Here is a 57,671-nt window from a genome sequence, read left to right as displayed (position 1 = left end):
GGGCACTGCGCCACGCCTCGATCAATTCCACAAACCGCCCCTGCACGTCCCGGATCAACGTTTCGTCATCGATCTCCCCGGCCATCCAGGCCCGGCTCGGCTCCTGGAAAATCGTCCGGCCCACGGCAAAGCCCCGGCAGGTGGTGCTCTGGCTGGCCTGGCGGAAGCCCTCGGCCAATGCGGCGGCCGGGGCGTTGAGGCCCAGCAGCACCACGCCACGGCAGTACGGGTCGCGCTGCTGGATCAACTCGTCGAGTTGCTTCCACTCTTGGGCAGTCTGCGCTTCGATCTTCCACCACGCCGGGAAAATACCCAGGTTGTAGAGGCGCTTGAGGGCGCGATAGAGCACGTCCGGATGGGCTGATGGATGATCCTTCGGCGGGATGACTTCCAGCAGCAACGCATGACCGCTGACCTGGGACGCCTTGTACAAGCCCATCAACTGGGCCTCTTGTTCCAGGCGCAGCAGCGGTTCGTCGTCGGGGTGAAATTGAACCAGGCATTTGATGATCTGTTCCTGCGGCCAGGCAATCAGGTTGCTGCCGATGGAGCGCCCGTGCTCGAACGCCAGCGGCCGCGAGCCCTGCACTTCCACCGGCCGCGCCACCCACCAGCCACGCCCGGTGGCCGCGTTGAGGGAGTCCTGGCCAAAGCGCTGATCGGCCAGCAAACCGACATCGGCGGCGATACCCTGGCGTTGCAGGTCGACCTCGACCCGCTGCACAGCCTGGATGAACAGTTGCTTGAGCTCGCTGATACTGTCGAGGCCACGCCCGCCGCGCTGAGCCAGTTCCACCAGTTGCCAGCGATGGTCGAAGGCGAAGATGAACAACTGCTTCCAGGCCCTGCGCGGCACGCTCACCTGATGCAGCCGTTGCAGCGCGGCATCCTGGTCCGGTCGGGTGATGGGCACCGGGCTGTTGAACAAATAGTCGAGTTCGGCCCGGGTCGGCATCGCCGGAGCGCAGGCATGGCGCGAAACCACCAGGCCACCGCAGGCATTGGCCAACTGGCAGCAGCGCTCATCGTCGGCGTCCTCCAGCCAACCGGCGAGGAACCCGGACATGAACGCATCACCGGCACCCAGCACATTCAAGACTTCGACCCTAACGCCCGGGTAAATGGCGCCGTCTTCCAATCGGTTCGGGATGTCACCGTGGATCACCGTACATCCTTGTGGGCCGAGCTTGACCACCAGGGTTGCCGCCGTCAGCGCGCGCACCGTACGCAGCGCGGCCAGCAGGTCCTCGCTGCCGCCAGCGATGAGGAATTCTTCCTCGGTGCCGACGATCAGGTCGAAACGCGCCAGGATGCCTTGCACGTGCTGGCTGACCTTGCGGTCGGCAACGAAACGGGTTTCACCGTCGGCCTTGCTCGCCAGGCCCCAGAGGACCGGGCGGTAATCGATGTCGAGAACGCATTTGACGTTGTGTTTTCGGGCATGGTCCAGCGCCTGGATGCTCGCGTTGTAGACGCCTTCGGTAGAGAAATGAGTGCCGGTGATCAGCAGCGCCTTGCTGGAAGCGATAAAGGTTTCGTCGATGTCTTCGGCCCGCAGCGCCATGTCCGCGCAGTTTTCCCGGTAGAACACCAGGGGAAAGGTCTCGCGATCCTTGATACCCAGCAAGACCATGGCGGTCAGGCGCTCGGCATCGACCTTGATGCCGCTGACGTCACAGCCTTCCCGGGCGAGGGACTGCACCAGGAAACGCCCCATGTGATCGTCGCCTACACGGCTCAACATCGCCGATTTCAGCCCCAGGCGGGCCGTACCGAAGGCGATGTTGGCCGACGATCCACCCAGGTACTTGGCAAAACTGCTGACATCTTCCAGCCGCGCGCCGACCTGCTGCGCATAGAGATCGACGCCCAGGCGTCCCAGGCAGATGACATCCAATTTACGCCCACTGGCAAAACGAGTCTGGCCCATGCTGGCTCCTGTTATTTTTATCAGCCTGCGCTTGACGTCGGAACCGACGCCAACGCTTTGGTGGATGCAGACTAAAACGAGCAAGCGCCAAGAATCAATATTTTTTCCATATATTTTTATCGTGGAATATTTTTTCCAATATGCTATTGCTCAACCGGGCCAGACGCGGTGCATCGTTTCAGCAGGCGCTACAACTTCGTTCACCCATGATTTTCCTCCCGCCTACGCTGTAGACTGCGACCAGCCAACCTATTGTCGAGGATCGGCCCGTTTTTCAAGGGGCGTCCTATAAGAACAAGCCAGAAGGATTTCCTATGACCCGCCCCGATCTGCAGGCGCCGTCCGAGAGCGCGTCCGAAGCCGCCCTCCCCAGCCCACCGATCAACGCCGAGCGGCTGTTGCAACTGATCACCGAGGAATACGAAGGCCTGCCGCGCCAGCTCAAGCGCATCGCCAGCTATATGAGCCAGCAAAGCGACCGGATCATGGTTGATCGCATCAGCGACATCGCCCGGGAATGTGAAGTGCATCCCTCGGCCATCGTGCGCTTCTCCCAGCGCTTCGGCTTCAGCGGGTTCAGCGAAATGCAGGCTTTGTTCCGCGAGGCGTACACCCACAAAACCACGCCGGTACAGAACTACCAGCAACGCATTCGCAGCATGATCGCCAACAAATCCCAGAAGGCCAGTGCCGGCGACCTGGCCCGGGAATGCGTCAACGCGACCCTGTCGGGTATCGAACGCCTGGGGCTGGAGCTCGAAGACGAGGCGTTCGAAAAAGCCGTGGACCTGGTGGTGAATGCCGACAACATCTATGTGGTCGGTGTGCGGCGTTCATTCGCGGTGGCCGATTACCTGGTCTACAACCTGCAGCACACCAACAAGCGCATTCACCTGGTCTCCGGCCTGGGCGGCAGTTATCGCGAGCAGATGCGCAGCGTGCGGGCCAACGACCTGGTGATTGCCATCAGCTTTACGCCTTACGGCAAGGAAACCCAGCACTGCCTACGCATTGCCCAGCATCACCAGGCGAAGACACTGATCATCACCGACAGCAACTTATCGCCGCTGGCCAAGCGGGCCAACGCGGTGTTGCTGGTCAACGAAGGCAGCTCGTTCGCGTTCCGCTCGTTGAGCGCCACGTTGTGCCTGTGCCAAGCGCTGTTCATCGCCGTGGCCTACCGACTCGAACTCAAAGTCGATGAAATCCATGAACAGGTCGGCTTCGAGGATTGATACCCGACCTGCCAAACCGCTGAAGGAGAAGCCATGAAACTGATCGGCATGTTGGACTCGCCCTACGTGCGACGCGTCGCCATTTCCGCCAAATGCCTAGGGATTGCCCTGGAACACGAATCGGTGTCGGTGTTCCGGCAATTCGAGCATTTCCAGAGCATCAACCCGGTGGTCAAGGCCCCCACGCTGGTGATGGATGATGCCTCGGTGTTGATGGATTCCACCTTGATCATCGATTACCTGGAGGCACTGGCCGGCCCGGCGAACAGCCTGATGCCGTCCGATCCAGCCCAACGATTGCGCTCCTTGCAATTGGTCGGGCTGGCGCTGGCGGCGTGCGAAAAGTCGGTGCAGATCTATTACGAACGCACCCTGCGACCGGCGGATATCCAACATGCTCCGTGGCTGTCACGAATTTCGGGCCAGTTGCTGGCCGCCTACGGTGAGCTGGAGCAAGCCCTGGCAAAACAACCGCTGCCCACCGATGGTTCCATCGATCAGGCCGGCATCACCGTCGCCGTGGCGTGGACCTTCACCAACCTGTTGGTGGCGGATCAAGTACAAGGCAAGTCCTTCCCGCAGATCAGCGCATTCACCGCCTATGCCGAAGGGTTGGAAGCGTTTGTCAGCACGCCGGTGGAATGACGGCTGGATACATGCCTTTGTGGGAGCGAGCAAGCTCGCTCCCACAGGGTTCAGGCCGGTTCCATTTTTCTAGGCTCTGGAGTCGGCGCTACCTCGAAGCGGTCGGCCAGAAATGGCGTGATGTCCAGTGGCAGCGGCTCCTGGTTCACCAGTTTGTCCAGCAGCACGCCGGTGATGGCCGAGGTCAGGATACCGGTGCGAAAGTGCCCGCAGGCGTTGAGGTAGCCCTCGACACCGCGCATCGGCCCCAGGATCGGTAGCTCATCGGGTGAGCCTGGACGCAGGCCGGCCCAGGTGCGCTTCAGGTTGATGTCGGCCAGTTGCGGGATACAGCGCACGGCACCCTGTACCAGCCCTTCGATCTCCGGGTAGGTGGTGGTCACGTCGAACCCTTTGTCCTCCGTGGTGCTGCCGATGAGGATTTCGCCGTTGTCTTTCTGCGCCACGTAGCAGTCGCTGGTGGTCAGGCAGCCATTGAGGATTTTGGGCATGCGCTCGGTCAAGAGGATCTGGCCCTTGACTGGCTTGACCGGGATCCGCACGCCCGTTGCCTGCTCGCTCAGGTCCGCCGCCCAGGCGCCGGCGGCGTTGATCAAGGTCTGGCAAGTGAATGTCCCGGCCTCGGCGGTCTTCACGCCGGTGACCCGCGTCCCGCTTCGCAACACGTCAGTCACGTTGGTGTTGAAGAACAGGTCGACACCGTTCTGCCGCGCGCCCTCGGTGTAGGCGTCTGCCAGGCGGAATGGGCTGACCTGATGGTCGCACAGGAACTCCAGGGCACCCCGGGCCTCGTGGCTGACGTTCGGCTCGGCCTCGCGCAATGCCGCCTGGTCGAGCCAGCGCACCTGATCGGCCAGATGAGGAATGCAGGCGACGATATGCTCGGCATACAACCGATCTTCATCGTCGTAGATCACGAACTTGAGCCCGGTCCGTTCGAACTTGAAATCCATGCCATGACGATCGAACAGTTCCCGGTGCAATTGTGGGTACATCGCGTTGGACTGCAAGGCGAATTCGAAAAACGAGTCGGGCAGGATGTGCGGCGTGCTGGCATCCACCGCCACGGCGGCGCCCTGGGCCTGGCGCTTGCGATTGGCTGACATCATCCTGAAGAAAATCACCCCGCAACCCAGGCCCACCGATTCGCCAATGGCCCAGAGGCCACCCGCCGAGGCGCGGGTGGCGTTGCCTGGACGCTTGGCGTCGATCAGGGCGATCTTCAGATGGTTGCGCTTGGACAGCTGGTAAGCGCAGGAGGCGCCGATCACGCCGCCACCGGCAATCACAACATCGTAATGCCTAATCATGGGAAACGGCCTCCGTGCCGAGGTACTGGAACGCTGAAAAAGGAACAGGATCTATGGGGAAACGTGGCCGTAGCCACCCTACATCAGCGCGCCCGGTGGCCTCGCGCAACCGGTCGCTGCAATAACCGACGCACATGCGCCCCTGGCAGTCGCCCATGCTCACGCGGGTGCGCATCTTCAGGCTGGCCATGTCTTGCACGCCCTGCGCCAGGGCCCGGTCGATGTCGGCGCGGGTGGCATGTTCGCAGCGGCAGATCACCGTGTCGGCGGCAGGCAGCGCCGTTTGGCCCGCCCCACGCTGGGTGTAGCGATCGACCGCGGCGCGAAAACGAATGATGCGGTCCAGTTGTGCCTGGTACCGCTCGCGACGCCCGAGGGCTGCCGCCTCATCCAGGACGTTGCGTTGCACCAGCACCGACAGCGCCGCGATGCGCCCGCTCAGCATGGCTGCCTCTCCCCCGCGAATCCCGCCCATGTCGCCCGCCAGATGGACATGCGCCTCGCTGCCCCGTTGCCAGGCATCGGACTCGGCACGCAGATAGCCGTCGTCGCTGAAACCATGTTCCAGGCCCATCTGCTGGCTCAGCTGGGTGCGCGGAATAAACCCGTAGCCGACGGCCAACGTCTGGGCCGGCACCTGTTCGGCGCGCGCAAGGTCCGGTTCCCAATTTACGGAGTACGGCGCTACGGTCACGGCGCTCAACTCGCCCTCGCCTTCGGCACGCACCACGCCCCAGCCATAGCGCACGGGAATGCGATGGCGCTTGAGGTACGCGAGCATGCCCAGGCCGTCGAGGAACAGTTGCGGCTTGTTCAGCAGCGCTAGGCTTTCCTTGGCGATCCTGCCGAACGCACACGCCTCATAGACGCCCGCCACGGTGACGCCCGAGGCGTGAAGCTGACAGGCCACCAATGGCAATAACGGGCCCGTCCCGGCGATCACCACCGGGCTCGGCGGCTTGACCACGCCGCTCTTGATCTGCAGCTGCAAGCCGCCAAGCATCATCACGCCCGGGAGGGTCCAGCCAGGGAACGGTACGCTGCGTTCATGGCACCCCGCTGCCAGGATCAACTGCGAATAGGCAACCGACCGCAAGCGCTCGTGCGCATCGAGCAGCGTCAGCGCCCGGAATCCCTCCGCCCCGATGACACGGCTGCCCAATTGCACGTCGATCAGGTCGGCGTGGCGCTGGAAGTCCCCATGGAGCTTCTCCAACGCTTCGCTGTAGCGGGCCCCCAGGTAATCCAGGCATACGCCATCGCGCAAGGGGCCGCGATACACCACGCCACCGAGGCGCGGCGCCTCTTCGAGCAAGGTGCAGCGCACCCCGTGGGAGGCCAGCTCGGTAGCCGCCGCCATGCCCGCCGGCCCGCCGCCGACGATGACTGGATCGAGGTTCATGGCGCCTCCGTTTCAGCAATGCGGTTGGCCCGGGTCTCGATCTGCATGCCGGGGCGCACGAGTGTCTGGCAGGCGCGGCGCTTATGGCGACCATCGATCTTGACCAGGCAGCAGTGGCAAACCCCCATGCCGCAATAGGCGCCACTGATCTGGTCGTGGTCGTTGCGGGCCACCTGCCGGCGACCCAGGGCCTGGATCACGGTAAGCACGGTTTCGCCCTGGGCGGCATTGACAGCCTGTCCGTCCAGGAGCACGGTCATGTCAGCCTCGAGCGGCTGGATATCGTATTGTCGGTGTATGAGGTCTTGAGGTTGCATCATGCAGCTCTTCCTTGAAGGTTCAGTCGGTCTTGGCTCCTTGCGGCACGCCACCACCCGCCTTGCGGCGATGCCCATCGGCGACTGCGCGCCAAAACAGGGCAACAGGCGCAGCATGCTGGTGCGCGGCGCAATGATGTTAGGGATTATTTGTGACGAAGTGTTGATCCAGGCCAATCAATGCGCACGTCCGCGCCCATGAACTTTTTTTCAGAAAGCCGACAGGTATTCTTTGGCAGAATGCTGCGCAGTCGCTCCAATTACTCACCCGGTACTGACCATGAACCGCATCCTGACCATCGAAGACGACGCCGTGACCGCTCGGGAAATTGTCGCCGAACTGACCCGCAACGGCCTGGACGTCGACTGGGTCGACAATGGCCGCGAAGGCTTGGAGCGCGCGGTCAGCGGTGACTACGACCTGATCACCCTCGACCGCATGCTCCCCGAACTGGACGGCCTGGTGATTGTCACCACGCTACGGACCATGGGCGTGGCCACGCCGATTCTGATGATCAGCGCCCTGTCCGATGTCGACGAACGCGTCCGCGGCCTGCGCGCCGGTGGCGACGATTACCTGACCAAGCCGTTCGCCACCGATGAAATGGCCGCCCGGGTCGAGGTGTTGCTGCGCCGCAACAACGGTGCCCGTGAACCCGAGACCGCGCTGCGGGTGGCGGACCTGGAGCTGAACCTGATCAGCCGCGAAGCCAGCCGCAACGGGCAACTGCTCAGCCTCTTGCCCACCGAATACAAACTGCTGGAATTCCTGATGCGCAACAGCGGCCAGATCCTGTCGCGCATGATGATTTTCGAAGAGGTCTGGGGGTATCACTTCGACCCCGGCACCAACCTGATCGACGTCCACATCGGTCGCCTGCGCAAAAAAATCGACCCGCCGGGCCTGGAGCCGCTGATTCGCACAGTACGAGGGTCCGGCTATGTCATTGCTGAACCCCGCTAAGGGCTGGCGATCCTCCAGCAGCCGCCTGCTGGCGCTCTACAGCGCGCTGTTCGTGATCTGGAGCGCCATCCTGATGGGGGTGATGTATTACGAAGTGTTTGGCTACCTCGACAGCCTCGCCAAACATTCCCTGATGCAACGCCAGCACCTGTTCGCGCGCATCCACGGCGACCAGCTGGAGGACGCGCTGATGGCCAGCCTGACGTTGGACGAACGCGGCGTCGACGCCTACGGCCTGTTCGATCCGCAGTTGCGCCATCTGAGCGGACCAATCCAACGCATCCCCGCCGATCTGCCGCTCGATGGCAAGATCCATATGCTCGGCGGTTGCGTCGATTCCGACGACCCGGGCGTGCCGTCCGACAGTTGCGACGCGATAGCGACCCGGACCCAGGATGGTCGCTGGCTGGTGCTGGCGCGGGACAATGGCTCGTTGTTCGCCGTGACACGCATCATTTCACACGCGCTGTTCTGGGGCGTATCGCTGACGATCCTGCCGGGCATCTTCGGCTGGCACCTGCTGCGGCGCCGGCCGTTGCGGCGGATTCGCAAGCTGCAAGCCAGCGCCGAAGCCATCGTCGCCGGTGACCTGACCCATCGCCTGCCGCTGTCGAGCCGCCGCGATGAACTGGACATGCTGGCGGCCATCGTCAATGCCATGCTCGACCGCATCGAACGGCTGATGAACGAGGTCAAGGGCGTCTGCGACAACATCGCCCATGACTTGCGCACGCCACTGACCCGCCTGCGGGCCCAGCTCTATCGCATCCAGCAGGAAGCGGCGGACGGCTCGCCCGAAGCCTTGCAGATGGATCAGGTGATCGCCGAGACGGATACGCTGATGGCGCGGTTTCGCGGGCTGTTGCGGATATCGGAGTTGGAGGACCAGCAGCGTCGCTCCGGCTTCATGCGCCTCGATCCCTTGCAGTTATTGCAAGAACTGCACGATTTCTACCTGCCCCTCGCCGAAGAGCGCGAGCTGGTTTTCAAGCTGGAGGTGCCCGCCAGCCTGCCCCTGCTCAACGGCGACCGGGCGTTGCTGTTCGAGGCCGTGTCGAACCTGCTGAGCAATTCCATCAAATTCACCCCACCGGGCGGTGAGGTGATCCTGCGCGGCGTCGACCAGGGCGACAGCACCCGCATCGAAGTGCTCGACTCCGGCCCTGGCATCCCGGAGGCAGAGCGCAAGGCGGTGTTTCGCCGTTTCTACCGCTCCGAGGGCAGCAGCCAGCACGGCGGATTCGGCCTTGGCCTGTCCATTGTCGCGGCGATTGTCAATTTGCACGGATTTACCCTGGAAGTGGATCGCAGCGAGTCGGGCGGCGCCCGGCTGGTGCTCGATTGCCGGGCGACATTGCTCTGATTCGTTGGCCCGTGGCGAGGGAGCGCGTCTTAGCGGACCAGGAAATCAGGCAGGATCACTGCGGTGCAACGGCGTGTTCTGCAGTTCGTAGCGCAGCTCGTCAATCAGCTTCTCCAGGCCCTCTTCAGAGCGGATGCTCTCGACGCTCATGCCGCTCACCACCAGGTCGACCTCGCCGCTTTCCTGGTGATACAGACGAATAGTCAGCGTGCCATCGCCATTGAGGTTGCATGCGCAGGACAGCGGAGCAAAACTTTTTTCGAGGCGGGCGCGAAGCGGAGCAAGATGGGTCATCGTTCGCACCTCAGCTTCGAAGTCGCAAATGACCGTTGGACACACCCGGCCTCCTGGCTCCCGCAGACTTCCTGTCGATCTCGCACTTGAAGGGCTTGTTGCGCATTGTGGCGTATTCCTTGACTGTTTCGTGGGGGACGCGACATCAACAGCTATGCCGCACCCTCTCAGCCTAAGGAAGGAGGCGCCCGCGAAGAACCCGAATTTGCACTAGCACGGCAGGTGCATATGCACTGGCTACTATGGTGCCTTCATCCGCCATTCATTTGCGTACAACCCCCGCTCCCGCGCCCAGACAATCGCTTCGCTGCGGCTATGCACGTCCAGTTTGGAATATAGCGTAGCCACGTGATTGCGCACGGTGTTTGGCGCGAGCTTGAGCCGCGCGGCGATTTCCTTGTCAGCCAGGCCCTCGCAGATCAGGCCAAGCACGTCGCGTTCCCGGGCCGTCAGCTCGGTGAACGATGTCGTGGGGCTTTGCGCGTTGATGCTTTTCACATTGGCGAGTTTTTCGATCAAGGTCCGACTGAACCACGAGGCGTCCTTCATCACTTCCTCGATGGCCGCCACCAGTTCAAGCTCCGAGCGCTTGCGTTCGGTGATGTTCATGAGCACCAGCAAATAGCAGGGTTTGTCCTGGATGACCACAGTGTCGGCCGCCACTTCGCAGTCGATCTGTTCGCCTCCTTTTCTGTGAACCTTGATGTCGACGCCGGACACAGTGGCGGTCTTTTCCAACCGCGCAAAAAGCGTCGCGCCTGCGTCCTTTTCGAGAAAACCGATTTCCTCGACGGTCTTGCCCAACAACTCTTCGCTGGCGTAACCGGTCGCCTGGAGGAAGGCCTCGTTGATTTCCAGCAATTGCTGCTCAGCGCTACAGATCAGCGTTGGCACCGGCGACAGGCGGAATGACTTGGCAAAGCGCTCCTCGCTTTGGCGCAGCGCCGTCTCGGCCTTGCGCCGGGGCTCCATGTCCATGAAGGAGAACAGCATGCAGTCTTCATCGTGCAGGTCCAGGGGCTGGCCGGCGACGATCACTTGCTTGCTGCTACCGTCCGGCAAACGCATTTCGGCCTGCATCTGCGGAATGGTCGCACCCTGGCCCAGGCGCTCGATGGCCAGGTCACGCTTCTCGGCCGCTTCGAGCACATCCAACTCATACACCGAACGGCCGATCACCTGCTCGCGGCTGTAGCCGGTCATCTCCAGGAAGCCCGCGTTGACCTTGATATAGCGCAGGTCGCTGAGGCGGCAGATCACCGCAGGCGCCGGATTAGCGCCAAAGGTTCTCTCGAACCGTTGCTCAGCGCTGGCCCATTCAGTGGCATCGCTGAGAATCAGCACCAGATATTCCGGCTCGCCGGCACGGTCACTCAGGACCATGCTGCGGATGCGGTGAACCCAGGTCCGATCCGGGTCGGCGTCTGGCGTGACTTCCACCAGCACATCGCTGAATTCATCGCCACGAGCGACGCGGGCGATGGGGTAATTGTCTTCGGGCAACGAATGGTTATTGCGATAGCGCAGGTGGAAACGCTTGGCGTATTGCTTGGCATTGGCGCCCAACTCGCCGAGCTCCGTGACGCCGTGCATGGTCAGGGCGGCTTCATTGGCCCAGGCAATGGTCTGGTCGACCTCGACCAGTATCACGCCGTCAGACAATCCGGCGATGATTTGCAGCAATTGGCGGCGATTGGTATCGGTGTTCGGGACGTCCTGATTCATTGGGTCTCCATGGGTCGTGACGTTCAGGCATGGATGCGTTGAAGGTTACGACCACATGGGCTTGCGATAGTGCGCCAGGCCCTCAAAGCCCCGCGGCGATAGCCTTGCCGACGTCCTGGGTCGAGGCTTGTCCGCCCAGGTCCGGGGTTATCGGCCCGTGTGCGATCACCTGCTCGATGGCCCGCAGGATCCCGTCATGGGCCGCGCGATAACGCTCATCGCCGTTGCCAAGGAAATCCAGCATCAACGCTGCCGACCAGATCATCGCGATCGGGTTGGCAATGTTTTGCCCATAGATATCCGGCGCCGAGCCGTGCACCGGTTCGAACAGCGAGGGAAAGCGCCGCTGCGGATCCAGGTTCGCCGACGGCGCGATGCCGATAGTGCCGGCGCAGGCGGGGCCGAGGTCGGAAAGGATGTCGCCGAACAGGTTCGAGGCGACCACGACATCGAAGCGGTCTGGTTGCAGGACGAAACGGGCGCACAGGATGTCGATGTGCTGTTTGTCCCATGTCACCTCGGGGTATTGCTCGGCCATCAAGGCCGTGCGTTCGTCCCAGTACGGCATGCTGATGGAAATCCCGTTGGACTTGGTCGCGGCCGTCAGGCGCTTGCGCGGTCGGGATTGGGCCAGGTCGAAGGCGAACTTGAGAATCCGGTCGACGCCTCGGCGAGTGAACACCGATTCCTGCAGGACGAATTCATGCTCGGTGCCTTCGAACATCTTGCCGCCGACCGAGGAATATTCACCCTCGGTGTTTTCGCGGATTACCACGAAATCGATATCCCCCGCCTCCCGTCCGGCCAGCGGACAGGGCACGCCCGGAAACAGCCGCACCGGGCGGATGTTCACATACTGGTCGAAATCGCGGCGGAACTTGAGCAACGAGCCCCACAGGGAGATGTGGTCCGGGACCTTGTCCGGCCATCCCACGGCGCCGAAGTAGATCGCGTCGAAGCCCTTGAGTTGCTCGAACCAGTCGACGGGCATCATCTGCCCGTGCTCCAGGTAATAATCGCAGTGAGCCCAATCGAACACTTGGATGTCCAGGTCCAACTGCCATTGCCTGGCGGCCTGCTCCAATACTCGCAGGCCTTCGGGCAATACTTCCTTGCCAATGCCATCGCCGGCAATCGCGGCGATTCTAAAGGGTTTACTCATCAGTCCTGACTCCCGGTTGTCTGTTCAAACGAAGGCCGCATCACAGCCCACCGATATGGAAAGCTTTCACTTCAAGGTACTCATCCAGGCCGTACTTGCTGCCTTCGCGCCCCAGGCCGGACTGCTTGATGCCACCGAAAGGCGCCACCTCCATGGAGATGATCCCGGTGTTGAGCCCGATCATCCCGAACTCCAACGCCTCGCCGAAATGCCACGAGCGCCGCAGGTCCTGGGTAAAGAAATAGGCACCCAGGCCATAAGGCGTGGCATTGGCCAAGGCCAGTGCCTCGTCCTCCGTCGAAAAGCGCATCAGCGGTGCAACCGGGCCGAAGGTTTCTTCATTGGCAAGCAACATCCCGGCGTGGGCGTCGCCCAGCACCGTCGGCTCGACGAACTGGCTGTCGCCTTGAGGAATGCCGCCACACAGGAGGCGCGCGCCCTGGCTCAGCGCATCGTCGATATGCCGGGCGACCTTGCTCACCGCAGCAGGATTGATCAATGGACCGATCATCACGTCGGCTTCGAGCCCATCGCCGATCTTCAGCTTGCGCACTTCCTGCACCAGCCGCTCGGCAAAACGTTCGTAGATGCCTTCCTGCACCAGGATGCGGTTGGCGCAGACGCAGGTCTGGCCGGCGTTGCGAAACTTGCTTTGCATGATGCCGGCCACGGCCTGTTCCAGATCAGCATCGTCGAACACGATGAACGGCGCATTGCCACCGAGCTCCAGGCTCAGGCGCTTGATGTGCTCGGCGCTCTGGCGCATCAACAGGCGGCCGACCGCCGTCGAGCCGGTGAAGGAAATCTTGCGCACCGTCGGGTTGCCGGTCAGCTCTTCGCCGATGCCAGCGGGCATGCCCGTGACCACATTGAAGACCCCGGCCGGAATCCCGACCCGCTCGGCCAGCACGGCGAGCGCCAGGGCGGACAACGGTGTCAGGTCCGACGGCTTGACGATCACCGGGCACCCCGCCGCCAGCGCCGGAGCGCACTTGCGGGTGATCATCGCGTTGGGGAAGTTCCACGGTGTGATGGCGGCGCAGACGCCGACCGGTTGCTTCAGGGTGAGCAGGCGACGGTCGCCGCTGGGGGCCGGAATGGTCTCGCCATAGACCCGACGGGCCTCTTCGGCGAACCATTTGACGAAGCCGGCGCCGTAGCGAATCTCGCCCCTGGCTTCATTCAGTGGCTTGCCCTGTTCATGGGTCATGATCAGCGCGAGGTCTTCGAGGTTGTCCATCATGGCTTGATACCAGCGCTCCAACATCGCCGCCCGCTCCGCCGCCGGACGCGCGCGCCATGCCGCCCAGGCCCCGTCCGCTGCCTCGATGGCGCGTCGGGTTTCGCTGCCTTGCATCGCGGGGACGCGGGCGAGCGTTTGGCCGGTGGCCGGGTTGATGACGTCGAGGGTGGCGCCATCGTCGGCCCCCACCCACTGCCCGTCGATATAAGCCAGTTCCGCCAGCAGGCTGGGGTCTTTCAGAAGTTGAGTGAGCATGGTCGCGTCCTGTTCCGAGGTAGTTCCAGTCTAAGGAGGTGCCGCGGCGCAGGATGCTGAAAGCGGAGGTTGGGCGGTGTTGGATGCTGAAGTTTTGGGGTGAAGCGGCAGGCTATACCGATAGGACTGCGACTGCTTTGTTCTTGCTTGGTGCGTGGGAACGGGCTTGCTCGCGAAGGCGGCGTATGAGCCCATGAGTGAGTCGGATGTCCTGGGCCCATCGCGAGCAAGCTCGCTCCCACAGGTTTCTTTGGCGCGGCTAAATCTGGGGGCCTTGCGGTGGACGCGGTTTAAACCTTCAAAGCCCCAAGCAACCCAGCCAGGAACCGCTCCCCCGCCTCCATCTGAGCCACTTCGATAAACTCATCCGGCTTATGCGCCTGTTCGATGGAGCCCGGCCCACACACCACCACCGGCACGTCCAGCCGCTGCTTGAACAACCCACCCTCGGTGCCGAAAGAGACCTTCGCAGTCCCGGTACCCGGCTCAGCGAAATGCTTGAGAAACCGCACCGCTTCGACGCTCGGATGCGTATCAAGCCCCGGATAGACATTCAGCGTCTCGATCTGGATGTCCGCTACGTTCGAGAGCTTTTTCGCCTCGCGGACGATCACTTCGGCGTGCTCGTGCAGTTGCTCCAGAAACCGATCCAGATCGTCGGCCGGCAGGTTGCGCACTTCGAAGTCCAGCGTACACAGGTTCGGCACGATATTGAGTGCCTTGCCGCCGACGATCTGCCCGACATGCACCGTGCTGTAGGGCACGTCATAGTCGCTGTCCTGGGCGCCCTGCTCCTGCAACTGCCGTTGACTCTGGCGCAACGCCGCGATGAAGTCGCACGCCACGTGGATGGCGTTGACCGAGCGCGGGGCCAGGGATGAGTGCGCTTCCAGGCCTCGGCAGTAGGTGCGGTAGGAGCCCTTGCCCTTGTGGCCCAACACGAATTGCATGTTGGTCGGCTCACCGATCACGCACAGGAACGGTCGCACCGGGGCCAGGTGCAGCACGTCGAGCAGGCGGCGAACGCCCACGCAGCCGATTTCTTCATCATGGGAAAGCGCCAGTTGCAGCGGCCGGCTCAACGGCTGGTCGGCCGCGTCAAGCATGGCGTCGATCGCCAGGGCGATGAAGCCTTTCATGTCACAGCTACCGCGCCCGTAGACCCGGCCATCGCGCACCGTCGCCTGGAATGCCGGAACGGTCCAGGCCTGCCCCGCCGCCGGCACGACGTCGGTATGGCCGGATAGCAGGACCCCTGGCACCTCACGGGGGCCGGTGCTGGCGAACAGGTTGGCTTTCTTGCCGCTCTCGTCCTTGACGATCAGCGATTCGATGCCTTTGCCCGCCAACACATCGCGGACGTACTCTATCAGCGCCATGTTCGATTCCGAGGAAACCGTTTCGAACGCCAACAGGCGCTCGAAAATAGCCAGGACGCGAGGTTTCATGAGGCTTTGCTCCGTTGTTCGGACGGGGTGAACCGGCGGATGGAGAACGGTTCGATCGACGTGCTGGTGGTGCCGGTGCTGATCAGTTCGGCCATGACGTCGCCGACGCCCGGACCGAGTTGGAAACCATGGCCGCTGAAGCCGAAGGCGTAGTACAGGCCGTCGACGTTGCCGCTGGCGCCCATCACCGGCAGGTTATCGGGCAGGTAGCCTTCGATACCGCTCCACACGCGGATGATGTTGAGGTTGCCAATGCCCGGCACCAGGCGCCGCATCTGGTCCAGTTGGTTAAGCAGGCTGCGCGGTTCGACATGAGCCCGGCGGTTGAGCATGTCCGGCTCGCAACGGTAGCCACCGCCGATGATGATGTTGCCCCGTGGAATCTGCCGGAAGTAGATCACTTCTTCGGGAATCTTCGTGTACACCCCGATCACCGTCGGCAAGGCATAGGGCACCGGCTCGGTGACGGCCATTTGCGGACCGTTGGGTGCCAGCGGCACCGGCTCACCGAACTGCCCGGAAAGTTTTTGCCCCCAGGCACCGGCTGTGATCAGCAACTGGGAGGCGCGGAACTGGCGGCCATCGGTCGTGGTGACGCTGAATTCGCCATTGGCCTTGTACACCTCGGCAACTTCCGTGCGTTCTTCGATGCGGGCACCGAGGCGCCGCGCCGCCCGGGCAAATGCCGGTGCTGCGAGACGCGGGTTGGCGTGACCGTCATGGGGGGCGTACGAGCCGCCCTTGACGTCCTTGCCCAGGAACGGAAAGCGCCCGTGCAGTTCACTGCCCCGATAAATCTGCAGTTCCAGTTGCCGGGCTTCGGGGGCATCGGCGTAGGCTTGCAGCTCCTCGATTTCCTCTTCCCGGTAACACACGCGCATGTGTCCGCTGGGAATGAATTCCAGGTCCTCGCCGATCAGTTCCGGCAGGCGTTTCCACAGGGCCCAGGAACGGTTCGCCAATTCCAGCTGCCCGAGAAAACGGCCCTGGCGTCGGACGTTGCCAAAATTGACGCCGCTGGCATATTGGCCGATCTGGTCGCGCTCCAGCAGGATCACCGACCGGCCCCGCTGGCGCAGGAAAAACGCCGACGCCGCGCCCATGAAACCACCACCGACGATCAGTACATCGGCCTTTTCAACGGTCATGGCGTGACCTCCTGAGTCAGCATGGAAAGCGGTTTGACCGGTGCCTGTCCGCGCTGGCGTCCGACTTCTTGCACCGGCACGCTGGCCGCCGCGGCAATCACCTCGGCCCCGGCCTGGGAGCAATAGCGACCCTGGCAGCGACCCATGCCGACCCGGCTGAAAGCCTTGGCCCGATTGACTTCACAGGCCCCCTTCTCGCTGACGGTACGCCGCAGCTCACCGGCGCTGATCATTTCGCAGCGGCAGACGATGGCTTCGTCCGGCAAGGCCTTGGCTTGCGCGGCCGGCCAGGGAAACGCCTGGGCGAGGCCGAGGCGGAACTCGTCCATCACCTTCAACGCCCCGCGCTGTTCGGCCAATCGGGCCGCATCCACCGGTTGCTGCAAGTCACCCAGTAGCGCCATGGCCACCAGCCGCCCGGCATGCTCGGCGCCGTCGGCACCCCGGATTCGCGAGCCGTCCCCCGCCGCATAGATGCCACTGACCGACGTCCGGCCTTCTTCGTCGGTGTCCAGCAGCCATTGCCCGGAAGCCTCGTCGAAGCGCAGGCGGCAGCCCGCCAGGTCGGCCAGCTGGGTTTCGGGACGCAGGTGATACCCCAACGCCACCGCGTCGCAATCCACCGTCAGTTCCTGGCCGTCTGCGCGACGTACCCGAACGCCGCTCACTCCGGCGGTCGCTTCGCCGAGCACTTGCAGCGGCGAAATACCCAGGTGTACCGCAACCTTCGCCCGGTACAGCTGCGCCAGCAGTTTCATGCCCGTGAACAGCAGGCCAGGACGCGCCATGAGCTTGGGCAAAGCCAGGATGCGCTTGACCAATGGCGAGGTGTCCAGCACCGCCGCGACCTGGGCGCCAGCCTTCACGTATTGGCTGGCCACCAGGTACAGCAACGGCCCGCTGCCCATGAACACCACCCGGTGCCCAATGGACACCGCCTGAGCCTTCAAGGCAATCTGCGCCCCACCGAGGCTATACGTGCCGCCCAACTGCCAGCCCTCGACCGGCATCAAGCGGTCGGTGGCACCGGTACAGAGGATCAGTGCGTCAAAATCCACGGTCGTATGGCGACCCTGGCTGACGCAGCTCAATTGACCCGGCGTCAGGTTCCACGCCAGCGTATCCGGACGATAGTCGAGGTTGGGGCGCAGGCGATCGAAGCTTTCGTGCAAATCACGGGCCTTGGCCGCTTCGGTGCCGTACAGCGTCCCGTAGTCCCGGATGAACCCTTCGGGCTGGCGCCGGTAGATCTGCCCGCCGTCGCGACGGTTCTCGTCGATCAGGATCGGCCTGAACCCTGCCGCGACCAACGTCTGGGCACAGCGTACGCCGGCTGGTCCGGCGCCGACGATGACTATCCGCGCAGTGGCCATATCGCCTCCGGTTGCGTGGTGATGATATCCAGCCCTTCGCGGACTTCGTTGGAGCAGGCGCGCAAGCGTTCGCCGCTGCGGGTCCAGACCCAGCAATCCTGGCAGGCGCCCATCAGGCAAAAGCCGGCGCGGCTGCCGGGATCGAATTCCGACTGGCGCAACGCCGGGCCGTGGGTCAGCAAGGCGACCATCAACGTATCGCCCTGCAACGCCGTGATGGGCACGCCATCGACCTTCAGGTTGACGACGGGGCGGCCCTGTTCGGCCAACCTCACGAAACGCGCGTTCATGCGTAGGCTCCCACGATCATGCTGTTTGAATCCCGCTGGCTTTTCAGCAGTTCGCCGCTGTCGTGGTGACAGAGCACCTCGCTGCCGCCATCGACGATGCGCCGGGGTGGCGCGATATGGTTGCACACCCCATCGACCCGTACCGGGCAGCGACCGAGGAATGTGCACAGATCCGGTTCATTGGCCGTTGGCCCCAACGCCGGCAACGTACCGCAAGTCGTCGCGCCGCAGGTTTCCAGCCAGCCCTGGCGCAGCTCTGGCACCGAATGGATCAGCAGGTCCGTGTAGGGATGAAACGGTGCCTGGGCGAACGATTGCCGAGACCCCGACTGGACCTTGTGGCCGCTGTACATCACCACGATGTCGTCGCACAGCGCTCGCACGGTGGAGATGTCGTGGCTGATGAACAGGTACGACACGCCCAGTTGTTGCCGCAGGTCGCGCAGCAGTTCAAGGATCGCCGCGCCGACCACGGTATCGAGGGCCGACGTCACTTCATCGCAGAGGATCAGGTCCGGCTTGGCCGCCAGCGCCCGGGCCAGGTTGACCCGCTGTTTCTGACCGCCGGACAGCTCGCTCGGACGTCGCTCGGCCAAGTCCCGGGGCAAACGGACGAGGTCGAGCAACTCGCCGATGCGCTCGCGCAGGGCCGCGCCCTTGAGGCCGAAATACATCTTCAACGGCCGGCTCAGGATGGCGCTGATGCTGTGCATGGGGTTAAGGGCGGTGTCGGCGTTCTGGAAAACCATCTGGATGCGGCGGAACTGGTCAGCAGTGCGTTCCTGCAAGCTACCGCCCAATGGCTGGCCGTCGAAGGTCAACCCGCCAAGGGCCGGAGGCAGCAACCCCGCCACCACCCGGGCCAAGGTCGATTTACCTGAACCGGACTCACCGATCACCCCGATGGCCTGGCCCCGGCGCACGGTGAGGTCGATGTCCTCTAGCACGCGAATCGCCGGCATGCCTTGCGGGTTCTTGTTGCCGTAGCCGGCGGTCAGCCCCCGGATGGTCAACAGCGGAGCGTCCTCCGCGAGGCCGCAGGGCGGACGGATCGTTGTGTCCGGACGCGCCGCCGCCAGCAGGCTTCGGGTATAGGCATGGGCGGGCCCCTTGAGCAACGGCGCGGTCGCGCTCTGCTCGAATATCTCGCCGCCGTTGAGTACTACGATCTGGTCGGCCATCTGCGCGACGACAGCCAAGTCATGGGACACGTACACCGCCGTCGCGCCCCGCTCGCGCACCACGCGTTTGAAAGCGCGCAGCACATCGATCTGGGTCGTCACATCCAGGGCGGTGGTGGGCTCATCGAGCACCACCAGCAGCGGATCGCTGATCAGCGCCATTGCCGCCATGACCCGTTGCAATTGCCCGCCGGAGACTTGATGGGGATACCGCTGGCCGATGCGCTCGGGGTTCGGCAACGCCAGGTCACGGAAAAGTTCGATGGCCTTGGCTTCGAGCACCGCCCGGCTGCCCAGGCCATGGATCAGCGCGCCCTCGACCACCTGGTCGATGAGCTTTTTCGCTGGGTTGAATGCCGCCGCGGCGCTTTGGGCAATGTACGAGACGCGATTGCCGCGCAAGCCTTGCAGCTCGCCTTCGCTCAAGGCCAGCATGTCGTGCTCGCCGATGCGCACCACGCCACCGGCCAGGCGACAGCCGCGTCGGGCATAACCCAGAAGCGCCAGGGCAATGGTGGTCTTGCCGGAGCCGGACTCGCCGATCAATGCGAGCACTTCGCCTTTTGCCAGAGAAAAACTGACGCCCTTGACGATCTCCACCTCGCCGCGTTCGCCACAGGCGACTACCCGCAGGTTTTCGACTCGAATCAATTCGCTCATTTCAATGACCTCCCGTGCGTCGATTGCGCCGCGAAGACAGGCGATCGATAAACAGATTCACGCCGATCGTCAGGGTGCCAATGGCCAGGGCCGGAATCACGATGGCTGGCGCGCCCTGGTTGAGACCGCCGATGTTCTCGCGCACCAGGGAGCCCAGGTCTGCGTCCGGCGGCTGCACGCCCAGGCCGAGAAAGCTCATGCCACTGAGCAGCAGCACGATAAAGCCAAAGCGCAACCCCAAGTCGGCCAGCACCGGGTTGAGCATGTTCGGCAGGATCTCCACACAAGCGATGTACAACCTGCGCTCGCCACGGGTACGGGCCACCTGCACGTACTCCAAAGCCTCGATATTCACGGCCATGCTGCGGGCGATCCGGAATGCGCCCGGCGTGAAGCTCAGCACCGCCGTGCAGATCAACAAGGTCACCGAGGAGCCGAAGGCCGAAACCATAATCAACGCAAGCATCTTGCTCGGGATCGAAATGAAGGCGTCCATCAGGCGGCTGATCAGCTCGTCCAGCCACTTCGGCGAGACCACTGACAACAGCGCGCAAGTGGTTCCCAAGCCGCTCGCCAGAACCGCCGCGACCAAGGCCAGGCCGACGGTGAACCTTGCGCCCACCATGATCCGGCTGAGCATGTCGCGGCCCAGGTAGTCGGTGCCCAGCGGGTACGCCGCGCTGAAGCTGTCGAAGACGTTGTCGGACACCACTTCGCCCACCGGGTGCGGCGCCAGCCAAGGTCCGAAAATGGCCACCAGCAACCAGATGACGCACATGGCGGCGCCGAGCAGGCCGAGCCAGGAGGCGCCGTTGGAAACCTTGCCATAGGCCAGTTCGGGCGCAGCAGGCGGGGACTTCGCAATGAGATTGTTCATTGGTTTCTCAGCCTCGGGTTGGACAGGATTGCGCACAGGTCGGCAATCAACACCAGCATCAGGTACGCCGTGCAAAACAGCATCGTGCAGGCCTGGACCAATGCCATGTCGCGGTTCGTCACGGCATCGACCATGAGGCTGGCGATGCCGGGATAGTTGAAGATCGTCTCGACGATCACCACGCCACCCAGCAGGTAGGACAAGCTCAAGGCGATGGCATTGGCGATCGGCCCGATGGCATTGGGCAAGGCGTGGCGCAAGACCACCCGCACCGGACTCACGCCTTTGAGGCGAGCCATCTCAACGTAGGGGCTGTCGAGCTGATCGATCACCGCCGCCCGGGTCATGCGCGCCATCTGCGCAACGATCACGCAGCACAGCGTCATGACCGGCAAGGCATAGGTGCGCATGAATTGCAGCGGCGAGGTGATTTCGCTGGAGTAGGACAGCGCCGACAGCCAGCCCAGGTTGACCGCGAAGATCAACACCGCCAGCGTCGCCACCAGGAACTCCGGCACCGCCACCATCGTCAGCGTGAAGAAACTCAGGACGCTGTCGATGCGCCCCCCTCGCCCCATCGCCGAGCCGATTCCGAGGATCAGTGCCACCGGCACCGACACCAGCGCCGTGGCGGCCGCGAGCATCAAGGTGTTGGGCACTCGTCCGGCCATCAGCTCGCTGACCGGCACGGCATTGGAAATCGATACGCCGAGGTCGCCGCTGAGCAGGCTGGTCAGCCAGTGCAGGTAGCGCAATGCGCCTGGCTGGTCGAGGCCCATCTTCACCCGCAGGGCCGCCACTTGTTCAGGCGTCGCGAACTGTCCAAGGGACTGTTGCGCCGCGTCTCCCGGCAATACCGCCGTGATGGCGAACACCACCATCGAGACGATCAGCAGGGTCACGATCGCGGCGCCGAGGCGCCGGCCGATCAACCACAATGTGTTGCTATTCATCACCCGATCCTCTTGCCATGTCACGGAGCCAGACCACGCTCATCAAGCGTCCAGCCAGACTTGCTCGGAGAACATGTAGCCCATGAAGCCACCCAGCGGATTGGTGCCGTAGCCCTTGACGCGTTGGTCGACGCCATCGATGTTGCTGATGAACACCGGGATGCCGATGCCACTGTGCTCATGCACCAGCGTCTGCATGTCGGCGTACATCTTGCCGCGCTTGGCCTCGTCGGTTTCGCCACGGGCCTGCACCAGCAGTTGGTCGAATTGCGGGTTTTTCCATCCGGACTCGTTCCACGGCGCCGAGGACTGGAAAAACTGCGAGAACAGCATGTCGGCGTTCGGCCGTGGGTTGATGTTGCCGAAGCTCAGCGGGTGCTTGGCCCAGTGGTTGGACCAGTAGCCGTCGCTCGGCAGCCGATTGACGTTGAGCTTGAGCCCGGCCTCCTTCGCCGACTGCTGCAAGAGCACGGCGACGTCCACCGAACCGGTGGCGGCCGGCGAGCACATCACCGGCATGCTGATGTTTTCCATGCCGGCTTTCTTCAGCAGGAAACGCGCCTTTTCCGGGTCATAGGTGCGTTGCGGCAGGTCGGCGTTGAAGAAGCGCGCGCCCGGCGCAATCGGGTGATCGTTGCCGACCCTGGCGAAGCCACGGAAAATCGCCGACTTGACCTGCTCGCGGTCCAGCAACAGTTTCATCGCCTGGGTGAATTCCGGGCTCTGGCCTGGCATCTGGTCCTGACGAATGATCAGGTCCGTGTAGTTGCCCGACGGCGAATCGACGACACGGTGGCCTGCGCTGTCCTTGATGCGGGTCGTCGAGCGCGGGTTGACCTCGTTGATGATCTGCACATCGCCCGACAGCAGCGCGTTGACCCGCGACGGCTCGTCGCCAATGCCAATGAACTCGATCTCGTCCAGGTAGGGCAAGCCGGGCTTCCAATAATTGGTGTTGCGGGCGCCGATCGAGCGTACTCCCGGCTTGAACTCCTTGACCTTGAACGGACCGGTGCCGACCCCCTGGCTGAAATCCGTGGTGCCCTCGGGCACGATCAGCATGTGGGACACGGCCAGAATCGACGGCAGTTCGGCATTCGGGCCGCTCAAGCGGATCTGCACCTCGTGGGTACCATTGGCCTTGACCTCCTCGAATTGCGAGGCCAGCGGCAGGACCTTCGAACCGGTGACCGGATCCTTGTGCCGCAGCAGAGAAAACACCACATCCGCCGCTGTCAGCCCTTTACCGTTGTGGAAGGTGATTTCCTTGCGCAGGGTGATCACCCACAGCGTCGCATCGGTGGTATCGATGCGTTCGGCCAGCTCCAGTTGCGGCACCATGTGGCTGTCGAAACGGGTCAGGCCGTTGTAGAACATGTAGTGGCGCACGTAGTCGGTGGACGATGAGCCCTTGGCCGGATCCAGGGTATCGGCGGTGGAACTGGTGATGCCCGCCACTCGGATACGTCCGCCGGGCTTGCCCTTGCCTGGGCTCGTGGTGTCATCGGCCCACAACTTGCCGGCGGCGCCGAACAGGCTGCCGGCCCCGGCCGCGGCGACCCCGGCCAGCCCGAGCATTTGCAAGGCGTGGCGGCGCGACATGCCGCGATTGAGCCCTTCGAAAACCCGCAGACTTTCTTCGCCCGTAATCAACTGGCCGTCGATGCTGTTCTTATTGTCAGTCATGTCAGTTCTACCTTCCGCAAGTGATAGGGGCTCGGTTGCGCACGGTCGTCGCAACGGTTGAAACGCCAAACAACGCCTTATGAATCAGTGTAGGTAGTCCTGCAGGCGGTAATACGCGCCTACAAACGGCAGGAACCAGGGCTTGCCGAAGTGCCCGGGAATCGCCGGCCAGTCGAGCTCGCGCCAAGGGTTGGCCTCGACCTTGCCGGCCATGACGTCGGCCATGACCTGGCCCATGTGCACCGACATCTGCACGCCGTGGCCGCTGTAGCCCATGGAGTGGTAGATGCCGCCATGCTGGCCGGCGCGGGGCAAGCGGTCAGAGGTCATGTCCACCAGTCCGCCCCAGCAATAGTCGATTTTCACGTCGGCCAACTGCGGGAACATCTGCACCATCGCCGCTTGCAGCACCTTGCCGCTCTTGGCATCGGACACACTGTCGGACATGGCAAACCGCGCACGGCCGCCAAACAGCAAGCGGTTGTCCGGGGTCAGGCGAAAGTAATTGCCGATCATGCGACTGGTGACGTAGGAGCGACGGGCCGGCAGCAAACTGTCGATCAGCGCCTGTGGCAGTACCTCGGTGGCGACCACGAAACTGCCCACCGGGACGATGCGTCGCCGATACCAACCCAGCCCGCCTTGCTGGCACGCACCGGTGGCCAGCAGAATTTGCGAGGCATGCAGCACGCCTTTGTTCGTGTTGACCTGATAGCCGCTGCCGCGGGTCTTCCAGTCCTTCACCTCGACGCCCTGGAAAATCAACGCGCCATGACGGGCGGCCGCCTCGGCCAGGCCGACACCAAAGCGCCCGACATGCATCTGTACGCCATTGCGCTGCAGCAGGCCGCCGTGGAACTGGTCCGAATTGACCTCGGCGCGAACCTGCTGCGCAGACAACAATTGAACCTCGGCATCGACCTCCTTGCGGATCAGTTCACAGGTGCGCGCCAACCCTTCGTAGTGCATCGGCTTGGCGGCCAGCTTGAGCTTGCCGTGACGCGTCAGGTCGCAGGCAATCCCTTCCTGCTCGACCAACGAAACGACGCTCTGCACGGCGCTTTCGTAGGCCAGGTAATAAGCGCGGGCCTTATCGGCACCCAGGCTTGCTGACAATGCCGCATAGTCCTGGGCGACGCCGGTGTTGCACTGCCCGCCATTGCGCCCGGACGCCTGCCCGTTCACCCTTCCCGCCTCCAGCACCGCCACCCGGGCGCCCTTCAAGGCCAGGGCCCGGGCCGCCGCCAGACCGGTGAAACCGCCACCGACGATGGCGACGTCGACCTGGTCGGGCAACCCGCCGACCTGGGCACCGGTGAAGGCCGGTGCGGTATCGAGCCAATAAGACTCACTGCCCATGTCTAAACCCCTTTCGCCTTGAAGCGTTCGCTCGGTTTCAGAGCCCGACCAGTCCAGGCAGCCCGCCGATATCGGGGATCTGGTGGTAGTTGTAGATCGAGTTGCCCGGTTGCTCATGACCACGAGCAACGAAGGCCTTGTGCTTGATCTTCATGTCATTGGCCGGCATCAGGTCGTAACGGAAGCTCGACGACACATGCAGCACATCCTCCGGCCCGCAGCCGAGGTTATCGAGCATGTATTCGAACGCGGCCAGCCGCGGCTTGTAGGCCTGGGCCTGCTGGGCAGTGAACACTTTATGGAAAGGCGCGCCGAGCTTGTCGACGTTGGACATGATCTGCTCGTCCATCGCGTTGGAAAAAATCACCAGGGGGATCTTGTCGGCGATCTTCGACAGGCCCGCCGGCACATCGGCGTGGGGGCCCCAGGTTGGCACGGCGTCGTAATAGAGCTGGCCTTCGCCGCGGTATTCGACGTTCCAACGCTTGCAGACCCGCATCAGGGAGGTCTTGATGATCTCATCATAAGGCCGCCAGTCACCCATCACCTGGTCCAGGCGATAAGCGGCGAAGTCCTTGACGAATTGGTCCATCTGCCCGGCATCGACACGGTCGGCGAACAGCTCGCGCGTCATGTTGCCCATCTGGAAGTTGGTCAACGTGCCGTAGCAGTCGAAGGTGATGTACTTGGGTCGAAGAAAGCTCATGAGTGCGGTCCTGGATTTGTTGTTGAAGGCATGACGAAGCAAACATTGACGCCATTCGTGAGGCTCGCGGCAACGCTGCATCACGTTTTCATTACAACACCATGAGACCGTGGAAAAACCGTTAAAAATAGTCGCCGCTTGGTACAAACCACCGTTTTGCGGGGCCCGCTCAGCAGACTTTGCGGGATGCTCCAGACACGGGCGCTGCGCCCGTGTTTCTGAGGGTTTGGGGGCAGTTATGGTGCGCCAGGCGACGTTTTGCCGAGCGGTTTACGGCAGGATCTGCGCCGTGGCGCAGCGATTGGCAGCACAACGTGGAAACGTTTTCGACGGCCGCTTCAACGGCCGCAAAACCTGATCCTGGACAACATCCGCAGATCGCCCTCGCGGTAATAGTCATCGCTCCAGCTGTCGTCCGGCGCCAGGGGCCGGACCTGCTTGAGGGCGAGCTTTTTTGCGAAATAGCGAAACCGGTAGTGCTCATAGAAGCGCAGCAGTTCCAGCCCGTAGCGGTCGGCCAGGTCGGTGTCGCCCTGGATGATCAGATAGTTCTCGTCGTTGCTGGCGCTGGCGGCGGCGCTCAGGTTGTGGCTGCCGCTGATGATGGTCGGCGAGTCACTGGTGAAGTCGGTGACCACGGCCTTGGTGTGGACCAGCAGGTTGCCCTTCTGGCCTTTCATGTTTTCCCGCAGCCAACCCTCCAGGCCGGTATTGAGCAGCGCGGTGGCGGCGAATTCGGCGGTGCGGTCGGCATGGAAACCGGTGATGCGGCTGGTGGTGTTTTGCAGGCCGTAGCGCAACACGTCGTCGTTCGGCTGGCCGAGCAAGGCATCGAGAATCCGCTCGGGTAGGACGAATGCGGTGACGAACAGCAGGTCCTTGCGCGCGGCCGCGATGATCTCGACAAAGCGATCGAGATCGCCCTTGCCGTTGCGGGGCGAAAAACCGGCGAAGAGTTTTTCGTCGCCGTCCATGGGATTGCTGAGCGTCAGCCAATCGCGGGTGGCGTCGACGTCCCCGGGGTTGGCCCAGATCTGCTCGAACACCTGGCGATAACTGTCACTGATGCGTGGATCGTCCAGCACATGGATGACGTTGGCCTGGCGATAGACGCCGTTGGCGGTGAAGTTGGTGCTGCCACACAATACGGCCTCGGGGGTCGGCACTCCATGCCGGTCGATTCTGCTCAGGACGATGAACTTGTCGTGGAAAATGCTATGGGTGACTCGACCACGCTTGTTCGCCGCCGGCAGTTTTTGCAGGCTGGCTTCATTGCTGATCGTCGCGTCGTCCTCCGGCTGGGCATGGTAAAGCACTCTCACCCGAGCGCCGCGCGCATGGGCCGCGTTGACCGCCTCGACAATCACCGGCAGTTCGTATTCATAAATGGCCACGTCCAACGCCCAGCTTGCATCCAGGGCCCGGTCGATGAAGCCGACCAGGCGCCCCAGCAAACCGTTTTCCAGCCAGCGACGCGGCGCATCTGGCCAGTCTTCGATGGACAGGCTCCGATTGGCGCTGATCAGGCTGTCCAGCTCCGGAAACTTGCGCTGGAACGCCTGGCTGGCGGCCACCGCGCGATTGAAGATGACGCTCTGGTTGGCAGGCTGGCCGTCATCGCTGGTGACGGTCAACTCAAGGGCCTCGCCCAACTGCGGCGCATCGGGACTGCCGTATGCCAGGTGCACGCGGTAATGGATCGTCGTGCCCGGGTTGACCGCATAATCGGCCCAGCGAAATTTCTGCAACGGCGCCCTGTCGCTGGGCGTGGCATGGAACTGCGGGAAGGTGTGGGCCTTGTCGGGGAAGGTCAGACTGTTGAACAGGAACAGCCACGGCTTGTCACCGTGCTGCTTCTCGATGGCGAAGCCCAACAGCCCCTTGCGCCGTGGCTCGGCGAGGTCCATGGCGAGCAGCACACCGTTGGTGCCTGCGTAGGCCTTGACCCTGAAATCGTCCTGGGGGTTGGTGACGAGTACGCGCATGGGTTCATTCCTTTGAGAGTTGCTTGAGCATAGAGCAGTGATGCGGGTTGGGTGGGCAGAGCATTGGAACCGGGGTGATGCCATCGCGAGCAAGCTCGCTCCCACAGGGAGCTGGGGTGTTCAGCAGTTATGTGTTCACAGCGAAACCCATGTGGGAGCGAGCTTGCTCGCGATAGGGCCCAGACAGCCACAGCTCATTTCAAGTGCCTTCATCAATATGCCGATACTCAGCCCCCAACTGCCCCGCCAATTGCCGCGCCCGACCCAGGCGGATCGGCCCGCGCTCGATGTCGATGAGCAGGCTGGGGCAATCGAGGGGCGGCATGGGTTGCCCGTCTCTCACCCGGCCGTCGGTCATCAGCAACACCCGCTGTCGCTCCGCCGGGAAGCGCTTGCGACGGGAGGCCAGCCAGCGCTGCGCCTCGCCGATCGCCGCCAGCAACGGCGTACCACCACCGGCCCCCAGCGCGTCGAGCCACTGCACCAGGCCGTGGGAGGCCTTGAGCCCTTGCACTTGCCAGGTCGGCGTGGCGCCGCTGGCCGTCAACAGCGCCAACCGTGCGCGTTGTCGGTAGGCCTCGTCGAACAGTTGCGCCAGCAGGCCCTTGCCGTCGCTCAAGGCCCGATGGCGACGGGTCGAGGCCGATGCGTCGACAATTACCAACCACAGTTCATGGGCTGAACGCTGCCGCGATTTGAAACGCAGGTCCGCAGCCAGGCGCGGACGCCCCTTTAGCAGCGTGCCCGGCCAGTCCACCACACCGTTGGACGCTGCTTTGCCGTGGCCTTGGCGCCCATGGTCCAGACGTCCCGGACGGGGTCTGGCATTCGCCCCCGACGGCGAACGGGGGCGAATGCCTAGGGCTTTTTTGGCCAGCTCGGCACGTCTCGTCGGGCGCCGGTCGGCAACGCCCGGGGCGGCAGGTCGCCCCATTGGCCTTGGCCTTCGCTGGGTTGGCTGGTTTCATTCGGGTTCGAAGGTGGGGCCTGGTTTGGCGCGGGGGCCGGAGCGGCATGCTCGCGGCGGCGATGACGCAGGGCAAATTCGGCAACGGCATCGATGTCTTCAGCAGCGATGGCGTGCGCGCCACGCCAGGCGGCATGCGCGCGGGCAGCCCGCAGCCAGACCAGGTCGGCGCGCAACCCATCGACTCCGCAGGCAAAGCAACGCTCGGTGATCTGCCCCAGCGCCGCGTCATCCAGGGGGATTTGGGCCAAGCCTGCGCGGGCCTGTTCGCAGCGTTCACGCAACCGCTGCTGGGCCGGCTCCCACTCGGCGCAAAACGCCGCCGGGTCGTTGTCGAAATCCAGGCGGCGACGGATGATCTGCCCGCGCTCGGCCGGTGCGGTGTGGCCATCGAGGGCCACGTTGAGGCCGAAGCGGTCGAGCAGTTGCGGACGCAGTTCGCCTTCTTCCGGGTTCATCGTACCGATCAACACGAAACGCGCCGGATGCCGGTGGGAAATACCGTCGCGCTCGATCAGGTTGGTGCCGCTGGCGGCGACATCCAATAGCAGGTCCACCAGGTGATCAGGCAACAGGTTCACCTCATCGACGTACAACACGCCGCCGTCGGCCTTGGCCAGCACCCCCGGGGAAAACTGCGCGCGCCCTTGCCCCAATGCCGCGTCCAGGTCGAGGGTGCCCACCAGCCGCTCCTCGGTGGCGCCAAGGGGCAAGGTCACGAACTGACCGCTGGCCAACATATCCGCAAGGCCCCGGGCCAGGGTGGACTTGGCCATCCCGCGCGGGCCTTCGATCAGCACGCCGCCGATCTTCGGATCGATGGCCGCCAGGCACAGGGCCAGTTTCAGCGCATCGGCGCCGACCACGGCGGCGAGGGGGAAATGTCGGGTGTCGGTCATATGAGATATCTCATGAATGTAAGGAGGTCCCCTGTGGCGAGGGAGCTTGCTCCCGCTGTGCCGCGCAGCGGCCCCAAGAACCTTTGGTCACGCTGCTGTTCTGGATGACGACTGCTTCGCAGCCGAGCGGGAGCAAGCTCCCTCGCCACCAGCGGCCGTCATCCGTCGGTAAGTCAGCCATCTTCTTCGATGTCCAGCAGCAGGTTTTCCAGCGCCTCGCGATAATCCCCCGGCGCCTGCCACATCCCCCGCTGCTGCGCTTCGAGCATGCGCTCGGTCATGTCCCGCAGGGCGTCGGGGTTGTGCTGCCGGACGAAATCACGGGTATGCGGATCGAGCAGATAGGCATCGGCCAGCAAGGCGTACTGGTGGTCTTCGATCAACTGGGTGGTGGCGTCGAAGGCGAACAGGTTGTCCACCGTCGCCGCCAGTTCGAACGCGCCTTTGTAGCCATGACGCTTGACCCCGTCGATCCACTTCGGATTGGCCGCGCGGGAGCGGATGACTCGGTTGAGTTCTTCTTTCAAGGTACGGATCTTCGGCAGATCCGGTTGGCTGTGATCGCCGTGATAACTGGCGGCGGTTTCGCCGCTAAGGGTTTCCACGGCTGCGAGCATGCCGCCCTGGAATTGGTAGTAATCGTTGGAATCGAGCAGGTCGTGCTCACGGTTGTCCTGGTTCTGCAACACCGCTTGCACCTGGCTCAGTCGCCGGGAAAATTGCGCCCGCGCGGCGGTGCCTTCGTCGCCCGCGCCATACGCATAACCGCCCCAGTTGAGGTATACCTCGGCGAGGTCTTCGCGACTCTGCCAGAGCCGACCGTCAATGGCCCCCTGCACGCCCGCCCCATAGGCGCCGGGCTTGGCGCCGAAAATCCGCCAGCCGGCCTGGCGCGCCGCGTCTTCCATGGGCAAGCCCGATTGCAGCAAGGCTTCGCGCTCGGCACGCACTTTGGTCGCCAGCGGGTTCATGTCATCGGGTTCATCCAGGGCCGCTACGGCTTGCACCGCCGCATCGAACAAGCGGATCAGATTGGCGAAGGCGTCCCGGAAGAACCCGGACACCCGCAACGTCACATCCACCCGAGGCCGGTCCAGCAGGCTCAACGGCAGGATCTCGAAATCGTCGACCCGCTGGCTGCCCGTGGCCCACACCGGACGCACGCCCATCAGCGCCATGGCCTGGGCAATGTCGTCGCCACCGGTGCGCATGGTGGCGGTGCCCCACACCGACAGGCCGAGCTGGCGCAGGTGATCGCCGTGGTCTTGCAGGTGCCGCTCCAGAATCAGGCTCGCCGACTGAAAACCGATGCGCCACGCCGTGGTGGTGGGCAAGTTGCGCACGTCGACGGAGAAGAAGTTGCGCCCGGTGGGCAGCACATCCAAGCGTCCGCGACTCGGCGCGCCACTGGGGCCGGCCGGTACGAAACGCCCGCCCAATGCGTCGAGCAAGCCGCCCATTTCCGCCGAGCCACAGGCATCCAGGCGCGGCGCGACGACGGCACGCAGGTGGTCGATGATGCCGTGCACCGTCTCCCAACCCGGCGCGTCGAGCTGCGCGATATCGCCGGCCAAGGCTTGCTCGATCAGTCGCGCCGCGAACAGCTCCAGACGCTCACGGCTGTCGCCGACGGTGCGCCAGGGCTCATCGCTGACGTCGCGCAAAGCCTCGGGACGTTCGCCGGCCCAAGGCTCGGCCAAGGCGCAATCGAGCGGATCGAAGCCCAACCCGAACGCCTTGGCCAGGGCCCGCAGCAGGCTCGACTGGGCGCCCTTGCCGTCGCCACGGGGAATGCGCAGCAATGCCAGCAAGGTGTCGATGCGCAGCCGTCCGCTCGGCGACTCGCCAAAAATATGCAGGCCATCGCGAATCTGCGATTCCTTCAGGTCGCACAGGTAGGTGTCCAGGCGCGGCAGCCAGATCGCCGCGTCGGCGTCGCTGTCGAGGCCGGCGTCGAGTTGCAGCTCGCGATCGATATGCGTCTCGCGCACCAGGGCCAGGATGTCCCGTTGCAATTCCCTGGCGCGGCGCGGATCGAGCAATTGCGCCTCGTAGTATTCGTCAGCCAGCAGCTCCAGGTTGCGCAGCGGCCCGTAGGTTTCGGCGCGGGTCAGCGGTGGCATCAGGTGGTCGATGATCACCGCCTGGGTACGCCGCTTGGCCTGAGCGCCCTCGCCCGGGTCGTTGACGATGAACGGATAGATGTTTGGCAGCGGCCCCAGCAACGCGTCCGGCCAGCAGTTTTCCGACAGCCCGACGCCCTTGCCCGGCAGCCATTCGAGGTTACCGTGCTTGCCGACGTGAATCACGGCGTGAGCGCCGTAGGTGTGGCGCAACCAGAAATAGAACGCGAGGTAGCCATGGGGCGGCACCAGGTCCGGGTCGTGGTACACCGCGCTCGAATCGACCTGATACCCCCGCGCCGGCTGAATGCCGACGAACGTCAGGCCCAGGCGCAGGCCGGCGATCATCAAGCGTCCATCACGGAACATCGGGTCCTGCTCGGGTGCGCCCCAACGTTCCAGCACCGCTTGGCGATTGGCCTCGGGCAGCGCGTCGAACAGGGCCCGGTACGCGTCGACGGCCAGGCTCTGATGACAAGGCCGCAGGTCGAGGCTGTCCAGGTCGTTGGTAACGCCGCCGAGCAACTGCCGGATCAGCGCGGTGCCGCTGGCCGGCAGCTCGGTGGTCAGCGGATAACCCTCGGCCTGCATCGCCCGCAGAATATTCAGCGCCGCCGCTGGCGTGTCCAGGCCGACACCGTTGCCGATGCGTCCGTCCCGGGTCGGGTAGTTGGCCAGGATCAGCGCCACGCGCTTTTCGCCGTTGGGCAGGCGCGCCAGGGTGGTCCAGCGGCGGGCCAGTCCAGCGACAAAATCCATGCGTTCGGGTATCGCCCGGTAGCAGACTACATCGCTCTGGCTGCGCTCGCTGCGCCAGGCCAGGTCCTTGAAACTGATGGGCCGGCTGATGATTCGCCCGTCCAGTTCCGGCAAGGCGATGTGCATCGCCAGGTCCCGTGGGCCCAGGCCTTGTTCGCTGGCGCGCCAGCCGGGTTCGTTGTCCTGGGCGCAGATCGCCTGGATCATCGGGATATCGCGGCGAAACGGCCGCAAGTGCGGCGCTTCCGGACTCGATTGTGCAAAGCCGGTGGTGTTGAGAATAACCCCCGTTGCCACTTCGTCCAGCCAGTCTTCCACCTGTGCCAGACAACCGGGTTCCTTGAGGCTCGCCACGGCGATTGGCAAAGGGTTGAGTCCCGCCGCTTGCAGCCGCTGGCAGAACACGTCGATGAACGCGGTGTTCGCGGCTTGCAGGTGGGAGCGATAAAACAACAGCGCCGCTACGGGATCGCCTGCCCGCCAGTCCGCTTGCCAATCATTCAGGGTCGCGTTGGTTTTTTCCGGGTGATAGATCGCCGTGCGCGCCAGGGGCTGGGGCTCGCCCCACGGATAATCGCGGCCAAACCATTGGCTGCCCAGGTGACGGAACAGGTTAAGGGCGTTTTCCAATCCGCCTTGACGAAGAAACTGCCAGAGCCGATCGCGGTGCTCGGCGGACACGTTGCTCAGGTCGCTGAGCTCCGGGTCCGGACGGTCGTCCCCCGGCACCAGGATCAGTTTCACCCCGCGCCCGGCCAGTTCCACCAGGCGCTCGACGCCGTAGCGCCAATAGCCGATGCCTCCGTGCAACGACAGCAGGATGACCTTGGCGTGGCGCAATACATCTTCAACGTACAGATCCACCGAGGCGTGGTTCTGCACTTGCATCGGGTTGGCGAGGCGAAACTGCGGAAAATCGTCCGGCAACTGCCGCGCCGCTTCTGCCAGCAGCGCCAGGCTGGAATCGCCGCTGCACAGGATCACCAGCTCGGCGGGGGTTTGCCCGAGGTCGGCGATGTTGTCATCCGACACGAAACCACCGGGCTGGGTCCTGAGCAGGTGCATGGTTTAGACGCTGAGGGCGGCGCGCAACTGCGCTTCGAGCAGCCCGGCGTCCAGGGCCTGGCCGATCAGTACCAGACGTGTGACGCGCGCTTCATCGGCGCCCCACTGGCGGTCGAAGTGCTTGTCGAAGCGCGTGCCCACACCTTGGATCAACAGGCGCATCGGCTTGTTCGGGATGGCCGCGAAGCCCTTGACCCGCAAGACGTCATGCTGAATTACCAGTTGCGTCAGCGCGTCCAGCAGCAGGCTTTCGTCAGCTTGGGGCAGTTCGATGGAAATCGAATCGAAGGCATCGTGATCGTGGTCGTCGTCATCGCCGTCATGGTGGTGGTCGTGATGGCTGTGGCGGCTGTCGATGTGTTCCTCGGAGCCCGCGCCCAGGCCGATCAACACGTCCAGCGGCAGGCGACCGTTGCTGGCTTCGATGACCTTGACCGCTGGCGGCAGCTCTTCGGCGACTTCCAGGCGGACTTTGGCCAGGTCCTCGGGGTTGATCAGGTCGGCTTTGTTGAGGATCACCAGGTCGGCGCTCGCCAGTTGATCGGCGAACAGCTCGTGCAGCGGTGATTCATGGTCCAGGTTCGGGTCCAGCTTGCGCTGGGCATCGACCTTGTCCGGGAACGCGGCGAAGGTGCCCGCGGCCACGGCCGGGCTATCGACCACGGTGATGACCGCATCGACGGTGCAGGCGCTGCGGATTTCCGGCCATTGGAAGGCCTGGACCAGCGGCTTGGGCAAGGCCAGGCCGGAGGTTTCGATGAGGATGTGGTCGAGGTCGCCGCGACGCGCCACCAACTCACGCATCACCGGGAAGAACTCTTCCTGCACGGTGCAGCACAAGCAGCCGTTGGCCAGTTCATAGACGCGGCCGTTGGCTTCTTCTTCGGTACAACCGATGGAGCACTGCTTGAGGATCTCCCCGTCAATGCCCAGTTCGCCGAACTCATTGACAATGACCGCGATACGTCGGCCTTGGGCGTTGTCGAGCATGTGCCGCAGCAAGGTGGTCTTACCCGACCCGAGGAAACCGGTGACGATGGTGACGGGGAGTTTGGCCAGTGTTTTCATCGGATGCCCTTTGGCAAGGTGGCGGGCAAACGGGACGACAACCACTGGCACAGGCGCGCGCGGAAGATTTCGCCACCGGATCACCCCGCCCGGTTGTAGTGAGAATCTGTTGTCGAGGCAGGTCTCCTGGCTGACGGCGGGCCAAATCGGCTTTTTTCAAAGCCGGGACTGACATTTTGCTGCGCCTTCCCGTGCGCCCGTTGTATAGGGCAAGCACAGTGGCCTTGCAGAAACAGCACCGTTCACAGTTGCGGGGGCAGCCGCGGCTTGGACCGCGTTCCCTTCTCAGGCTCTGTACGCGAACATTTCATACAGACCCTAGCTTCGGCGCGTGCCGAAGAACCTCGAAGGCGCAAGGCTACGCAGGGTGTGCGGGCGGGTCAATGTCCCAAGGCAATCTCCGACGACTGATGCGTCCTGGCGACTGCCCCAAGGGCAAGTCAGCGCGCCGCCACTCGCCAGAGCCGGGCGATGTCCCGGGCCCGCTCGGCCAGCAGGCGTGGCGCATCGGCGCAAGCTTCTTGTAGCGTCATCGGCCCATTCGCCAGGGCAAACGCGGCATCGATGCCGTGCTCATAAAGCGCTTCGTAGCCCTCCCCCAGCGTGCCGGCGATGACCACCACCGGTACGCCGCGCCGCTGGGCGATGCGGGCCACGCCAAACGGCGTCTTGCCACGCAGGGTCTGGGCGTCGAAACGGCCTTCGCCGGTGATCACCAGGTCGGCGCCGTCGATCGCATCGGCCAGGCCGGTCAATTGTGCGACGACTTCCACGCCGGTACGAAACTGCGCCTGGAGGAACGCCTTGGCGGCAAACCCCAGGCCGCCAGCGGCACCGCTGCCGGGTTCGTCGCGAACGTCGCGGTTCAACACTTGGGCACAATGTTCAGCAAAGTGTCCCAGCGCCCGGTCCAGTTGTTGCACCTGCTCGGCGGAGGCGCCTTTCTGCGGGCCGAACACGGCTGAAGCGCCATGGGGACCGCAAAGGGGGTTGTCGACATCGGCGGCAATCTCGAAGCACACGCCGGCCAGGCGCGGGTCCAGGTCGCCCAGGTCGATACGCGCCAGTTTGCCCAAGGCCAGGCCGCCGGGCGGCAGGGCTTGGCCCTGGTCGTCCAGCAATGCCGCGCCCAGTGCCTGCATCGCCCCGGCGCCGCCGTCGTTGGTGGCGCTGCCACCGATCGCCAGGATGACTCGGCTCGCCCCTTCATCCAAAGCGGCGCGGATCAGTTCGCCAGTGCCATAGGTGCTGCTGGAACAAGCGTCGCGCTGTCCCGGCGGCACCAGTTGCAGGCCGCTGGCCTCGGCCATCTCGATGATCGCCGTGCGGCTGTCGGGCAACCAGCCCCAGCGGGCTTGGACAGCGGCGCCCAGCGGGCCACGGACCCGCGCCTCGCGCCATTGGCCATCGCAGGCCGCGAGCACCGCCTCCACCGTTCCCTCGCCGCCATCGGCCATTGGGCACTTGATCAGCTGCGCGTCCGACCAGACCTCGGCCAGCCCTCCTGCGATGGCGTCCGCCACGGCCTGGGCGCTGAGGCTGTCCTTGAACGAGTCGGGGGCGATGACTATTTTCATTTTTGTTCTCCGGTTCCGATGTACAGCATGCTGCCAGCTGACCGCGACTCTGACGCCGGTCCGCCGCACAAAAGACCTTGGGCATTATTGGTCAAATTCACAAAGGATGGGTTGGCATTGCTGGCCTCTTCACGAGCAGGCTCGCTCCCACATGGGAACTGCTGTGGTCGCATATTCTGTAATCACTGGAGATCAATGGTGGGAGCGAGCCTGCTCGCGAAGGGGTCACTCCGGAAAGTTCTGATCATGGGGCAACAATTGAACCCCCAGGTACAACGCCAGCATCCCATCCAGCCTGAGCGGGTCGACGCCGCTGAGTTCGGCGATTCGTTCCATGCGATAGCGCAGGCTGTTGCGGTGGATGCCCAGGGCGTCGGCGCAGGCCTGGCTCTGGCCGTCGTGTTCGCACCAGCTTCGCAAGGTAGCGAGCAATTGGCCGTTGCTGTCCTTGGCGATCACTTTGCGCAACGGGCTGAGCAGTTCGTCGAGGGCATCATCGCTGCGATGCCGCCAGAGCATCACCGGCAGCCGATAGCGATTGAGAAGCAGCAAGCGCGACTGCGGCAGGACATCGCGCCCATACGCCAGCAGATCCGCCACCCGCCGGTAGCAACGGCGCAGCCCCGCCAGCCCCTCGGCCTGGCCGCCCACAGCAACTCGCAGGATGCTCCAGCCCAGGCCATCGAGCTTGCCCAGCAGCCGCTCGTTCTCCACCGAGGCCGTGACCGGCCGGCACCAGAGCAAGGAGGATTTGGACGACGTCAGGCACCAGCTGTCCGGGTAGCGCGACATCAGCCAGGCGCTCAGCGATTCGACGGTTTGACCAGGGCCATGCTCCAAGCCCAATTCGAACAGATACGGTACGCGCGACAGCTGCGGCTTGAGGCCCATCTGCTGCGCTTCATCGAGCAACCTTGGCGAATCCCCGGCATCGCCCAGCAGCAATGCCAGCAAGTCATCGCAACGCTGGCGGCGCCATTGCTGCTCGGCCTGCTGGTTGCGCTGGCCGAGCAACATTTCGGCGGTCATGCGCACCAGTTCGGCGTAAGTGCGCAATTGCGCGGGTTCGCCGGTAATGCCCAGCACGCCGATCAAGCGCTGATCGAGCATCAATGGCAGGTTGATTCCCGGCTGTACGCCCTTGAGGTGGACGGCGGTGTGCTCGTCGATTTCCACCACCCGTCCGTTGGCGAGGACCAGTTGCGCGCCCTCGTGGCGGGTATTGATGCGCTCGCGCTCGCCGCTGCCGAGGATCAAGCCCTGGTTGTCCATGACGTTGACGTTATAGGGCAGAATCGCCATCGCCCGGTCGACGATGTCCTGCGCCAGGTCGTGATCGAGTTCGAACATGGGCGGTGTTCCTTGCAAGCGGCGTGATTGTTGTTTTGAGGTGCGCCGCCCACGGGATTGGTCAGGCGCACAGGGTCGGATTGCAAACGTTGTGCTGCGGCACAAAGACACGGGACCTTGGGCTGGCCGAGACTCAAGGGGCGGTCAACGTTACCCCTTGGCACGCCAAAATCATAATAAAGAGAGCCCCGTCATGTCCCAGAGCGCAGCAGCCCTCCTGGCTACCCCCGACGAAAAGAATACCGTCTACAAGCGCATCACCCTGCGTTTGATCCCGTTCATCTTCATCTGCTACCTGTTCAACTACCTCGACCGGGTGAACGTTGGCTTCGCCAAGTTGCAGATGCTCGACGCGTTGAAGTTCAGCGAAACCGTGTACGGCCTCGGCGCCGGGATTTTCTTCATCGGCTACGTGCTGTGCGGCGTGCCGAGCAATCTGGCCTTGACCAAATTCGGCCCTCGGCGCTGGATCGCCCTGATGATGATCACCTGGGGCACGCTGTCGACCTGCCTGCTGTTCGTCACCACCCCAACCCAGTTCTACACCTTGCGGCTGTTCACCGGGGCGGCTGAAGCCGGGTTCTTCCCTGGCGTCGTGCTGTACCTTTCGCAATGGTTCCCGACGTTCCGCCGTGGCCGGATCATGGCGCTGTTCATGTCGGCCATCCCAGTGTCGGGGCTGCTGGGCAGCCCGTTTTCCGGCTGGATTCTCAACCACTTCGCCGCCGGCCAGGGCGGCCTGGCGGGTTGGCAGTGGATGTTCCTGCTGCAAGGCATCCCGACAGTGATTCTCGGCGCCCTGGCGTTCTTCCTGCTCAGCGACACCTTCGCCAAGGCCACCTGGCTGACCGACCATGAACGCGCCGTGCTCACCGCCGACCACGCCGAAGACCTGGCCAACAAACCGAAAACCACCACAGACTCCCTGGCCGCCGTGTTCAAGAACCCGGCGATCTGGGCCTTCGGCCTGGTGTACTTCTGCATCCAGAGCGGCGTGTATGCGATCAATTTCTGGCTGCCGTCGATCATCAAGAACCTCGGTTTCAGCGATAACCTGGTGATCGGCTGGCTGAGTGCGATTCCCTATCTGCTGGCGGCGGTGTTCATGTTGCTGGTGGGGCGCTCGGCGGATCTGCACAAGGAGCGTCGCTGGCACTTGGTCGTGCCGATGCTGATGGGCGCGGTGGGGCTGCTGATCGCGGTGAACTTCGCCACCACGCCGGCCATCGCCATCCTCGGCCTGTCCATCGCCACCATGGGCGCCCTCACCGGCCTGCCGATGTTCTGGCCGGTGCCCACCGCCCTGCTCAGCGCGGGCGCGGCGGCCGGCGGGCTGGCGTTGATCAACTCCATGGGCCAGATGGCCGGTTTCCTCAGCCCATACCTGGTGGGCTGGGTCAAGGACACCACCGGCTCGACCGATGCGGCGCTGTACCTGCTGGCCGGCGTGATCGTCTGCGGCAGCCTGTTGGCGCTGCGCATGACCCGCACCTTGCGGGCCTGACACCCCTTTTACCCTGTGGGAGCGAGCTTGCTCGCTCCCACAATTGATTTGTGGTGGTTTGAGAATTCTGTTTGATCCTTGCGGCGGTTCTGGTATTTGATTGAACCTTCCCCATGAATAAAAGGATCTTGTCATGAGCTACCGCACGCTAGGCCATTCAGGGTTGCAAGTCTCGACGTTGACCCTGGGCACCATGATGTTCGGCGAACAGACCAGCACCGAAGATTCGCTGCGGATCATCGACAAGGCCTGGGACCAGGGCATCAACTTCATCGACACCGCGGACGTCTACACCGGCGGTCGCTCCGAAGAAATCGTCGGCGAGGCGATTGCCCATCGTCGCCATGAATGGGTGCTCGCCACCAAGGTCGGCTTCGGCCCGCCGGACGGTATGCCTAACCGCAGCGGCCTGAGCCGCAAGCATCTGTTCAATGGGATCGAGGCCAGCCTGACGCGCCTGGGCACCGATTACCTGGATATCTATTACCTGCACCGCGAAGACCACAACACCCCGCTGCACGTCACCGTGTCGGCCATCGGCGACCTGATTCGCCAGGGCAAGATCCGCTACTGGGGCCTGTCGAACTACCGCGGCTGGCGCATCGCCGAGGTGATCCGCATTGCCGACAGCCTGGGCATCGACCGCCCGGTCATCAGCCAACCGCTATACAACATCGTCAACCGCCAGGCGGAAACCGAGCAGATCACAGCGGCGCAGAATTATGGCCTTGGCGTGGTGCCATTCAGCCCCCTGGCTCGCGGCGTGCTCAGCGGCAAGTACGCGCCAGACGTCGCACCGGACGCCAACAGCCGTGCCGGACGCCAGGACAAGCGCATCCTGGAAACCGAATGGCGGGTCGAGTCCCTGCGCATCGCCCAGCAGATCCTGGAATACACCCAGGGCCGGGGCGTGGGCATCGTCGAGTTCGCCATCGCCTGGGTGCTGAACAACAATGCCGTCACCTCGGCCATCGTCGGGCCGCGCACCGAGGAGCAGTGGGATTCGTACACCAAGGCGCAGGCGGTGAAAATCACGGCAGAGGATGAAGCATTCATCGATTCGCTGGTGACACCGGGCCATGCCTCGACGCCGGGGTTCAATGATGTCGGCCATTTCGTGCCGGGGCGCGTGCCGCGTACGTCGTAACTTACACTGAGATCACCGTGGCGAGGGAGCGTGCTCCCGCTCGGCTGCGCAGCAGTCGCTCTTTGGGGCCGCTACGCGGCCCAGCGGGAGCAAGCTCCCTCGCCACGGGTAAACGGCTTTCCGTATCGTGCTGCAATTCCAATAACAAGAGGCATCCGTGTCCAAAGGCATCGCTCTATCGGTCTCGGCATCCGCCCTGTTCGCCGTCATGTACTACTACACCTCGCTGCTCGCGCCGCTGACGGGCCTGGAGATTTTCGGTTGGCGCATGTTGCTGACGATGCCGTGCATGACTGCGTTCATGCTGATCTCCCGTGAATGGAAACTCGTCTCGGATCTTGTCGCACGCCTGATCGCCACGCCGCGCTTGCTGCTGGGTGCAATGGCGTCATCGGCACTGATGGGGGCGCAGTTGTGGCTGTTCATGTGGGCGCCGCTCAACGGCTACAGCCTGGACGTGTCGCTGGGCTATTTCCTGCTGCCGCTATCGATGGTCCTGACGGGGCGCATCGCCTATGGCGAGCGCCTTTCGCGTCTGCAGAAAGCCGCGGTGTTTTTCGCCTCTCTCGGCGTGCTCAACGAGCTGTACCGGGTGGGTGGGTTTTCCTGGGCGACGTTACTGGTGGTGCTGGGCTATCCAATCTATTTCATCCTGCGCAAACGCCTTCGCACCGACAACCTGGGTGGGCTCTGGCTGGACATGACGTTGATGCTGCCGTTGGCGCTCTGGTTCGTGCAGAGCGGCGAACAAGGTTTCAAGGTTTTCAATCAACACCCGTGGCTGTCGCTGCTCATCCCGCTGCTCGGCGTCATCAGTGCCTCGGCCCTGGTGGCCTATATCGTTGCCAGCCGGTTGCTGCCCTTCAGCCTGTTCGGGCTGTTGAGCTACGTCGAGCCGGTGTTGTTGCTGGGGGTCGCGCTGCTGCTGGGTGAAAGCATCCAGGCTGAAGAATGGCTGACCTATATCCCCATCTGGATGGCCGTGGCGGTTCTGGTATTCGAAGGGTCCAAGCATATGGTGCGGCAACGGCGCCGGGCCTGACTGCCCCAGCTTGCATCACGAAACACTCTGCGCCCACGCGCCAGGTCCAGCTCCTTTATCATGCCCGCACGAACGCCAGGAGGGCGCTCGGCAGACCTTACGATAAAGGAATTATCGATGTCAGAACCTTCCCAAGGGCGATCCGCCCAACCAGGAGTGGAACGGATTCCACCTGTGGTGATCACCGATATCACGTCCCATCCGCTGCAACGTCTGCCCGAACATAACGACACGCAACCGGATAAAAAACCAACGCCCCGGGAACGGCTCACGCGTTTGGATGAACGCCTGGGGCCGGTGAAGATTGGCGAGTTGAGCATAAGCCGCGTCGACCTTTATCGCATGGGCGCACGCCTGGGCGACGACGGGACCGCAACAGACTCGGCACTTCTTTCGCAACCGGACGGAGCGCTGATCGATGCCGTCCGGTTCGATCCACTGATGATCGAGACTTACATCAAGGCGCACCCTTCGGGCAACGCCCCCGATGCGACCTCTCTGTTGTTCGAGCTCGCGTCCGTCCGGTCCTCCAGCTCCCCCGCGATTCTTGAGCCAACACCAGGCCACGTCCCCAGCGGGTCGATGGACACGTTCGGCAAATTGCTCGATGCGTTGCAGGCGATGCAAGCGTTGCAGGGCCAACCCTTCGCACCGGGCATGCCAACCTGGGTCAACAACCTGAAGAGCCACGGTATGCTCACCGCTGCGCTGGGCATGCAGATCTACGGAATCTATGGTGGTCTGGTGGGGATCCGTGATGGCCTGAGAAACAGCGATCTGGCCGAGATAGCGGTCAGCTCCGGGGAAATCGGCGGTGAGCTCACTTCGGTCATGGTGGAGCACGGGCTGTTGAAGACCGGAAAACAAATGCTGCGCCAGGCTGACCGGGTGCTCATGGGCTTCAAGGCCACCGCCGTGGGCAAATGGCTGATCCGCAGCGCGGGCCTGATGGCCGGCATCCTCACGCTCCCTTTCGATATCTACCACGCCATCAATGCCTTCGACGCCGCCGCCAGATCCACGGGCAAGGAAGCCATGGACCATTACGTCTCGGCCGGCATGAGCGTGGCGAGCGCAGGCCTCTCGGTCGCGCTCGGGGCGGCGGCAATGGCGGGGTTCGGTCTGACCGGCGCGGTTGGGTTGGTGGCGTGCGCCGTCCTGATGGTGGGCGCAAGGGTCTACGGCGCAGCACGCCAGGTCGATGACATTGACGATTACATTGAGCTGAGCATCAACGAACGCTGGCGCTCGGGTTGGTTCGCGTTCACTGGGCAAGCGCTCGATACTCAAGTGATGGGACGCTACGAGGTTGCGCGCACCCGTGTCGGGTACACCCAAGCGCTGGTGGACCAGGCGCGCAAGCTGCTGGACGGCGAGCTGAAACCCAGCGTGGAAGCCCTCGTCAGCGGCCGCTTCGAAGTCAACATGCAACCGCTCAAGCACTGGAGACTGCACTGGGATGACGGCGAGCAGCCTTACCGGGAAGTGAGCACACCAGAGGTAGTGGAAAGCGACGATGTAATCGACGCATCTCGGGGGCTGGACAAGGCTCCCAGGGTGACCGTCGGTGAACCGGGCAAGGGCAAGGGCATCTATTGGCAGTTGGGTGGCGGCAACGACCAGGTCTTCGGCGTATACGACAAACCCAACTACTTCAGCTTCTCAACGGGTAAAAAGAGCCTGACGGGAGGTTCGGAGGATGATGCGTTCATGTTCCATGTGAACGAGACACTCAAGACGCCGGTCGTGGATGCCAGGAACGCGCTGCATGGCGGCGCGGGCAACGACACGCTGTCGTTGCAGGGTCGACTCCCGGACGTCAACGGCTCTTACGCCTATCTCGGCCTTGAAATCGATCTGCCCGGCGGACTCTCCCTGTTGAAGTCCCACGACGACACCCACCCTGCCCACTACGCAACGATCACCTCGATTGAAAACGTCGAGACACTGCCCCGTGGCTACAGCCGAGTCATCGGTGACCGGCACCCCAACCACATCACGCTCAATGGTATGGATGACCGAGCCACCGGTGGACGCGGCGATGATGTGTTCCGGCTGATGGGCAACTCCAGTCGGGTCGACGGTGGCCCCGGCACGGACCGTTACTACGTCGCCATCAACACTGGCGACATCCATATCACCGAGGATGGGACGGAGCCGAGCATCATTGAACTCGGCTATCCAGCGGAAGGGATCAAGGGTTGGGAAATCCAGGGCACGTCATTGAAGGTGACGTTATCCCATGATGCGCAGACAACGGATTTATTTCGCGAGCTGTGCATTGTCGATACGTATTGCCAGGTTGGGACTCAACGGGTCCTGCGTAATGACGCTCTGCTGTTCGTGACGCAAGATGGCTTCACTTTCAAGCCGGATCTGCCAGACGCTTTGCTCGCCCCGGAAGATCACCCCGTCAGCGCGATCATGATGCATCAAGGCAAATCGCCGCCCGCGCCGGTCATTTTCAATGGTGAAAAAGTCGCCTCACGGGATCTCGTCTCCGAAAACTATTTCGTTGCCAGGGAATGCCCCGACCCTATCTTCGATATCCCGCAGCAACCGGCCAACGCAACCACCACGCTGTTCCTGGACCATGACGACAGCGAATTGGAAGCCGTCCACGCTCATTATCGCGTGGAGGTTCGCACCATCGGTTATTGGAACTGGCTGACCTACAGCGACATGAAGCTGGTGCTGCAATTCACCAACGGCACGCGGCTGACGCTCGATCATTGGATGAAGCATAACCAGGGTGTTGCGTCGAATGTCACGGGCACGTTGATGTCCACTGGCGTATCGCTCACGCGCGCCATCACTCTGGTCTTTCGTGACGGCACCTCCTACCGGGTGGGTACGGTACGGCCGTCATTCCACGATGATTATCAGAACCCGGGAACACGCGTGGTCGAGGGGCGCCATGTACTGCGCCGACGCCCTGGTCGTGCTGTCTTCCGGTCCCCGTCCCGTGAAGTCATACGCCTGCCTTCCAGACCGCAAAAAATCAGGTTGCCTGAACGCCAGCACACCAGCATTTACGAGCTGGAGGGCAACGCCTCCACTTACGAAGTACACCCCAGCCCTGGCGCCACCCTGCGCCTGTATACGACCAGCGCAACCGATTCGTCGGTGTGGAATATTCACGCCGACAGCTTTGACATGGATCTGGCCCGCAGCGATATCCGTGTCGGTAGGACCTGGGTCCTGCTCGGTGACGTGCGGTTGTTGCTCACGCCAGCGTCCGATGACCGGAAACCACCGGAAATTGTGCATGTGGAACTCCTGTCCGGCACCCGTTACCAGATCGACACCGATCTGGGGAAAGCGCGACTGTTGAGCATCAATGCCAGGTTCCATGCCGACATTGCCACGCTCCTGCGAGAAATCCAGGCCCATGAAGCTGATGGCAGCCTGGCGACGACATTTCTCAGCGTCGCTGGCGTTCGCCTCGCTGACGGCACGCCAGGCGCGATCTTCTATGACGTACTGGACCAGCGCTGGATTCTCGATAGCGACGACACGCAAGAAGTGAACAGCTCGGACCTGATGATCGGGACCGTTGCCCAGCACTGAACAACACTCCCTCAACACGTCCAAGCAGCCAAGACCAACCCGTCCGCACGCGTCGGCACCGGCTGGCCGCTGCAACACGACACCTATCAAGGAAGAGAACATGTCTCCAAAAAAACCTGTGCGCCCGAAGGGCACAGACACGCCAGGCACCGATCCGGGCACGATCACCCTACCCGACGTCAGGCTGCCGCCTCATCTTGCATTGCCTGGGACCGGCATCCCGCCACGCCCCCACACGTCGACGTCCGAGCCCAGTGGCTCTGCCGGGGCTTCATCCCAGAAGAGCCCGCCGCCACCCGTCGAGCTGACGGACCCGACCAGTGGCGCCCCAACGGCTGCGCAGCCTTCGCCAAGGTCCTTGGATCGCTACGCGCTCAATCCACCCGAAGGGTTGCCACCGGCCCGCGCCGATGGTCTTCGGGTCAACGGCAACGGCAGCTACGTCGATCTGGACGACGGGAAAGTCGCCCGGGTCGTCCATGACCCTGCCTTGAACGCTTATTACGCGTGGGGCCTGAATGAACTGTCACCTTCGGGCCCGGCACTCTATCGGCCAACAGGCGCGGTGTCCTGGCGCGAAAACGCCTTCGCCACGAAGCTGCGGGCCTACCAACTGGGCAAGGACCAGCGAGCAGTATTCGATCGCAGGAACGAGGGGCTATCGAGCCAGTCCATCAAAGAGCGCGACGCTGCTTTAGGCCCTATTTACCGGACCCAACAGAACCAACTGAAAGAGGACGCCCGGTTATTCCTTCAAAACGCCCAACGGATCCCTCGTTCCGCCGCTCCTTCGTTGCTTGGCGTGGAGACATTTTCCAAGCTCATCGAGAAAATCTTCGAACACTCCCAAGGCCTGGTCATGACGGAGCGGTTTTCGGGCACCGGCAGCAAGATGCAACTGATCGACGCGATGCCGGCACTGGTCGCAAGCGGTGTAACGACGCTGTACCTGGATCGCTTGCGAATCGACATCGACCAGGTCGTCCTGGACGGGTTCGCCAGGACCGGTGTCCTCGACGCCAGACTGAAGCGTCGCCTGCACGCTCTCGACGTGAATGATGACGCGGTCCCGCCAACGCCCTACACCTATCAGAACCTGATCATCGCGGCGCGGGAAAATGGCATAAGGGTCCAGGCCCTGGACTGCGCCGCCAGGGCCCAGGCGGAACTGTCCGGAGACGACGGTTTCCGAGGCCTGTTCACGTATCACGCCAGCCAAGTGATCAACGCCGACCGCCTTAATCGTCCGCAAGGCAAGTGGGTCGCCCTGGTGGGAGCGTCCCAGTATCGTAAAAGGAACATCGCTCTTGAACAGGAGCAGCACGCCACGGTGACTTTCAGCTACCCCAACACGCCTGGCCTGGCCCAAGTGCAAGGTGTGATGAGCTTGCATGTCGAGGACCTTGCCCATGGCCCGAACCTGCAGATCATCCAGGACCCGTCGCTCGGGGCCGCTGATTTGAACCTGAACGTAGGGGGCCAGGGCATGAAGCCATTCGAGCTGCCCGTTCGTTACCGACGCGTTCTGGAACAAGACATTCGAAGTGCCAACCTTACGCAGGACCCCCATAGCCTTTTTGCGACAATACCGGTGCAGCGTGGTCTCGATGTCGAAACCGCCCAGCGGGAACGTTTCCAGCGCGCCAGGGATACCATCAGCGCCAGCCAGTACTTCTTCGAAGGCCAACCGGTCACCCGCCCCAGGCCGCCCACGCCGGCACTGCAACCTTACAGCCCACCCCCCGCTGTGCTTGAAAGCATTTACCGTGTATCCAACGGCCTGGTCTTGGGAGCGGCCTACAACGCCATCGGCGCCAGGAAGTTCTTGATCGACAACATGCCCGCCCTGAAGGAGCAGCAGGTCAAGACGCTCTACATGGAAAACCTGATCAGTGAATACGATCAACCCCGGCTGGATGCATTTGCCTCCAGCGGTGCGATGTCCGATCCTCTGAGGGCGAATCTCCGGCGCCAGGACGAACTCCAGCAGATACATCCCTCCAGCGCCCATTCGTTGGTCAACCTCATCACTGTTGCTCACCAGCACGGCATCAAGGTGCAGGCGCTCGACACGTCGATCACCTTCAGGGACGAAATGAGGCGGCACGCCCCCGAGCGCTCCAGGAACTTCAAGTACGTGGCCCATACTCTCATCGAGACCGACCAGGCCCACCGGGGCCCGCACAAATGGGTGGCGCTGGTAGAGAGCGGCCACGCCAATACCGCTCGAAACACCCCCGGATTGGCTGAACTGCAAGGTGCCGTCGGGGTACGCGTGGTCGATGCCGGCAGTCAACCCACGCGAGTGCTGCCCGATGAAGGAGAGATCGTTTCCAGTCTCTTGCCCATCGCACGACCAGCCGCTCACCGTACGCCCTCCGGCGCCGGGTACCTTTTTGTGAAGTCAGATCTGCTGCTGGAGATAAGTACCGGCACCCAGCTGATACGGCGGGCGCCCGTCAGCCCTGGCAAGTTGTTGAACAAGCCGAACGAATTCCTCATCGAACGCTCGGAAGATGGGTTTCAGCTGTACCTGGCGAAACATCAGCTGGGGGACTTCAGCGTGTACCCCCTGCTTATGGCCGCTGACCAGCTATCGGTCGACATTCCCGACCTGTCCCAGCATTACCACCGGGTGTGGCAAGTCAACAGAGTGAAGTTCAAGGACATCGATGGGCTGGTGTGGGCGCTCAAGACTGCCGGTCTTAAACAGGTCAGCGGCACGACGGTGATTCCCGTCTCGCCGCTGCGCCTGATGGATAGGCACCCACGGCTGACCGATCCTGGCATGTACCTTGTCGAAACCAGACCGGAAGGCACCATGATCTTCCACCGTTCCAAGGACAGCTCGATCAAAAGAACGCTGGTCAGTAAGGATCAGTTGTCGGGCAAGCTTTATATCAATCGACCGGAATGGGGGCTTACCGAGCTTCGTCTGTTTGACAACCTGGACGCCCTCACGGCCCACCTGGATGAAGCGATTGGGTTGAAACGCGTGCAAAGCGCCTGACAAACAGCACCGGTCAAGCATTGATGCCGGACCTGCTCTGGCCAATATTCAGGGTGCGGGCGAGCTTGCTGGCGATAGCGCCACCACGGGCGGATGGATCGCCAGCGTAGCTTGCGCCGGGCAAAAAAAACCGCCCGGCATCAGGCCGGGCGGTGTTTGTGACACTCAGGCATTAGTCAGCGGTCAGCACACCACGGCGCACCTGGTCACGCTCGATCGACTCGAACAGCGCCTTGAAATTGCCCTCGCCGAAGCCATCGTCGCCCTTGCGCTGGATGAATTCGAAGAACACCGGGCCCATCAGGGTTTCCGAGAAAATCTGCAGCAGCAAACGCTTGTCGCCCTGCTCGGAAGCGCCATCGAGCAGGATGCCACGCGATTGCAGCTCCGCCACTGGCTCGCCATGATTCGGCAGACGGCCCTCGAGCATTTCGTAGTAGGTGTCCGGCGGCGCGGTCATGAAGCGCATGCCGATTTTCTTCAGCCCATCCCAGGTCTTGATCAGGTCGTCGGTGAGGAACGCCACATGCTGGATGCCCTCGCCGTTGAACTGCATCAGGAACTCTTCGATCTGGCCAGCGCCCTTCGAGGATTCTTCGTTCAGCGGAATGCGGATCATGCCGTCAGGCGCGGTCATGGCCTTGGAGGTCAAACCGGTGTATTCGCCCTTGATGTCGAAGTAGCGGATCTCGCGGAAGTTGAACAACTTCTCATAGAAGGTCGCCCAGTACGCCATGCGCCCGCGATACACGTTGTGGGTCAGGTGATCGATGATCTTGAGCCCCGCACCCACCGGATTGCGGTCGACACCGTCGAGAAACACGAAATCGATGTCATAGATCGAGCTGCCTTCGCCAAAACGGTCGATCAGGTACAGCGGCGCGCCGCCGATGCCTTTGATCGCAGGCAGGTTCAGCTCCATCGGGCCGGTCTCGATATGGATCGGCTGGGCACCGAGTTCCAGGGCGCGCTTGTAGGCTTTTTGCGAGTCCTTGACGCGGAACGCCATGCCGCAAACCGACGGACCGTGTTCGGCGGCGAAGTAGGACGCCACGCTATTGGGCTCGTTGTTGAGGATCAGGTTGATCGCGCCCTGGCGATACAGGTGTACGTCCTTGGAGCGGTGGGTCGCTACCTTGGTGAAACCCATGATCTCGAAGATCGGCTCCAGGGTGTTGGGCGTAGGGGATGCAAATTCGATGAATTCAAAGCCCATCAGGCCCATCGGGTTTTCGTATAGATCTGCCATGTCGGCGCCTCATCATGCTTATCAATTAACAAGAAACGTTAGTTGCCAGTGATGCTGAGGGCGCGCGGCGGCGCGCAGGAAATACCGCGGACGCTGCGGGCGAGGAAATCGCCATAGATCAGTTGAAACCCAAGTATCTTCATTGTCGACCCAAGGCTCTTGCGGGCGAGGCTTCTGCTGCCAGAAGACGTTATTCTTATATGCGTAAATCGATTCTACACAGCGTAACCACATTTGTCCGCCTTGGGTATCAAATCGCCTTTTTGGCCGAGCGTGCAAGGGGTTTGTTGCACAGGAAAATACCCATCAGGATCAGCCCCCCGCCCCCGCACATCAAGGCCGTAAGCCGTTCGTCCAATAGCAAGGCGCCCAGCAGGACCGCCGTCAGTGGATTGAGCGCGATGAACACGCCGGACCGGGTCGCGCCAATCCGTCGGATGCCGTCATACCAGGCGATATAGGCCAGCGCCGAGCCCAGTACGCCAAGGTACAACAGGCTCAGCCATTGCCCGGCATCCAGTGCGGTCAGCGCCGCGAAGCGAATCTCTCCCCCGGCCGCGCACGCTCCCCAGAGCATCAGCGTGCCCAGCAGGATCGACCAGGTCACCGTTTGCAAGGGGCCAAGGCTTTCATTCAGGCTTTTGGAAAATAGCGAGTAGATACCCCAGCCGAGCACGCAGCCGAAAATCAGCACGTCGCCTATCCACCCTTGCTCCGTTGTTTGTAGCAAGGCCGGGTCACGACCCACGATCACCAGACCCGCCCCGCCGAGACACAAGACGATGCCGGCGACTTTCAAGCGGCTCAGCCGCTCCTTGAATAACCACCAGGAGGCCAGCCCGATCACCGCCGGGTTCAACGCCACGATCAACGAGGCCCGCGACGCACTGATGTATTGCAAACCATAAAAGAAACACAGGTTGTAGAAGAAAATACCGAAGAAACCCAGCATCGCCAGTTGCAAGCCCTGCTTCAGGCTGGGCCTGGCCAGGGGAATGCCGGCCACCCCGAGAAATACCAGCAGCGCGAGACTCGCCAGCAGAAAGCGCAGGCTGGCGGCCAGCATGGGCGCCAATGCATCGGAGAGGATCCGCCCGGCCACGAACGTCCCTCCCCAGATCATTGTGACCATGGCGAGCTTCAGGTAGACCGGCAGGTCGGAAGCGATCGGCATGGAATGTTCCATGGGTTTCATTGCTTTCATCTCATTCAAGGTCGTTCGGATGCCAGTGACGAGGGAGCTCCCTCGCCACGGTTTTCTCTGTCGCTCAAGTGCCGTATTGTTCGCCTCATATCTTGTCATCGTAAAATGAGCCTTCACTCATGACCCTGACCCAACTCGAAATCTTTTCGCTGGTCGCCGAGTTGCGCGGCTTCACGGCAGCCGCGACACGGTTGGGCATCGGACAATCAGCGGTGTCGCACGCAATCAGGTCCTTGGAAAACGAACTGGGCGTCGAGCTGTTCAGGCGTCATCAGACCCTGGTGGAGCCCAGCGACATCGGCCAGCAATTGCTGCTGCGGGCCCGAGCCATGCTCGGCTTGGCCAACACGCTGCGCCAGGAAGCCGCGGATGCCCGAGGCATGCGCCGCGGAACCTTGCGCATCGGCTCGTTCGGCCCGACAGCCTCGATGAAGCTGTTGCCCGCTATCCTGGAACGCTTCAGGACCTTGCACCCGGGGATCGAAGTGCATGTCGACGAGGGGCCGGACCGGCAGGTTCTGCAATGGTTGGACGAACGCCGGATCGACGTCGGTTTCGTAGTCTTGCCGGAGGAACGCTTCGATACGTTCGCGTTGATGACCGACCAGATGGTCGCCCTGCTCCCTGCTGCTCACGCCCTAGGGGATCGAACCCACGTGCAACTCAAGGATTTGTGCGACGACCCTTTCATTCTCACCGAGGCCGGCTCGTCGGAACTGGTCTGGCGACTGTTCAATGCCGCGCGCTTGACACCCAATGTCCGTTATCGCTGCTCGCAACTGCTCAGTACGCTCGACCTCGTCACTCGTGGCAACGCGGTGAGCGTAGTGTCCGAAGGCTCGTTGCCCCTGTTCGATAATCCTGGCTTCGTTGTTCGTCCTCTGTCGCCTCCCATCCCACGACAGATCGGCCTGGCCGTACTCGATAGCCGCCAGGCCTCGCCGGCAACCCTGGCATTTATCGAGCTGGCACAGGCCGTTCAGCCGACTTGATTGCGCTTAACTTTCGATAGGGTTATCTATTAGCCCAACGGACTAGAGCACGCGATTTCATTACACCGCCTAGTACTGCTAACAGCCAATCTCCGTCGCCAGTCGCTTGACGTCATCGGCCCGACTGATGGTAAAACGCCAACAGCTGTTACATAACGAAAAAGTTACGATTTACACTTTTCGGTTTAACTACTACAATTTTTTCTGCCTCTACCAGATAGCAGGAGAGTCATTAGTCACCGAGTCGCTACAAGGCGCCTGGCTTATAGCTTTGTTTGCGGTTGGTATCAGCCTTATATTTTGATTGGAGTAATTATATTGTCCAGACTCGCTGAATTTCGCAAAGCCGAAAAGGCCCTTCAAGAGCAGCTCGCGCAGCTGGAAGCTTTGAAGAATGACGCCGGGCTCAAGAAAGAAATCGAATTCGAAGAAAAGCTCCAAGGGCTGATGAAAACCTACGGCAAGGGCCTGCGCGACATCGTTGCGATCCTCGACCCGAGCCCGTCCAAATCAGGCCTGTCGTCGGGCAAGACGCCAAAGACCCGCCGTGCCCGCGTCGTCAAGGTCTATCAGAACCCGCACACGGGCGAACTGATCGAAACCAAGGGCGGCAACCATCGCGGTTTGAAAGCCTGGAAGGAAAAATACGGTGCGAGCACCGTCGATTCCTGGCTGCGCGGTTGAAAGCACTACAACGAAAAAAGCCCTGGCCTGCACCCAGGGCTTTTTTATGGGCCGAACTTTCGTGTTGGCCCAAGAGTATTACGCTGAAAGCCTTATAATTTCAGGCTATTTCGTACCGACTGTATTTCATCCTGGCTTTCTACAAATACCTGCGCCTGCCCCGCATAGGACAACACGTAGGCATTACCCTCATTAAGTGCCGCGACGAGGGTCTGCGACAATACATGACGCCCGTTTTGCGTGATCGTGCAAGTGGTTTCCAAAGCGCTTACGCCGCCCAATACGGACGCGTGAATCTTATTGCAGACACTTTGATAGCCACCTTGGAAAAAATCCTTCTGAATGGACTTTCTCATTTCCAACAGCACGCCTTGCAAGTTTACTTGATGGTCGGGCTCGACAGCCGACGCGGTCAACTCCATCACCATCACGGCATTGCCCGAACGGTCGCTTTTGGTGGCGCGCTGCCGACTGGTACCTTTGGCCGGGGCCGGTGCGTCGGCGGGCAGCGATTCGATGATCCATCCCGAGGGCCAGGTTACCTGTGGTTCGGCCGCCCCCACATCGACGCTCGACGCGACGGCAAACAACAGGACGAACAGCGAAGAAAGCGGTCGAAACATTGCGTTGCACTCAAGGACTGATCGTGAAGTCTGAAGCGCGACGCCCCACCAGGCAATAGGCATGTTTGGCGATGCCACGCCCCTTGCGTATCATGGACGCACCTGCAAGGAAGCTAGCACAAGCCCCACTTATTTTTCGGAGGGCCCATGAGCCTGCAAGAACTCAATACTTTCCCTGGCGTCACCGCTCAACCCGATGCCGCAACGGCCAAATTCGTCTTCAACCACACCATGCTGCGGGTCAAGGACATTACCAAGTCCCTTGATTTCTACACCCGTGTGCTGGGTTTTTCCCTGGTGGAAAAGCGCGACTTTCCAGAGGCCGAATTCAGCCTGTATTTCCTTGCCCTGGTCGACAAGAACCAGATCCCGGCGGACGCGGCGGCGCGTACCGAGTGGATGAAATCGATCCCCGGCATCCTCGAACTGACACATAACCACGGCACCGAAAACGATCCGGCGTTCACCTACCACAACGGCAACACCGACCCGCGCGGTTTCGGTCACATCTGCATCTCCGTGCCAGACGTGGTCGCCGCCTGCGAGCGCTTCGAAGCGTTGGGCTGTGACTTCCAGAAACGCTTGAGTGATGGCCGCATGAAAAGCCTGGCCTTCATCAAAGACCCGGACGGTTATTGGGTCGAGATCATCCAGCCTGCACCGTTGTAAGTTCTGCGGTCACAAAAAAACCCCATGAGCCAAGGCCCATGGGGTTTTGTTTTTCCAGCGACCGGCTATCAGGCCGGTGCGGAGGTGCGGATCAGGTGATCGAAGGCGCTCAGCGAAGCCTTGGCGCCCTCGCCCACGGCGATCACGATTTGCTTGTACGGCACGGTGGTCACGTCACCGGCCGCGAACACACCTGGGATCGACGTTTCGCCACGAGCATCGACAATGATCTCGCCACGCGGCGACAGCTCGACGGTGCCCTTGAGCCAATCGGTGTTGGGCAACAGGCCGATCTGGACGAAGATTCCTTCCAGCGCCACGTCGCGCACTTCACCGCTCGGACGGTCCTTGTAGCGCAGGCCGTTGACCTTCTGCCCGTCACCCGTCACTTCGGTGGTCTGGGCGTTGGTGATCACCGTCACGTTCGGCAGGCTGTGCAGTTTGCGCTGCAATACCGCGTCGGCACGCAATTGCACATCGAACTCCAGCAACGTGACGTGGGACACGATACCCGCCAGGTCGATGGCCGCTTCGACGCCGGAGTTACCGCCGCCGATTACCGCGACCCGCTTGCCCTTGAACAGCGGACCGTCACAATGCGGGCAGTACGCCACGCCTTTGTTGCGGTATTGCTGCTCGCCCGGCACGTTCATTTCGCGCCAGCGGGCACCGGTCGCCAGGATCACGGTCTTGGCCTTGAGGCTCGCGCCGCTGGCGAACTTGACTTCATGCAGCCCACCGGCCGTGCCTGGCACCAGTGCGTCGGCGCGTTGCAGGTTCATGATGTCGACGTCGTATTGCTTGACGTGTTCTTCCAGGGCGACAGCCAGTTTCGGCCCTTCGGTTTCCTGGACCGAGATGAAGTTCTCGATGGCCATGGTGTCGAGCACCTGGCCACCGAAACGCTCGGCCGCCACACCGGTACGGATGCCTTTTCGTGCCGCATAGATGGCCGCCGAGGCACCGGCCGGGCCACCGCCCACCACCAACACGTCAAAGGCATCCTTGGCGCTGATCTTCTCAGCCTGGCGCTCGATGCCACTGGTGTCGATCTTGGCGAGGATTTCTTCCAGGCCCATGCGACCCTGGCCGAAGTTCACACCATTCAAGTACACGCTTGGCACGGCCATGATCTGGCGTTCATCGACTTCAGCCTGGAACAGCGCGCCGTCGATGGCGACGTGCTTGATGTTCGGGTTCAGCACCGCCATCAGGTTCAGCGCCTGGACCACGTCCGGGCAGTTCTGGCACGACAGCGAAAAATACGTCTCGAAGTTGAAATCGCCCTTGAGCGAGCGGATCTGTTCGATCACTTCGACACTGGCCTTCGAAGGGTGGCCACCGACTTGCAGCAGGGCCAGCACCAGCGAAGTGAATTCATGCCCCATGGGAATGCCGGCGAAACGCAGGCTGATATCGGCTCCCGGGCGGTTCAACGAAAACGATGGCTTACGCGCATCGGTGCCGTTGTCGAGCAAGGTAATCTGGTTGGAAAGACTGGCAACGTCTTTGAGTAACGCAAGCATTTCCTGGGATTTCGCACCGTCGTCGAGGGATGCAACGATCTCGATCGGCTGGGTGACCCGTTCCAGGTATGACTTCAACTGAGCTTTAAGATTGGCGTCCAACATACGGGCGATTTCCATTTTTGAATTTCAGAAAAAACAACGCCCAGGCGAATCTCGCCCGGGCGTTTTTTGGGGCGAAGCGGCTTACTTGGCTAAGAGCGGATCGCCCTCGGGTAACGCATTGGTTTAGATCTTGCCGACCAGGTCCAGGGACGGAGCCAGGGTGGCCTCGCCTTCTTTCCACTTGGCTGGGCAGACTTCACCTGGGTGAGCGGCAACGTACTGGGCTGCCTTGATCTTGCGCAGCAGCTCGGAAGCGTCACGGCCTACACCACCGTCGTTGATTTCAACGATCTTGATCTGACCTTCAGGGTTGATCACGAAAGTACCGCGGTCAGCCAGGCCAGCTTCTTCGATCAGCACGTCGAAGTTGCGGGAGATGGCCAGGGTCGGGTCGCCGATCATGGTGTACTGGATCTTGCCGATGGCTGGCGAAGTGTTGTGCCAGGCAGCGTGGGCAAAATGAGTGTCGGTGGACACGCTGTAGATTTCGACGCCCAGCTTCTGGAACTCGGCGTAGTTGTCGGCCAGGTCTTCCAGCTCGGTTGGGCAAACGAAGGTGAAGTCAGCTGGGTAGAAGAACACGACAGACCACTTGCCTTTCAGGTCGGCGTCCGATACTTCGACGAAAGCGCCGTTTTTGAAAGCGGTGGCTTTGAACGGTTTAACTTGGCTGTTGATGATAGGCATCGTTGACTCTCCGTCAGTGGTTGAAAAGTTGATGGGGTGAATCTTAGCCATTCATTGCGCTGTTGGCTCATTGCCAAAGCTCATGCAAATGATTGGTTTTGACTATCAGGAATCTATATAGATAGAAGAAATCTGTGGAAGCTGCCGAAGGCGGCGATCAATTGATCGTGGCAGCTGCCTGACAGTTCACGGGGCTGGATCAACGGATCACAGCCCCATGGACGAAAAGCCTGATCAGGCGGTAGGCGTACGCATGGTGACGAATTCTTCGGCTGCGGTTGGATGCACGCCGATGGTTTCATCGAAATCGCGCTTGGTAGCACCGGCCTTGAGGGCAATCGCCAGCCCTTGGATAATTTCACCGGCGTCCGGCCCGACCATGTGGCAGCCCAGGACCTTATCGGTCTTGGCATCGACCACCAATTTCATCAGGGTGCGTTCCTGGCAGTCAGTGAGGGTCAGCTTCATCGGCCGGAAACGGCTTTCGAAAATCTGCACCTCATGGCCGGCTTCCCGAGCCTGTTCTTCCGTCAAACCTACCGTGCCGATGTTCGGCAGGCTGAACACCGCCGTGGGGATCATTCGATAATCAACCAGGCGGTATTGCTCAGGCTTGAACAGGCGCCGCGCCACCGCCATGCCTTCGGCCAGGGCGACAGGCGTGAGCTGCACACGGCCGATCACATCGCCAATGGCCAGGATCGACGGTTCGGCCGTCTCGTATTTTTCGTTGACCTGCACGAAGCCTTTCTCGTCCAGCTTGACGCCCGTGTTCTCCAGCCCAAGATTGTCCAACATCGGCCGGCGGCCGGTGGCGTAGAACACACAATCGGTCGACAACGTGCGACCGTCCTTGAGCGTCACTTTCAGGCTGCCGTCGGCTTCTTTGTCGATGCGTTGGATGTCTGCGTTGAATTGCAGGTCCAAGCCACGACGCTGCTGCTCTTCGGCCAGATGCTTGCGCACCGCGCCATCAAAACCGCGCAAGAACAGGTCGCCGCGATAGAGCAAGGATGTCTGCGCGCCCATGCCGTGGAAGATCCCGGCGAATTCCACGGCGATGTAGCCGCCTCCCACCACCAGCATGCGCTTGGGCAGCGTCTTGAGAAAAAACGCTTCGTTGGAACCGATGGCGTGCTCGCTCCCGGGAATATCCGGAATCACCGGCCAGCCGCCGGTGGCGATCATGATGTGCCTGGCGGTGTAGCGCTCGCCGTTGATCTCGACTTCATGAGGGCTGGTAATCCTGGCGTGGCCTTCATGCAAGGTCACACCGCTGTTGACCAGCAGGTTGCGGTAGATGCCGTTGAGGCGATTGATCTCACGATCCTTGTTGGCGATCAGCGTGGCCCAGTCGAAACTCGCCTCGCCCGCCGTCCAGCCGTAGGCCGACGCTTGTTCGAAATCCTCGGCGTAATGCGCGCCGTAGACCAGCAGTTTTTTCGGCACACAGCCGACGTTGACGCAGGTCCCCCCCAGGTAGCGGCTTTCCGCCACGCCCACTTTCGCGCCGAAACCCGCGGCAAACCTCGCCGCCCGCACACCGCCGGAACCGGCGCCAATCACATACAGATCAAAATCGTAAGCCATCATCTATCTCCTTCGGCAGGTTGTCAGCATACCTGCTGTTTTCACTTGAGGCAGCGTTGCAGCGCAAACAGCGACTTTGTTTGTGTGATTGATGATTGGCGGAAGGTTTTTTTGCAGAAAAAAAAACGCCCCGAACCAGTCGGGGCGTTTTTTCAAGGCGCGACGCAGGCTGAATCAGTAAGCCTTGCCGGTCTTGTAGAAGTTCTCGAAGCAGAAGTTGGTTGCGTCGATGTAACCTTCGGCGCCACCGCAGTCGAAGCGCTTGCCCTTGAACTTGTAGGCCATGACGCAGCCGTTCTGGGCCTGTTTCATCAGGGCGTCGGTGATCTGGATCTCACCGCCCTTGCCTGGCTCGGTCTGTTCGATCAGGTCGAAGATGTCCGGAGTCAGGATGTAGCGGCCGATGATCGCCAGGTTCGACGGCGCATCTTCAGGTTTTGGTTTTTCAACCATGCTGTGAACGCGGTAGATGTCTTCGCGGATCATTTCACCGGCGATGACACCGTACTTGTTGGTTTCCTGCGGATCCACTTCCTGGATCGCCACGATGGAGCAACGGAATTGCTTGTACAGCTTGACCATCTGGGTCAAAACGCCGTCGCCTTCCAGGTTCACGCACAAGTCGTCCGCCAGGACCACGGCGAACGGTTCGTCACCGATCAGCGGGCGGCCGGTCAGGATCGCATGGCCCAAACCTTTCATTTCGGTCTGGCGGGTGTAGGAGAACGAGCACTCGTCCAGCAACTTGCG

Annotated in this window: 45 protein-coding genes and 1 riboswitch (2 of these 46 running past the window's edge); of the genes, 13 read left to right on the top strand and 32 right to left on the bottom strand. The window is 62.4% G+C overall.

Going from position 1 to position 57,671, the window contains the following annotated elements; all coding sequences use genetic code 11:
- A protein-coding gene (locus DOCECA_RS07425) for a bifunctional 5-dehydro-2-deoxygluconokinase/5-dehydro-2-deoxyphosphogluconate aldolase (RefSeq protein WP_445571679.1) crosses the window boundary here: on the bottom strand, positions 1-1,930 show its 5' portion. The gene continues 8 nt to the left of window position 1, outside the view; only the first 1,930 of its 1,938 coding nucleotides appear in the window; it begins with the start codon at positions 1,928-1,930; the stop codon falls past the left edge of the window.
- 314 nt (positions 1,931-2,244) lie between these two features.
- Between DOCECA_RS07425 and DOCECA_RS07420 the strand changes: the two genes are divergently transcribed.
- Positions 2,245-3,165: a MurR/RpiR family transcriptional regulator gene (locus tag DOCECA_RS07420; RefSeq protein ID WP_434650799.1), complete on the top strand. Its 921-nt coding sequence runs from the start codon at positions 2,245-2,247 to the stop codon at positions 3,163-3,165.
- Positions 3,166-3,198: 33 nt separating this feature from the next.
- Positions 3,199-3,810 (top strand): glutathione S-transferase, encoded by a 612-nt coding sequence (locus tag DOCECA_RS07415; RefSeq protein ID WP_420766612.1) that lies wholly within the window; start codon positions 3,199-3,201, stop codon positions 3,808-3,810.
- Between the two features lie 50 nt (positions 3,811-3,860).
- On the opposite strand, the gene hcnC is transcribed toward DOCECA_RS07415, so the two are convergent.
- Genes hcnC through hcnA form a run of 3 tightly spaced genes read right to left on the bottom strand, consistent with a single transcriptional unit; the run spans position 3,861 to position 6,839 of the window.
- On the bottom strand, positions 3,861-5,120 hold the full coding sequence (hcnC, locus tag DOCECA_RS07410) for a cyanide-forming glycine dehydrogenase subunit HcnC (protein ID WP_434611035.1): 1,260 nt from the start codon (positions 5,118-5,120) through the stop codon (positions 3,861-3,863).
- Positions 5,113-6,522 carry a cyanide-forming glycine dehydrogenase subunit HcnB gene (gene hcnB, locus DOCECA_RS07405; protein WP_420766614.1) on the bottom strand — a complete coding sequence of 470 codons (1,410 nt, stop codon included), beginning with the start codon at positions 6,520-6,522 and terminating at the stop codon, positions 5,113-5,115. The genes hcnC and hcnB overlap by 8 nt, the downstream gene beginning before the upstream one ends.
- Positions 6,519-6,839, bottom strand: coding sequence for a cyanide-forming glycine dehydrogenase subunit HcnA (hcnA, locus tag DOCECA_RS07400; protein WP_420766636.1), 321 nt, complete (start codon positions 6,837-6,839; stop codon positions 6,519-6,521). The genes hcnB and hcnA overlap by 4 nt, the downstream gene beginning before the upstream one ends.
- A gap of 1 nt (position 6,840) precedes the next feature.
- On the opposite strand from hcnA, the gene DOCECA_RS07395 reads away from it, so the two are divergent.
- From DOCECA_RS07395 to DOCECA_RS07385, 3 genes are all read left to right on the top strand, one after another.
- On the top strand, positions 6,841-7,041 hold the full coding sequence (locus DOCECA_RS07395; RefSeq protein ID WP_420766615.1) for a hypothetical protein: 201 nt from the start codon (positions 6,841-6,843) through the stop codon (positions 7,039-7,041).
- Positions 7,042-7,119: 78 nt separating this feature from the next.
- Positions 7,120-7,803, top strand: coding sequence for a response regulator transcription factor (locus tag DOCECA_RS07390; protein ID WP_047230191.1), 684 nt, complete (start codon positions 7,120-7,122; stop codon positions 7,801-7,803).
- The gene (locus tag DOCECA_RS07385; protein WP_445571678.1) at positions 7,781-9,166 is read left to right on the top strand and encodes a sensor histidine kinase; all 1,386 of its coding nucleotides are present in this window, start codon (positions 7,781-7,783) and stop codon (positions 9,164-9,166) included. The genes DOCECA_RS07390 and DOCECA_RS07385 overlap by 23 nt, the downstream gene beginning before the upstream one ends.
- Positions 9,167-9,211: 45 nt before the next feature.
- Here the strand turns inward: DOCECA_RS07385 and DOCECA_RS07380 are convergent, their stop codons facing one another.
- The 21 genes from DOCECA_RS07380 to DOCECA_RS07280 form a co-directional block, all read right to left on the bottom strand.
- Positions 9,212-9,460, bottom strand: a complete 249-nt coding sequence (locus tag DOCECA_RS07380; RefSeq protein WP_420766617.1) for a DUF1652 domain-containing protein — start codon at positions 9,458-9,460, stop codon at positions 9,212-9,214.
- 240 nt (positions 9,461-9,700) lie between these two features.
- Positions 9,701-11,185, bottom strand: coding sequence for a PAS domain S-box protein (locus DOCECA_RS07375; RefSeq protein ID WP_434628470.1), 1,485 nt, complete (start codon positions 11,183-11,185; stop codon positions 9,701-9,703).
- 82 nt (positions 11,186-11,267) lie between these two features.
- The gene (locus DOCECA_RS07370; protein ID WP_420766619.1) at positions 11,268-12,347 is read right to left on the bottom strand and encodes a tartrate dehydrogenase; all 1,080 of its coding nucleotides are present in this window, start codon (positions 12,345-12,347) and stop codon (positions 11,268-11,270) included.
- A gap of 40 nt (positions 12,348-12,387) precedes the next feature.
- On the bottom strand, positions 12,388-13,845 hold the full coding sequence (locus tag DOCECA_RS07365) for an NAD-dependent succinate-semialdehyde dehydrogenase (RefSeq protein ID WP_434563659.1): 1,458 nt from the start codon (positions 13,843-13,845) through the stop codon (positions 12,388-12,390).
- Between the two features lie 290 nt (positions 13,846-14,135).
- Positions 14,136-15,293 carry an acetylornithine deacetylase gene (gene argE / locus DOCECA_RS07360; protein ID WP_434611026.1) on the bottom strand — a complete coding sequence of 386 codons (1,158 nt, stop codon included), beginning with the start codon at positions 15,291-15,293 and terminating at the stop codon, positions 14,136-14,138.
- The gene (locus tag DOCECA_RS07355; RefSeq protein WP_434563655.1) at positions 15,290-16,441 is read right to left on the bottom strand and encodes an NAD(P)/FAD-dependent oxidoreductase; all 1,152 of its coding nucleotides are present in this window, start codon (positions 16,439-16,441) and stop codon (positions 15,290-15,292) included. Before DOCECA_RS07355 ends, argE begins: the two co-directional genes overlap by 4 nt.
- Complete coding sequence (locus DOCECA_RS07350; protein WP_445571677.1) at positions 16,438-17,814, bottom strand: FAD-dependent oxidoreductase; 1,377 nt, start codon at positions 17,812-17,814, stop codon at positions 16,438-16,440. Before DOCECA_RS07350 ends, DOCECA_RS07355 begins: the two co-directional genes overlap by 4 nt.
- Complete coding sequence (locus DOCECA_RS07345) at positions 17,796-18,104, bottom strand: (2Fe-2S)-binding protein (protein ID WP_420766624.1); 309 nt, start codon at positions 18,102-18,104, stop codon at positions 17,796-17,798. Before DOCECA_RS07345 ends, DOCECA_RS07350 begins: the two co-directional genes overlap by 19 nt.
- Positions 18,101-19,945 carry an ABC transporter ATP-binding protein gene (locus DOCECA_RS07340; protein ID WP_445571676.1) on the bottom strand — a complete coding sequence of 615 codons (1,845 nt, stop codon included), beginning with the start codon at positions 19,943-19,945 and terminating at the stop codon, positions 18,101-18,103. Before DOCECA_RS07340 ends, DOCECA_RS07345 begins: the two co-directional genes overlap by 4 nt.
- 1 nt (position 19,946) lies before the next feature.
- On the bottom strand, positions 19,947-20,822 hold the full coding sequence (locus tag DOCECA_RS07335) for an ABC transporter permease (protein WP_420766626.1): 876 nt from the start codon (positions 20,820-20,822) through the stop codon (positions 19,947-19,949).
- On the bottom strand, positions 20,819-21,775 hold the full coding sequence (locus DOCECA_RS07330; protein WP_420766627.1) for an ABC transporter permease: 957 nt from the start codon (positions 21,773-21,775) through the stop codon (positions 20,819-20,821). Before DOCECA_RS07330 ends, DOCECA_RS07335 begins: the two co-directional genes overlap by 4 nt.
- Positions 21,776-21,817: 42 nt before the next feature.
- Entirely contained in the window at positions 21,818-23,461 is a 1,644-nt protein-coding gene (locus tag DOCECA_RS07325) for an ABC transporter substrate-binding protein (RefSeq protein ID WP_445571675.1), read from the bottom strand.
- Positions 23,462-23,545: 84 nt separating this feature from the next.
- Positions 23,546-24,820 carry an NAD(P)/FAD-dependent oxidoreductase gene (locus DOCECA_RS07320; RefSeq protein WP_434700887.1) on the bottom strand — a complete coding sequence of 425 codons (1,275 nt, stop codon included), beginning with the start codon at positions 24,818-24,820 and terminating at the stop codon, positions 23,546-23,548.
- Between the two features lie 37 nt (positions 24,821-24,857).
- Positions 24,858-25,526, bottom strand: coding sequence for a haloacid dehalogenase type II (locus DOCECA_RS07315; protein ID WP_420766630.1), 669 nt, complete (start codon positions 25,524-25,526; stop codon positions 24,858-24,860).
- Between the two features lie 338 nt (positions 25,527-25,864).
- Positions 25,865-27,511: a phospholipase D-like domain-containing protein gene (locus DOCECA_RS07310; RefSeq protein WP_445571674.1), complete on the bottom strand. Its 1,647-nt coding sequence runs from the start codon at positions 27,509-27,511 to the stop codon at positions 25,865-25,867.
- A 199-nt stretch (positions 27,512-27,710) separates the two neighbouring features.
- On the bottom strand, positions 27,711-28,445 hold the full coding sequence (locus DOCECA_RS07305; RefSeq protein WP_434674982.1) for a vWA domain-containing protein: 735 nt from the start codon (positions 28,443-28,445) through the stop codon (positions 27,711-27,713).
- Positions 28,370-29,377, bottom strand: coding sequence for an ATP-binding protein (locus tag DOCECA_RS07300; RefSeq protein WP_445571673.1), 1,008 nt, complete (start codon positions 29,375-29,377; stop codon positions 28,370-28,372). Before DOCECA_RS07300 ends, DOCECA_RS07305 begins: the two co-directional genes overlap by 76 nt.
- Positions 29,378-29,550: 173 nt before the next feature.
- Positions 29,551-33,324 (bottom strand): cobaltochelatase subunit CobN, encoded by a 3,774-nt coding sequence (cobN, locus tag DOCECA_RS07295; RefSeq protein ID WP_445571672.1) that lies wholly within the window; start codon positions 33,322-33,324, stop codon positions 29,551-29,553.
- 3 nt (positions 33,325-33,327) lie between these two features.
- The gene (gene cobW, locus DOCECA_RS07290) at positions 33,328-34,392 is read right to left on the bottom strand and encodes a cobalamin biosynthesis protein CobW (RefSeq protein WP_420767731.1); all 1,065 of its coding nucleotides are present in this window, start codon (positions 34,390-34,392) and stop codon (positions 33,328-33,330) included.
- 99 nt (positions 34,393-34,491) lie between these two features.
- Positions 34,492-34,728, bottom strand: a riboswitch (cobalamin riboswitch).
- 104 nt (positions 34,729-34,832) lie between these two features.
- Positions 34,833-35,969 (bottom strand): glycerate kinase, encoded by a 1,137-nt coding sequence (locus tag DOCECA_RS07285; RefSeq protein ID WP_434563641.1) that lies wholly within the window; start codon positions 35,967-35,969, stop codon positions 34,833-34,835.
- Between the two features lie 225 nt (positions 35,970-36,194).
- Positions 36,195-37,319, bottom strand: coding sequence for a sugar diacid recognition domain-containing protein (locus DOCECA_RS07280; protein ID WP_434563639.1), 1,125 nt, complete (start codon positions 37,317-37,319; stop codon positions 36,195-36,197).
- Positions 37,320-37,512: 193 nt separating this feature from the next.
- On the opposite strand from DOCECA_RS07280, the gene DOCECA_RS07275 reads away from it, so the two are divergent.
- The 5 genes from DOCECA_RS07275 (at position 37,513) to DOCECA_RS07255 (ending at position 47,592) form a co-directional block, all read left to right on the top strand.
- On the top strand, positions 37,513-38,823 hold the full coding sequence (locus tag DOCECA_RS07275) for an MFS transporter (RefSeq protein ID WP_434610992.1): 1,311 nt from the start codon (positions 37,513-37,515) through the stop codon (positions 38,821-38,823).
- 133 nt (positions 38,824-38,956) lie between these two features.
- The gene (locus tag DOCECA_RS07270; protein ID WP_434563635.1) at positions 38,957-39,970 is read left to right on the top strand and encodes an aldo/keto reductase; all 1,014 of its coding nucleotides are present in this window, start codon (positions 38,957-38,959) and stop codon (positions 39,968-39,970) included.
- Between the two features lie 157 nt (positions 39,971-40,127).
- Positions 40,128-41,012, top strand: coding sequence for an EamA family transporter RarD (gene rarD, locus DOCECA_RS07265; RefSeq protein WP_420767726.1), 885 nt, complete (start codon positions 40,128-40,130; stop codon positions 41,010-41,012).
- Positions 41,013-41,129: 117 nt separating this feature from the next.
- On the top strand, positions 41,130-44,582 hold the full coding sequence (locus DOCECA_RS07260; RefSeq protein ID WP_445571671.1) for a hypothetical protein: 3,453 nt from the start codon (positions 41,130-41,132) through the stop codon (positions 44,580-44,582).
- 100 nt (positions 44,583-44,682) lie between these two features.
- On the top strand, positions 44,683-47,592 hold the full coding sequence (locus tag DOCECA_RS07255) for a hypothetical protein (protein ID WP_445571670.1): 2,910 nt from the start codon (positions 44,683-44,685) through the stop codon (positions 47,590-47,592).
- Between the two features lie 172 nt (positions 47,593-47,764).
- On the opposite strand, the gene hppD is transcribed toward DOCECA_RS07255, so the two are convergent.
- Together hppD and DOCECA_RS07245 are read right to left on the bottom strand one after the other, a co-directional pair.
- Positions 47,765-48,841: a 4-hydroxyphenylpyruvate dioxygenase gene (gene hppD / locus DOCECA_RS07250; RefSeq protein WP_445571669.1), complete on the bottom strand. Its 1,077-nt coding sequence runs from the start codon at positions 48,839-48,841 to the stop codon at positions 47,765-47,767.
- 250 nt (positions 48,842-49,091) lie between these two features.
- Positions 49,092-50,036, bottom strand: coding sequence for a DMT family transporter (locus DOCECA_RS07245; protein WP_445571668.1), 945 nt, complete (start codon positions 50,034-50,036; stop codon positions 49,092-49,094).
- A gap of 128 nt (positions 50,037-50,164) precedes the next feature.
- Here DOCECA_RS07245 and DOCECA_RS07240 point away from each other — a divergent pair, with 128 nt between their 5' ends.
- Both DOCECA_RS07240 and DOCECA_RS07235 read left to right on the top strand, forming a co-directional pair.
- A complete protein-coding gene (locus tag DOCECA_RS07240) occupies positions 50,165-51,037 on the top strand; it encodes a LysR family transcriptional regulator (RefSeq protein WP_445571667.1) in 873 nt (290 codons plus the stop codon).
- Positions 51,038-51,355: 318 nt separating this feature from the next.
- Positions 51,356-51,721 carry a histone-like nucleoid-structuring protein, MvaT/MvaU family gene (locus DOCECA_RS07235; RefSeq protein WP_420767720.1) on the top strand — a complete coding sequence of 122 codons (366 nt, stop codon included), beginning with the start codon at positions 51,356-51,358 and terminating at the stop codon, positions 51,719-51,721.
- Between the two features lie 92 nt (positions 51,722-51,813).
- On the opposite strand, the gene DOCECA_RS07230 is transcribed toward DOCECA_RS07235, so the two are convergent.
- Entirely contained in the window at positions 51,814-52,344 is a 531-nt protein-coding gene (locus DOCECA_RS07230) for a DUF4946 domain-containing protein (RefSeq protein ID WP_434650759.1), read from the bottom strand.
- A gap of 147 nt (positions 52,345-52,491) precedes the next feature.
- Between DOCECA_RS07230 and gloA the strand changes: the two genes are divergently transcribed.
- Positions 52,492-53,013: a lactoylglutathione lyase gene (gene gloA / locus DOCECA_RS07225; RefSeq protein ID WP_420767718.1), complete on the top strand. Its 522-nt coding sequence runs from the start codon at positions 52,492-52,494 to the stop codon at positions 53,011-53,013.
- A gap of 68 nt (positions 53,014-53,081) precedes the next feature.
- Here gloA and ahpF read toward each other — a convergent pair whose 3' ends face one another.
- The 4 genes from ahpF to galU all read right to left on the bottom strand — a co-directional run.
- Positions 53,082-54,644: an alkyl hydroperoxide reductase subunit F gene (gene ahpF, locus DOCECA_RS07220; protein ID WP_434610970.1), complete on the bottom strand. Its 1,563-nt coding sequence runs from the start codon at positions 54,642-54,644 to the stop codon at positions 53,082-53,084.
- Between the two features lie 123 nt (positions 54,645-54,767).
- Positions 54,768-55,331: an alkyl hydroperoxide reductase subunit C gene (ahpC, locus tag DOCECA_RS07215; RefSeq protein ID WP_011061677.1), complete on the bottom strand. Its 564-nt coding sequence runs from the start codon at positions 55,329-55,331 to the stop codon at positions 54,768-54,770.
- A 234-nt stretch (positions 55,332-55,565) separates the two neighbouring features.
- Positions 55,566-56,921: a glutathione-disulfide reductase gene (gorA, locus tag DOCECA_RS07210; protein WP_434611555.1), complete on the bottom strand. Its 1,356-nt coding sequence runs from the start codon at positions 56,919-56,921 to the stop codon at positions 55,566-55,568.
- 174 nt (positions 56,922-57,095) lie between these two features.
- Positions 57,096-57,671: the 3' portion of a UTP--glucose-1-phosphate uridylyltransferase GalU gene (galU, locus tag DOCECA_RS07205; RefSeq protein WP_039592970.1), read on the bottom strand. The gene runs 264 nt beyond the window's last position; the window shows 576 of its 840 coding nt (coding positions 265-840); its start codon lies beyond the right edge, outside the window; its stop codon occupies positions 57,096-57,098.

Source organism: Pseudomonas sp. E102 (assembly GCF_052660185.1).
This window is presented reverse-complemented; position numbering and strand designations above follow the sequence as displayed.

What these genes read in the sequence shown, in the direction of transcription:
- DOCECA_RS07420 (WP_434650799.1), top strand. Translation starts at nt 2,245, where the DNA reads ATGACCCGCCCCGATCTGCAGGCGCCGTCCGAGAGCGCGTCCGAAGCC.
- DOCECA_RS07415 (WP_420766612.1), top strand. Translation starts at nt 3,199, where the DNA reads ATGAAACTGATCGGCATGTTGGACTCGCCCTACGTGCGACGCGTCGCC.
- hcnC (WP_434611035.1), bottom strand. Translation starts at nt 5,120, where the DNA reads ATGATTAGGCATTACGATGTTGTGATTGCCGGTGGCGGCGTGATCGGC.
- hcnB (WP_420766614.1), bottom strand. Translation starts at nt 6,522, where the DNA reads ATGAACCTCGATCCAGTCATCGTCGGCGGCGGGCCGGCGGGCATGGCG.
- hcnA (WP_420766636.1), bottom strand. Translation starts at nt 6,839, where the DNA reads ATGCAACCTCAAGACCTCATACACCGACAATACGATATCCAGCCGCTC.
- DOCECA_RS07395 (WP_420766615.1), top strand. Translation starts at nt 6,841, where the DNA reads ATGCAGCTCTTCCTTGAAGGTTCAGTCGGTCTTGGCTCCTTGCGGCAC.
- DOCECA_RS07390 (WP_047230191.1), top strand. Translation starts at nt 7,120, where the DNA reads ATGAACCGCATCCTGACCATCGAAGACGACGCCGTGACCGCTCGGGAA.
- DOCECA_RS07385 (WP_445571678.1), top strand. Translation starts at nt 7,781, where the DNA reads ATGTCATTGCTGAACCCCGCTAAGGGCTGGCGATCCTCCAGCAGCCGC.
- DOCECA_RS07380 (WP_420766617.1), bottom strand. Translation starts at nt 9,460, where the DNA reads ATGACCCATCTTGCTCCGCTTCGCGCCCGCCTCGAAAAAAGTTTTGCT.
- DOCECA_RS07375 (WP_434628470.1), bottom strand. Translation starts at nt 11,185, where the DNA reads ATGAATCAGGACGTCCCGAACACCGATACCAATCGCCGCCAATTGCTG.
- DOCECA_RS07370 (WP_420766619.1), bottom strand. Translation starts at nt 12,347, where the DNA reads ATGAGTAAACCCTTTAGAATCGCCGCGATTGCCGGCGATGGCATTGGC.
- DOCECA_RS07365 (WP_434563659.1), bottom strand. Translation starts at nt 13,845, where the DNA reads ATGCTCACTCAACTTCTGAAAGACCCCAGCCTGCTGGCGGAACTGGCT.
- argE (WP_434611026.1), bottom strand. Translation starts at nt 15,293, where the DNA reads ATGAAACCTCGCGTCCTGGCTATTTTCGAGCGCCTGTTGGCGTTCGAA.
- DOCECA_RS07355 (WP_434563655.1), bottom strand. Translation starts at nt 16,441, where the DNA reads ATGACCGTTGAAAAGGCCGATGTACTGATCGTCGGTGGTGGTTTCATG.
- DOCECA_RS07350 (WP_445571677.1), bottom strand. Translation starts at nt 17,814, where the DNA reads ATGGCCACTGCGCGGATAGTCATCGTCGGCGCCGGACCAGCCGGCGTA.
- DOCECA_RS07345 (WP_420766624.1), bottom strand. Translation starts at nt 18,104, where the DNA reads ATGAACGCGCGTTTCGTGAGGTTGGCCGAACAGGGCCGCCCCGTCGTC.
- DOCECA_RS07340 (WP_445571676.1), bottom strand. Translation starts at nt 19,945, where the DNA reads ATGAGCGAATTGATTCGAGTCGAAAACCTGCGGGTAGTCGCCTGTGGC.
- DOCECA_RS07335 (WP_420766626.1), bottom strand. Translation starts at nt 20,822, where the DNA reads ATGAACAATCTCATTGCGAAGTCCCCGCCTGCTGCGCCCGAACTGGCC.
- DOCECA_RS07330 (WP_420766627.1), bottom strand. Translation starts at nt 21,775, where the DNA reads ATGAATAGCAACACATTGTGGTTGATCGGCCGGCGCCTCGGCGCCGCG.
- DOCECA_RS07325 (WP_445571675.1), bottom strand. Translation starts at nt 23,461, where the DNA reads ATGACTGACAATAAGAACAGCATCGACGGCCAGTTGATTACGGGCGAA.
- DOCECA_RS07320 (WP_434700887.1), bottom strand. Translation starts at nt 24,820, where the DNA reads ATGGGCAGTGAGTCTTATTGGCTCGATACCGCACCGGCCTTCACCGGT.
- DOCECA_RS07315 (WP_420766630.1), bottom strand. Translation starts at nt 25,526, where the DNA reads ATGAGCTTTCTTCGACCCAAGTACATCACCTTCGACTGCTACGGCACG.
- DOCECA_RS07310 (WP_445571674.1), bottom strand. Translation starts at nt 27,511, where the DNA reads ATGCGCGTACTCGTCACCAACCCCCAGGACGATTTCAGGGTCAAGGCC.
- DOCECA_RS07305 (WP_434674982.1), bottom strand. Translation starts at nt 28,445, where the DNA reads ATGGGGCGACCTGCCGCCCCGGGCGTTGCCGACCGGCGCCCGACGAGA.
- DOCECA_RS07300 (WP_445571673.1), bottom strand. Translation starts at nt 29,377, where the DNA reads ATGACCGACACCCGACATTTCCCCCTCGCCGCCGTGGTCGGCGCCGAT.
- cobN (WP_445571672.1), bottom strand. Translation starts at nt 33,324, where the DNA reads ATGCACCTGCTCAGGACCCAGCCCGGTGGTTTCGTGTCGGATGACAAC.
- cobW (WP_420767731.1), bottom strand. Translation starts at nt 34,392, where the DNA reads ATGAAAACACTGGCCAAACTCCCCGTCACCATCGTCACCGGTTTCCTC.
- DOCECA_RS07285 (WP_434563641.1), bottom strand. Translation starts at nt 35,969, where the DNA reads ATGAAAATAGTCATCGCCCCCGACTCGTTCAAGGACAGCCTCAGCGCC.
- DOCECA_RS07280 (WP_434563639.1), bottom strand. Translation starts at nt 37,319, where the DNA reads ATGTTCGAACTCGATCACGACCTGGCGCAGGACATCGTCGACCGGGCG.
- DOCECA_RS07275 (WP_434610992.1), top strand. Translation starts at nt 37,513, where the DNA reads ATGTCCCAGAGCGCAGCAGCCCTCCTGGCTACCCCCGACGAAAAGAAT.
- DOCECA_RS07270 (WP_434563635.1), top strand. Translation starts at nt 38,957, where the DNA reads ATGAGCTACCGCACGCTAGGCCATTCAGGGTTGCAAGTCTCGACGTTG.
- DOCECA_RS07260 (WP_445571671.1), top strand. Translation starts at nt 41,130, where the DNA reads ATGTCAGAACCTTCCCAAGGGCGATCCGCCCAACCAGGAGTGGAACGG.
- DOCECA_RS07255 (WP_445571670.1), top strand. Translation starts at nt 44,683, where the DNA reads ATGTCTCCAAAAAAACCTGTGCGCCCGAAGGGCACAGACACGCCAGGC.
- hppD (WP_445571669.1), bottom strand. Translation starts at nt 48,841, where the DNA reads ATGGCAGATCTATACGAAAACCCGATGGGCCTGATGGGCTTTGAATTC.
- DOCECA_RS07245 (WP_445571668.1), bottom strand. Translation starts at nt 50,036, where the DNA reads ATGAAACCCATGGAACATTCCATGCCGATCGCTTCCGACCTGCCGGTC.
- DOCECA_RS07240 (WP_445571667.1), top strand. Translation starts at nt 50,165, where the DNA reads ATGACCCTGACCCAACTCGAAATCTTTTCGCTGGTCGCCGAGTTGCGC.
- DOCECA_RS07230 (WP_434650759.1), bottom strand. Translation starts at nt 52,344, where the DNA reads ATGTTTCGACCGCTTTCTTCGCTGTTCGTCCTGTTGTTTGCCGTCGCG.
- gloA (WP_420767718.1), top strand. Translation starts at nt 52,492, where the DNA reads ATGAGCCTGCAAGAACTCAATACTTTCCCTGGCGTCACCGCTCAACCC.
- ahpF (WP_434610970.1), bottom strand. Translation starts at nt 54,644, where the DNA reads ATGTTGGACGCCAATCTTAAAGCTCAGTTGAAGTCATACCTGGAACGG.
- ahpC (WP_011061677.1), bottom strand. Translation starts at nt 55,331, where the DNA reads ATGCCTATCATCAACAGCCAAGTTAAACCGTTCAAAGCCACCGCTTTC.
- gorA (WP_434611555.1), bottom strand. Translation starts at nt 56,921, where the DNA reads ATGGCTTACGATTTTGATCTGTATGTGATTGGCGCCGGTTCCGGCGGT.